The organism is Citrobacter sp. VF227 (assembly GCF_052950715.1).
In genome coordinates this window covers 173014-230303 of the sequence record NZ_JBRFVF010000004.1, presented here as the reverse complement: position 1 = coordinate 230303, position 57290 = coordinate 173014, and the positions used below count along the sequence as shown (strand labels likewise).

Here is a 57290-nt window from a genome sequence, read left to right as displayed (position 1 = left end):
CTTTTCTCGCAATTTGTGTCATTTTGTTTCAATGCCATATATAAGAAGAGCCCTGAGAATCTTTTTAAAATAATCACCATTTCAATTCATCTTCCTTCTAAACCACTCCCTCAGTCCATCTTATATTTAACCACCTTAATTACCAGTATATTTTTATGCCGATTAGGGCAACGAAAATGTTTTGTGATTTAAGTCACTTTTTTGTTAATTGGTGATTATTTTGTCATATTTGTATTATCGATCTTATCATCTGATTTCATATTGTTTCATAGATCATAGATCTGACATTCGTATCAATATTGAGAATTTATTTTATTTTCTGCTGAATATGAAAGAAATGTAGATCATAGATCTGTTTTAAATTGATTTGGCAGATCTCTATACTGGGTATTAACAACCTCAACGGAGTTTATTGCTTTTTCCGCCCCCGGCGCGGAAAGGACTTTTATTTACATAAAAAGGGGACCGACGGCCTATGGATACCTCCCGTCATCAGTACCGGCGGAGTTTCGCGCAGGACCTGCAACGACTCTTTCCGGGGCTTACGGTGAAATACACCGACTACTATTACCGACTGACAAACCGCTTTACGCACGATGACCTTATTTTCCTACATCTGCAGGAACCACTGACGGAGTTGACTTTGCACCGAATGATGGCCCTGCGTCGTCGTCAGCCGCCACCTGTATTGTTTGCCGCCCTTATGGATCCGGCTGATGAGGGACGTCGCTGGTTTGCCCGGATATTAGGCTGCGAGATTGTGAATGCTGCCAGCAGTTTCCCTCATATTGCTCTGACATTGAATGCCTATGTCACCGGAGGCGCAGAGCCAGTAGACAGTCCGTTGACCTCACTTAGCGAAGCGGAGTGGTTATCCCTGAAACAGGCGATGTGTGGAATGGGTCTGGGTGAGATTGCACGCCATTACGGTGTGACAACCTCTGCTGTACGTCAACGCGTACGCCATGCGCTGGACAAGCTGGGGATGCCTGGGCGTGTTATGCCGACAGCAATGTTGACACCCGTTACCCGTAATCCAGCCAGCCACCTGACACTGATGGAACTCAGTACTGCTGGACTGAATGATGCGGGCTTCCCGGATATGCAGGAACAGTCCGTACCGGATCATCCTCAGGGGCGGGTCTACCCCTTGAAACTGGCATCAGGTGTTTTCTGAGCCTTCGCTCGGCCAGAATATTTCCGGCTGAGTTTATGTAATTTCATTCCCTTTTTTCGCGCCGCGTCGCGAAAGGGATTTGTGCAGCCTTTTTTCAGACAGCAGGCCGTTGGCAGCGTATTTACGAGGATATTTATCGCATGAGCATAAGGGTGTTTTCCCGTTGCAGTTCACTGTCTTTACGCCCGGTTGCCTTGACCAACCGGGGGATCTTTACCGCCTATTTAGGGCTGGCCGTTATGGTCTTTTGGTCAAATCCTTTTTTCGGAGACGCTCGGGCAGCTCTGCCTATTGAGGGACAAGCTGTCAGGATAAAACCCCAAATCCGTGATTATAAGGTGACGCTGGGAGCGACACGGGTGATATACGACCCGGATAGCCGCGGGGCTGAGTTGTGGATAGAGAACAGTCAGGATTACCCGATGCTAGTCCAGTCCAGAACACTTGATGAAAACCAGAAAGAAAGTGCTCCCTTTGTGGTGACACCGCCGTTGTTCCGCCTTGACGGTAATCAGCGAGGTCGCCTGCGCATTGTACGTACGGGTGGGGAGTTTCCGTCTGACCGGGAGAGCCTGCAGTGGTTGTGTGTTAAGGCCATTCCACCGTCAGGCGGTGATGCCTGGTTGAAGGAGAATAAGAAAGCTGGCGAACCAACCATGCCCGCGGTGGGAATTCAGGTTTCGCTGAACAATTGCATTAAGTTACTAACCCGACCAGCTAGCCTGCATGCCACACCGCTAGATGTGGCCGGTGGTTTGAAATGGCAACGTGTGGGTAATCAGATCCGCGCCCGGAATGACAGTCCTTTTTATATCAACCTGATTTCACTGAAATTAAACGGCGCAGAAGTGTTACAGCCGCACTATATCTCCCCTTACGGCGCGCAAACGTTCAGCGTGCCGGCCGGAGTGGCCAGAGTGAAACGGGTGCAATGGCAGATTATCACTGACAACGGTGGTCAGGGACCAACTTATGATGCCGCCATTAACTGACAGGAGTTCCGGACATGCTGCATTTCCGTCTGTCCTGTGTGGTGGCGCTATCTCTGTCAGGTATCTGGTCCGGTCAGCTCCTTGCAGTACCGTATACCTTTGATCCGTCGATGCTGGACGGTGGTAACTCAATGGTTGACCTCTCTTTGTTTGAAGAGGGGGCACAGATGCCCGGCATCTATCCGGTCAATATCGTGCTTGGCGAAGAGACAGTAGATCGTCGGAACCTGGCCTTTCATCTTCAGCGCGAGCCTGACGGAAAGCGTTCCCTGCAACCCTGTCTGACGGTGGAACAGTTATCGCGGTATGGCATTCGCACGGAGAAATATCCAGGTCTGGCGACAGGAGGAGGAGAAGAAGGTGGCGTGCAGTGTGCACGAATAAACGCTATCCCACAGGGCAGTATGACGTTCGCTTTTTTCCGCCAGCAACTGATTATCAGCGTTCCGCAGGCAGCCCTACGACCCCGTTTTGACGGGATCGCCCCGGAGTCGATGTGGGACGACGGTATTCCTGCGCTGATGAGCGGTTACCAGGTTAGCGTCAACCGGTCACAGCAGACCACGGGCGCAGGCAGCCATATGGATTCGGCTTATTTGCGGCTGACCCCCGGAGCCAACCTGGGCCCCTGGCGGCTACGGAACATCCTCAACTGGCAGCGAAACGGGCAAAGCCCTGGACGCTGGGAGCGGCAGCAGAGCTACGTAGAGAGAGGAATAATTCGGTTGAAGAGTCGACTGACGCTGGGAGAAAGCGCTACCCCGTCGGATGTGTTTGACAGTGTGCCGTTTCGCGGCGTGATGCTCGCAACGGATGAGGCGATGATACCGAGTGCCCTGCGAGAGTTTGCGCCAGCCGTGCGCGGGATAGCCCGGAGTCCGGCGCAGTTGGAGATTCGCCAAAACGGGTATCTGTTGTACAGCCGACATGTTGCTGCTGGGCCATTTGCCGTCACAGACTTGCCCGGAATGATGGGCAGTGGTGACTTGCAGGTCACAGTGGTGGAATCCCAGGGGCCGACGCAGCGGTTCACTGTGCCCTATACCGTACCACCAGTGGCGCTGCGTGCTGGCTATATGAAATACAGCGTGATGGCGGGTCAATACCGCTCCTCAGCAGAAACGGCGGGAGGAGATAGCGGGCGTTCATCTCTGGGCCTGGCGACGCTGATGTATGGCCTGCCGTCGAACGTAACCTTGTATGGCGGGATGCTAGGCGGAGAACGGTACCAGTCCGCATCCCTTGGCGCGGGGCTGATGCTGAGTTATCTGGGCGCGGTATCTGCAGATATCACAGCCACCCGGGGACGATTCCGTGACGGACGGCGTGAAGAGGGAACTGCAATACGGGTGCGTTACAACAAATATCTGGAGGCCACAGGAACAGGTCTGTCGGCTAGCAGTGAGTGGTATCCGACCGGTCGATATCACACGCTTTCAGAAGTGATGGACGATACCCGGGGGGACCTGTCGCCGTTTGATGACGATTTTGGGTGGACGCCACAGCACTTTTCCCCGCGTGACCTTCAGGGGCGGCGTTATGCAACCACCATGCAAGTTAGCCAGACGTTGGGCGAACTAGGGACAATATATGCGTCTGGAAGTCGAACACAATGGCAGGACGGGGAACATGAGGACACGTTGAATACCGGGTATGGCTATAGCTACAGCTGGCGGTACATCAGCATGAATCTGAGCGTCAACTATGTGAGTACCCGTAACCGGAGGGAGAAGATGATGGCGCTGTCAATGAGCGTGCCGTTATCACATTGGCTGGGAGGGTCGCCTTCGGCGAATTATCAGGTCCGTTCCGGAGATGGACAAGTGATCCATTCGGTGGGTATCAGCGGGAGCGGATATGACAGTCGTCTGAACTGGGGTCTGAGCCAGCAGATGTACTCTGGTGGGGAGCGCACGCAAGATGCGGTCCGGGGCCTCAGTGCGGGTTGGACAGGTGGATACGGCAGTGTCTCGGGAAGTTACAGCTACAGTCGCAGCCAGCGTTACATGAGTGCAGAGCTAGACGGCGGAATGTTGATACACCGCCACGGTATCACGCTGGGGCAGACGCCTGGAGACACGACCGGGTTAATAGAAATCCCAGGAGTCGCCGGGGTATCGGTTGGCTATATGCCTGGCGTGCAGACAGACCTCTTCGGTTACACCACAGAGAACACCCTTGCGCCGTACCAGATAAATACAGTCAGTCTGGACGTGTCGACGTTGCCGGAAGATGCGGAGGTGGGACAGACGGATGTGAAGGTGGTGCCGACCCGTGGGGCGGTGATTCGAGCGCATTTTGATCCACGGATAGGCGCCCGCGCACTGATAACACTGACCCGAACTGACGGAATGGCGGTGCCATTTGGTGCATTGGTTTCCCTGGCGGGGACAGCGACAGTAGAGAGCGGTATCACGGGTGACGGCGGGACAGTGTACATGAGTGGATTACCGCCATCAGGGAGACTAACAGCGAGCATGGGAACACATGCCTGTGAGGCATTGTATCAGTTACCAGAAAAACCGGGTGGTGGCGGAGTGTACCGGCTAAAGGCGGTATGTCGAGAGAGTGACCAAAAGGCAATAACGGGAGGGCAGAAATGAGATTCGCGACAGGCCAACTGGTCGCCTGGGGGTTACTGACCGCGCTGCTGCTGGCGATGCTGCCAGTTCGCGCTGAAACGGTAAGAGTGGTACTGCAGATGACCCGTCATACCGTGGCTGGCCCGGTGCGGGCAGGGACAGTACTGGGGCGGGGAGAAATCCGCAGTAGTGTCACGCACAGCGGGTATGCGCTGTGGCTGGATAATGAAACGGACGGCGACCGACCGGGATGTTACCGGCTGACGGGAAAGACAAAGAGAGCTCATGTCGTGCGCGTGTGCCTGTCGGGTGACGGGTGGTACGCCGGAGATATCAGTCCGGAGCAGCGATGGGTGTACCCAGGCAGCGACAAGCAGGCCAGCTTCATACTGGTTTCGTCTGTTGATCAGACGATTCCTGCGGACACGTATGTGATCCAAGTAAAAGGCGATCTGCGCCAGGAATAAGGCACGTGACGGGCGTGCGAGGGCTGGCAATAGTCAGCGCGTTCATCCCGTCAAATAACGTAGAAAACAGTAAGCATACAACGTAAGGAAAACAGAGATGAAAATACAAAAAACAGTCATGGTCGTTGCACTTCTGTCAGCAGGTCTGATGAGCGGTATTTCGAGCGCCGCGACCTCGTCTGCAGTTACCTGGAACCAAGTCAAAGGTGGAGAACAGTCAGTATTATGGGTAGTTAATAAACCGATCGCTTTCTCCTTTACGGTAACCCCCAGCGATATTGTGAGTGTGGACATTGCTGGAGTAGTTAATCTGGGAACCGGCGGCGTTGGTAACTACACAAATGGTCCTCAGGCGGTTGTGGCTACTGCGAAAGGACAGACGTATACAACTTTCCCCGGTGGTAACGTAAACCCTTATGCAGTGGGTTATACCATGCCTGACGGGACAGGGCAGTCATCCGACGAAGCTATGATACTGATATGGGCACCGACTGGAGGCGGTAAAGCACACGAGTGGTCCAAAGCGAAAACCGGAGATGGGGTCGAGACAATTTTCAATAAAGATGAAGCAGGAAGCATATCGGGAATGCTGTATGACATGTCAGGTTCTAGTCCTAAGATGATTACGAATATCGATAAAGTCAAATCAAAGAGTTTCGTTCTGAAACTCGACGTCAGTGCAAACAAGGCCTGATCCCGAGTTAGCTGATTGTCAGTCTGTCGGGCATTTGTCCTGATGGTCCGGGATAAGCATCCTTTACCGGGCCATCAACAGGAATATACCACTGGTCGTATTTGACCAGCCTGCTTACGATGATCTTCTTTCCAAATTTACACGGTCTATTACTTTTGCAATCCCGGCTCATCCGGTAAAACGATTTTGCTGACTCCATTGATTTTTGCCATGACGGAGTAAAATAGTTTTTCCCATAAACTGTTATTTGCCTGTTACCCACAGCGACTGAACCTGAAGGACCTGGACCCATTCATTTGTTGGTAATGATTCCCCGAATTTATCTGGCTCCCGGTCAAGGAGGTGACGTATCAGGGGATGGGGGCGGCTTCCGATGAACAGAGCAATTACAACGGCACTGGTATCATCCGGCAGTACGTTAAAAAAGACATCAGCGATCGGGAATACCAGACATGTTGCCAGGATTCCCATTGCTGTTGATAGTATGAGTATTTTTCAGTTCGCAGGACCACCTTAGCCCTTCCCGTATCTGAGCATACGGGAAGGATGACGGAATCAGCGTTTTTTGAAGGCGGTTTTACCGGCAAAGATAGCGGCGTCACCTAATTCATCTTCAATACGCATCAGTTGATTGTATTTCTCAATGCGTTCCCCGCGGCTGGGGGCGCCGGTTTTCAGATGACCGGCTCGCAGGCCGACAGTCATATCCGCAATGAAGCTGTCCACAGTTTCTCCGCTCCGGTGCGAAATAAAGGTTCCCCAGTTGTTATCCTGACACAACTGGACAGCTTCAATAGTTTCACTCAGGGTGCCTATCTGGTTCAGTTTTATCAATGCGGCATTGGCCAGGTTTTCATCGATACCTCGCTGGATATATTTCACGTTGGTCACAAAGATATCATCCCCAACCAGCTCAACTTTATCGCCGAGCGCGCGGTGCAGGATCTGCCAGCCAGCCCAGTCGTCTTCCGCCAGGCCATCTTCAATCAGGACAATCGGGAAATCATTCACCAATTGCTCATAGTAGCGGGTCATTTCGTCGGCGCTGAGCCGGGCATTTTCGGTACGCAGGATATATTTTCCATCGGTGTAGAATTCACTGGAAGCCGGATCCATACAAATAACGATATCTTCGCCCGGGCGGTATCCCGCCTTGTTAATTGCTTCCACGATAAGCTCCAGCGGCTGGCGATTTGAGGAAACAGCCGGTGCAAATCCTCCTTCATCGCCCACACCGGTGGATAAACCTTTTTCCAGCAGAACCTGACGCAGGGCCTGGTAAACCTCGCTACCCCAGCGAATAGCTTCACGTATGGAAGACGCCCCCCACGGTGCAATCATAAACTCCTGAAAATCTGCACCTTGCCAGCGAGCATGAACCCCGCCGTTAATGATATTCATACAGGGAACTGGCAGCAGATTCGCGCCGACGCCACCCAGATAGCGGTAGAGCGGGGTCGAGGAGAGTTGAGCCGCCAGGCGGGATACTGCCAGCGACACGCCAAGGATCGCATTGGCGCCCAGGCGGCCTTTGTTTTCTGTGCCGTCAAGGGCGATCAGGCAGTTGTCAATTTCCTTCTGGCGGCGTACATCGTAGCCCTGCAGAGCATCGTTAATTTCGGTATTGATACAGCGGACCGCATCCTGGACGCCTTTACCGCCAAAACGGGTCTTGTCACCATCGCGATGCTCGATGGCTTCACGGGAGCCGGTGCTGGCACCGGAAGGAACGGAGGCCCGTGCCATACAGCCACCCACAGACGTCACTTCAACCTCTACGGTTGGGTTGCCACGGGAATCCAGAATCTCTCTTGCGACAATACGTTCAATTTCAAAATTCATAAGTTTGACCTTCTTTTAAGGGGTTGGAATATGTTTAATCAGAACATCAACAGAAAGGTGATTGATGAATTCAAAAGAAAAGGAGGAAAAAAAACCGAACAGGTGATTTTTATGCCCCAGCATGACCAGGTCGATATCTTCGTGCTGCACAACGGCTTCGACGTCACGGAAACGATGAATGCTGACGATGGACCTGACTTCGATATCAACACTGCTGGACTCCACCAGGCGGCTCAGCATTGCTTTTGCATCAATAACGTCTTGGGATTGACGATCTTTGATTAATGAATCACTGGTGTAATCCAGCTCTCGGTAGTCAGCGCTGAGATGGCCGACAGTAATACGGGTCCCCATCTCTTTTGCCAGACCTTCTGCCTGCTCAAGCAACAGCAGGCCGTCAGTTTCATTTTCTACAAGTAACAATGCATGCCGATAAATTTGCATAAATCACCTCTTATAAGAAGCGATGCGGTCGGTCAGCCAGGGGAGGATTTCTTTTTTCCGGCTTGTCATGCCGGGCAGTGACTCCTGGCGGGAACCTGTCAGGCTGCTGTCTGAAAAAAACAACACGGAGTTCCGGCTGGTGATGTCTGTCACCATCAGGATCACCATTTCCTGCGCACTGTTCTTGCTGGTTTTATCTATTTCCTGCAGCAGCGCAGGTAACAGGGGAGTGATATCAGCCATGTTGCGTACCTCAATTTGTGACAACAACAGCGGCACATCATGGATCCAGTAATTTTTGGCGTCACGGTTGAGTAATGCTAATGCGGATTGCCCGGCTATATCTGTTTTGGCACGCAGCAGTCCGGCCACAAACTGGCCATAATCGATGTCGGCGATTTCCCGCAAAACAGCTACGGCTTCCTGATCCTGGATGGTGGTTGTGGGGCTGGTCAGCGCAACGGTATCACTGAGGATCGCCCCCATCAGTAGCACAGCCTGAGCGGCCGTCACCGGCATCGGAATGCCATGCTGAAGGATCGAGAGAATCACGGTTGCGCAGCATCCTACCGCCCGCACCCAGACATCCGGTGGATTGTGAGTAATGAGGGTGCCAATACGATGATGGTCAATGATGCCGATGACGTTGCTGTCCATCAGCGAAGAGGGCCCTTGCTCCGCATCTGTAAAATCAACCAGCCATACGGTTTTATCAGTCAGGTCGGCGGTGAGTAAATCGGGCTGTGAAACACCTGCGACGTTTAGGATATATTGGGTCTCTGGGGTGATCTCTCCAAGACGCCATGGGGTTGCAGGACGACCTGTGTAATTAAGCCAGTCAGCCACAACCAGCGCGCTGCAGACAGCATCACTGTCAGGATTTTTATGACCGAAGACATAGATTGAATTCTCTCTTTGAGAAGAGAGAGATTTTGCGGTAAGCGGTAATATGGTTTTATTTTGCATAGCGATACCTGACATACATGCCCGTAATAGGACTAATTTAACTGTATATCAGGCGTCATCATCCGGTATTGAAAACACCGGCGGTTGGGAAAGGTGGAACACCATCACCTTGTAAAACCATCTTATATGGGGCTTTGTATTAAATCAATATTAATTGTTGCGCTCTGATTTTGTGGTCATTCTGAATCATATTGATATCGTAGGCATAACACCCAAAAGATGACTAAAGCTAAATCAATCAGAGTGAAAAATGTTCGGCTTGATATAGGGATTGTTGTTGAGAGCTGGGGGTAGAGTTAGTGCTGGTGGTTCGCGTTTGACTTCAGACCGGACAAAGACCGGATATAGCCATGCAGTAATGAATCTGTCAGCCAGGTACTCATGTGAAATATAGTGTCGATTGGGGATTTGAAGTCTGACAGACAGGGCTATAGCGACCAGAGGGGCTGGTAGCTGCTCAAGAGAAATGCTCATGCTGGATGGTAGAAGCAGGGTAGGGGCATCAGCGGGCATCTCGACCAGATATCTACCGGAACCCCAAACGCAAAAAACCAGCCCTAAGGCTGGTTTTTCTAAATAGTGGTGCCCGGACTCGGAATCGAACCAAGGACACGGGGATTTTCAATCCCCTGCTCTACCGACTGAGCTATCCGGGCAACGAGGCGCATTAAACCCGATTCGCTTCGCTTCGTCAACGAAATTTCTTCAAATCAATGCAGACTGCACAATCTATCACCACATTGCTGGTATTGCACGCATTCTCAGGCAAAAAATGCTGTCCACGCGGCGGAAAGCGGCATTGCCAGCAGCAGGGCAGGAAGCATATTCACAACCGCAAACATTTTGATGCCGCAAATCCGCAAACCGGTTGCCAGTAGCAACAGTCCGCCTACAGCGCTGAAATCAGCCATCATGGCGGGCGTCGTCAGAGGCAAAATTAGTGCAGCACAGGTGGCAAGCGTCAACTGAATTGCCAGCATCGGTATGAAAATGGCAGACACGGCGATCCCTAGCGAGCAGGCGAAGATAATAGCGGTGAAGAAATCGAGAAATGACTTGGCGATTAAAATATTAGGATCGCCAGTCATCCCTTCATGGATCGCCCCGAATATCCCGGTCCCGCTGGCGCAAAACAGCACGATGATCGCCACATAGTTTTGGATAAAGGATTCGTGTGTAACGTTGGTGTCCGAGCGGGTGAAAAGCTGTTGCGCTTTGGCTACTGCGGCATTGATTCCTTTTTCCAGATGGCAGAATTCGCCAATTAATGCGCCGACCAACGTTGCCAGAACCATCACCGGCAAGTTAACGCATTTGATAACCAACAAGATACCAATTCCCAACGAGCACAACCCGAATATTGAGGTCATTGAGATCCGAATACGTTCGGGTAAGTGCTGGCTGAGCAGCGCGCCGAGAACGCCACCAAATAAAATGGCGCTGGCATTAATAAACGGTCCGATTACCACATTAGCTCCTGCATACCCATTATCGCCTTGATGCTAAAGGCAATTAGCTGGGTGAAATTATGTTTCAGATTGAATTATTATGCCGCTATTTTAAGACGAAATGCTTGTTTATCTGTGAGGTTTAAGCACAGGATTTTATCTTGCGCCTGTAGGTGAAAGGTGCCATGATTGCGCGAATTTTATCCTGTCTGAATGGGGCTGCCTGGGATGATATTACTTCCCCTACATCGCCTTCAACATCGCCTTTTTGCGCGACGTTTGCCCCTTTCTGCGACTTATCTTCACGCTCTCACCATGCGGTGAGGGCAGCGTACGCTCACTGCAGGATAACAGTAAAATCAGAGGCTATCTGCTTTTACTGATGTCTGGCGGTCGGGGCTGGTAACCAGTTTGACCCGTCATTTCGTGGGCAAAGCAATGCGGCTTTGTCCGGGACTTTTGATTTTCCCGAAACGGGTTATTGCGCTTATGAAATCAATGAAAATTGCCGCCAGTGGTGAACTGGCTTCTCGTCTTTCCAGCCATCGCCAGGTGGTTTCACTGGACAGCACCGATTTTACTGACGTTGCGGCAGTCGTCATTACCGTTGCGGACAGCCGCAGTGGGATCCTGGCCTTGCTGAAACGTACCGGTTTTCATATACCGGTGTTTTTGTTCGCAGAGTCTGATGTCGATGTGCCTGCGGGCGTTAACGTGGTGATTCACGGTCAGCCTCAGGACTGGCTGGAGCTGGAGTCTGCTGCCTGTCAGTATGAGGAAGCATTGCTGCCGCCGTTCTATGACACGCTCACCCAGTATGTCGAGATGGGGAACAGCACGTTTGCTTGTCCGGGGCACCAGCACGGTGAGTTTTTTAAAAAGCATCCGGCGGGACGACATTTCTACGAGTTCTTTGGCGAGAACCTGTTCCGCGCGGATATGTGCAACGCTGACGTTAAACTGGGCGATCTGCTGATTCATGAGGGATCAGCGAAACATGCGCAGAAATTTGCCGCGAAAGTTTTCCATGCGGATAAAACCTACTTTGTGCTGAATGGGACTTCTGCGGCGAATAAAGTGGTGACTAATGCGCTGCTGACACGCGGCGATCTGGTGTTGTTTGACCGCAACAACCATAAGTCCAACCACCACGGCGCGCTGATCCAGGCGGGTGCGACGCCGGTTTATCTGGAAGCGGCGCGTAATCCATTTGGTTTTATTGGCGGTATTGATGAGCACTGCTTTGATGAGGCGTATCTGCGCCAGCAACTGCGCGAAGTTGCGCCGCACAAGGCTGACCAGCCGCGTCCGTTCCGTCTGGCGATCATTCAACTGGGTACCTATGATGGTACGATCTACAACGCCCGACAAGTGATCGACAAGATCGGTAGTCTGTGCGATTACATCCTGTTTGATTCTGCCTGGGTTGGCTACGAGCAATTTATCCCGATGATGGCCGATGGGTCACCGCTGCTACTGGAGCTCAATGCTGACGATCCGGGGATCTTTGTCACCCAGTCGGTACACAAACAGCAGGCCGGATTCTCGCAAACCTCGCAGATCCACAAAAAGGATAACCATATTCGTGGTCAGGCGCGATTCTGCCCGCATAAGCGTCTGAATAATGCGTTTATGCTGCATGCTTCCACCAGTCCGTTTTACCCGCTGTTTGCGGCGCTGGATGTGAACGCCAAAATCCATGAAGGCGAGAGCGGTCGTCGGCTATGGGCGGAGTGTGTGGCGCTGGGGATCGAGGCCCGTAAAGCGATTATTGCCTGCTGTAAGATGATTCAGCCGTTTATTCCTCCGGTAGTTGATGGCAAACCGTGGGAAAGCTATCCAACGCCGGTGATCGCCAGCGAGCGCCGCTTCTTTAGCTTTGAACCGGGCGCTAAATGGCATGGTTTTTCCGGCTATGCGCGCGACCAGTATTTCGTTGATCCCTGCAAGCTGTTGTTAACCACTCCAGGCATTAATGCGCAAACAGGACAATATACTGAGTTTGGTATTCCGGCGACGATTCTGGCGCATTACCTGCGTGAAAACGGTATCGTGCCGGAGAAATGCGACCTTAACTCGATTTTGTTCCTGCTGACCCCGGCAGAAAGCCCCGAGAAACTGGCGCAACTGGTGGCGATGTTGGCGCAGTTTGAGCAGCATATTGAGGACGATACGCCGCTGGCAGACGTGCTGCCCTCCATCTTCAACAAGTATCCGGTACGTTACCGGGATTACACGCTGCGTGAACTGTGTCAGGAGATGCACGATTTATACGTCAGCTTTGATGTGAAGGATCTGCAAAAAGCGATGTTCCGCCAGGAGAGTTTACCTGCCGTGGCGATGAACCCGCAGGATGCCAACAGCGCCTTTATCCGTGGTGATGTTGAACTGGTGCGTATTTGTGATGCCGCAGGTCGCGTTGCTGCAGAAGGTGCGCTGCCTTATCCTCCGGGCGTGCTGTGCGTGGTACCGGGTGAAGTCTGGGGCGGGGCAGTGCAACGTTATTTCCTGGCGCTGGAAGAGGGCATAAACCTGTTGCCGGGCTTTTCGCCGGAGCTGCAAGGCGTTTACAGTGAAACGGATGCAGACGGTATTAAGCGTCTGTATGGATATGTTGTGAAGTAAGCACAAAAAAAGCGGGTTACCTTTTGGTAACCCGCTTTTCTCTGCGTAAACGTTAGTGCGCGATAGTTTGGGTGCCAGCCGGAACGCGTACGTGTTTGTATTTAAACAGCGCCACGAAGGCAAAAGCCAGTACCAGCGAGTAGCCAGCGAAGATCAGCCATACGGTCTGCCAGTCGGTAATACCGTTCAGCGTATAGTGTTCAACCACTTTACCGCTCACCAGACCGCCAAGAATACAGCCGAAGCCGTTGGTCATCATCAGGAACATACCTTGTGCGCTGGCGCGGATTTCAGGGCGAACTTCTTTCTCTACGAACACCGAGCCAGAGATGTTGAAGAAGTCGAAGGCGCAGCCGTAAACAATCATCGACAGAACCAGCAGCACGGTACCGAACGGCGTTGGATCGCCGTAGGCAAACAGGCCGAAGCGCAACATCCACGCCACAATACTGATCAGCATTACATTCTTAATACCGTAACGGCTCAAGAAGAATGGGATGGTCAGGATAAACAGCGTCTCGGAAATCTGCGAGATCGACATCATCACCGAGGCGTGTTCAACGATGAAGCTACCGGAGAACAGCGGGTTGTTATCGAAGCTGTGCAGGAAGGTATTACCGAACATATTGGTAATTTGCAGCTCAGCGCCCAGCATCATTGAGAAGATGAAGAAAATCGCCATGCGCTTGTTTTTAAACAGCGCGAAAGCATCCAGGCCCAGCATGGACGACCAGCTCTGGTTTTTCTGCTGGTTAGCAACCGGAATATGCGGCAGCGTCAGCGTGAACAGCGCCAAAACAACGGACAGCGTGGCACCGATATACAGCTGCATATGACTCAGCTCGAAGCCGGAGAAGCTTACTCCCCACATCGCCATAATAAAGCCGATGGTGCCCCAAATACGAATTGGCGGGAAGTCTGTAACGATATCCATCCCGGCTGACTGCAGGCGATAGTAAGAAATGGTGTTGATTAACCCCAGCGTTGGCATATAGGCCAGGGAGTTAAGCAAGATCACAAAGAACATGGCACCAGGGGTGGTGACTTCGGCTGCGGCGAACAGCGTGGCTGCGCCGACCAGGTGACAAATGGCGTACACCCATTTCGCACTGATCCATTTGTCGGCCACGATCCCTAACAGGGTAGGCATAAACACGGCGGCGATCCCCAGCGAGCTATACACTGCGCCAATGGATGCACCATCGAATTTTAGGGTGACAAACATATAGGAGCCGAGGGTAGTGAGCCAACTACCCCATAAGCAGAACTGCAGAAACGAGAGCACTTTCAGCTGCAGCTTAAGATTCATGTTAATTTCCTCACACCGTAATGCGGATGAATGTTTTAAAAGGCACATTTGCCGGGGCTTGATGATGTGATTCTATCAACGAGAGACACTCTTTTTTTGTTACCTGTGACAAATATTTGCAAACAATTTCTGATTGCAAAGCAAAAGAGTGATGGAGTTAACACTTTACCCTCTTCTGGCCCCGTTTTCCGGGGCAGGAGAGGGGATATATTAGCGGCGTCGATATGATTTTTGTGCGGAATTGACCTTGTAAAGGTATCGGCGTGATTCAGCAGACGGATGTCGGGTGGTCAGCGTTTGATAAACGTCCCCCGGGGTCATGCTGTTGATAATATTTGCGGCCTGAATTTTATCGTTCGAGAAAACGCGTAGCACGCTGCCCGCACCGCCGTTATACGCGGTGATCACCGCATAGCGACGGGAGGTTGGATTATCAATGCCGCCTAAATAGACATTATTGAGCATTGCCAGATAAGCGGTACCGGTATCAATGTTGCTGGCCGGGTCAAACAGGAAGCTACGGCTCGGCGTGCCGGAGCGCCCCTGCGAACGAAATACATCTTTCCCGGCGCTGTGTTGCACCACCTGCATCAGCCCCAGCGCATCGGCATGGCTGACCGCATACGGGTTAAATGAGGATTCGGTTTGCATGATGGCCAGAATCAGTGACTCATCGACGCCATACTTACGCGAAGCCTGACGCACCATGCCGACGTATTTATGCGCGCGCTTATCAAGGTGGTTCGGTACCAGATTGATTGTCACGCTATAGATGATGCGAATACCGTTGCTGCGGCTTTTCAGGCGCGTTTTCAGCAGATAGTCAGCGAAATTGGTGGCGCGGCCCTCCCAACGAATTGGCTGGCCAGTATTATCGACCACTTGCCCGTACAGGAACGGCTCTTTGGAAATCTTAATGTCGTCGACATCGGAATAGAGGTCGATAGACCCCGGATCATCGCCCATCAGCAATGTCTTGATAATCGCCCGACGCAGGTGTCCGGCGGGATCTGTCCCGGCTATGGTTTCGACGGTTATCGTGCCGTCATCAAAGTTGATATGGCTGCGGGTTTGATACTGATCGGTATACTTTACGTAGTCCTTTGGACCCGCAATCAGCACTTCCTTAAACCCCCACAGATTCTCAATGTTATGGGCAAATTGCCCCATCAGAATATCAAAACCGTTGGTATCCTTGACCCAGGCTTCGTTATAGGAATCGCCTTTTTTGGTCGAACTGGAACAGGAGATGAGCAACGGCGCAATAACGGCAAGCGCGAGAAATTTTTTCATCATTCCGGGAGTGCGTGTTGTGTTTGTTATTTGCAAGGACCAGATTAAATCGTAGACCGGATAAGCACAGCGTCATCCGGCAACGGCTCTTATGACTCTGGTGTATAGCCTTCAATATGCACATCTTTGCCTTCAAACAGGAAATTGATCATCTCCTGCTCAAGCAGTTTACGGTGCTCAACGTTCATCATATTGAGCTTCTTCTCGTTAATCAGCATGGTTTGCTTATGCTGCCATTGCGCCCATGCTTCTTTAGAAATTTCGTTATAGATGCGTTTCCCCAGATCGCCCGGGTACAGCTGAAAATCCTGGCCTTCGGCTTCGCGTTGCAGGAAAGTGCAAAAAATTGTTCTGCTCATAAAAAATCCTCTCTATCGACCGGTACGTTAAACGTGTGTACCGGCACGTAATTGCTGTAACAAACGCTCCACGGGGGCCGCCAGTCCGACCGACGGCGGTTGCGCTAAGTTATACCAGAGCGCGTTGCCTTCATCCATGCATGAGCTGAACGAAGACACGGGAAGCCACATAGGCACAATATCTAAGTGGAAATGGCTAAAGGTATGGCGAAACGCATTAAGTTGGGTCAGATTATCTGCGTTAATTTGCCGTTGCGCCAGCCAGTTGCGCAGCCCGTTTTCATCGTCAAACTGCGGAAAACAGTATAAACCACCCCATAAGCCGCTGGGGGGGCGCTGCGCGAGCAATACTTCGTCATTATGCTGCATCAGTAAAAAATAGCCCGTCCGTTCCGGCAGCGTTTGTTTGGGCTTTTTACCCGGGTAAAGCGCCCAGCTTGCATTGGCGCTGGCCACACAGCCATTATCCAACGGACACAGAGAACATTTAGGCTTGGATCGCGTACAGACCATGGCGCCTAAATCCATCATCGCCTGATTAAATCGCTCAACGCCATGGGCGGGCGTCACCTGCTCGCTCAACTCCCACAGCTTCTTTTCGACCTCTTTTTTACCCGGCCAGCCGCTTACAGCATAACAGCGAGCCAGCACGCGTTTGACGTTACCGTCGAGAATCGGAAAATGCTGACCCAGAGAAAGAGAAAGGATCGCGCCTGCGGTTGAACGTCCGACGCCTGGCAGAGCAGCCACCTCATCAAAGGTTTGCGGGAATGTGCCGCCATGTAGCGTGACAACCTGCTGCGCGGCTTTATGCAGATTACGCGCTCGGGCGTAATAGCCCAGCCCGGTCCATAAATGCAGGACTTCATCCAGCGGCGCATGGGCTAAATCTGTTACCGTTGGGAAGCGCGCCATAAAACGCTCAAAATAGGGGATTACGGTCGCAACCTGGGTTTGTTGCAGCATCACCTCAGAGAGCCATACTTTGTAAGGCGTCTTGTCAATTTGCCAGGGTAGCGTTTTCCGCCCGTATTTGTCGTACCAGCTCAACACCTGAGCCGAGAATTGAGACGCTTGCATGATTACCGTTTCATTATTGCCGGGGGCAAGATTGCAGCACAGCGGCAACGGGGTGTAAACCGGAACTTTCCGCTGCTCACTTTCTTCCTTTACTTGCATCCGGCAACTAACTTTGGATAATGCCCGTTTTCAGTCCTCAAACACAGCAGACTAAACTTTTATGAAGAACGACGTCATTTCACCGGAATTTGATGAAAACGGCCGCCCTCTGCGCCGGATTCGTAGTTTTGTTCGTCGCCAGGGGCGACTGACCAAAGGGCAGGAACACGCGCTGGAAAACTACTGGCCGGTGATGGGCGTTGAGTTCAGCGAAGAGCCCGTGGATTTCGCTGAACTGTTTGGTCGTGATGCGCCAGTCACTCTTGAAATTGGTTTTGGTATGGGGGCTTCGCTGGTGGCGATGGCGAAAGCGCGTCCGGAGCAAAATTTCCTCGGTATTGAGGTTCACTCCCCGGGTGTTGGCGCGTGTCTGGCTTCAGCGCATGAAGAGGGCGTCGAAAACCTGCGCGTCATGTGCCATGATGCCGTTGAAGTCCTGCATAAAATGATTCCTGACAATTCTTTATCTATGGTTCAGCTGTTTTTCCCTGACCCGTGGCATAAAGCACGTCATAATAAACGCCGTATCGTTCAGGTACCGTTTGCTGAGCACATCTTAAGCAAGCTGAAGCTGGGCGGCGTATTCCACATGGCAACCGACTGGGAAGCTTATGCGGAACACATGCTGGAAGTGATGTCCTCCATTGACGGGTATAAAAACCAGTCAGAGAGTAACGATTATGTACCGCGCCCACAATCGCGCCCGGTAACCAAATTTGAACAACGTGGTCATCGTCTTGGCCACGGCGTATGGGACTTAATGTTCGAGAGGGTGAAATAATGGCAAAGAACCGTAGCCGTCGTCTGCGTAAAAAGATGCACATCGACGAATTCCAGGAAGTAGGATTTTCGGTTGCATGGCGTTTCCCGGAAGGTACATCTGGAGAGCAGGTCGATCAAATCGTTGATGACTTTATCAATGAAGTTATCGAACCGAACAAGCTGGCTTTTGATGGCAGCGGCTATCTGGCCTGGGAAGGTTTGATCTGTCTGCAGGAAATCGGCAAATGCACCGAAGAACATCAGGCAATCGTGCGTAAGTGGCTGGAAGAGCACAAACTCGAAGAAGTGCGTACCAGCGAACTTTTCGATATTTGGTGGGACTAAGTAGCACAGGGTCGGCAAATGCCGGCCCGATTTGTCTTGAGGGAAAGATATGATGCGCAAAACGCTGCTGGCGGCAGTTCTGACGTTTACGGCGATGGCCGCACATGCAGATTATAAGTGCAGCGTCACCCCGCGTGACGATGTGATTTTGAGCCCACAAACGGTTCAGGTGAAGGGAGAGAACGGCGACCTGGTGATTACTCAGGCCGGAGATATCACCTTCAATGGTAAACAGTACACCCTGAGCGCCGCACAGCGTGAGCAGGCCAAAGATTATCAGGCGGCGTTGCGTAGCAGCCTGCCGTGGATTGACGACGGTGCCAGAGAGCGTGTTGAGAAAGGTCGCGTAGCGCTGGATAAAATCATTGCCAAAGAAGTCGGTGAAAGCAGCAATATGCGCGGGCGTTTAACCAAGCTCGATGCGCAACTGAAAGAGCAGATGAACCGGATCATTGAGCATCGTACTGACGGTCTGACCTTCCATTATAAGGCGATTGACCAGGTTCGCGCGGACGGACAGCAACTGGTGAATCAGGCGATGGGCGGTATTTTGCAGGACAGTATCAACGAAATGGGCGCCAAAGCCGTGCTGAAAGGCGGCGGTAATCCGCTGCAGGGCGTACTCGGAAGCCTCGGTGGTTTGCAGACTTCAATTCAAAATGAATGGAAGAATCAGGAACAAGACTTCCAGCAATTTGGCAAAGATGTTTGTGCCCGCGTCGTGACGCTGGAAAACGATCGTAAAACGCTGGTTAGCACTCTGAAATAATCTTCACCTCTTTTTAACGGCACAGAAACATTCTGTGCCGTTTTATTTTGTATATTTCTGTTTTTTTGATATCCATCTCTAAGAATGACAATTTGATGGAGATATAAATCTGGTTAATTGGATGGCGTCACATTATTCATCTGTGAGATAGACATAATGCTGCAAATTCAAGTAACTGGAGAAATAACATGGAGTTTTTCAAGAGAACGGCACTTGCCGCACTGGTTATGGGTTTCAGCGGCGCGGCGCTTGCACTGCCAAATATCACTATTTTAGCGACCGGTGGGACGATTGCCGGCGGTGGTGATTCCGCGACAAAATCTAACTACACTGCAGGCAAGGTCGGCGTAGAAAATCTGGTTGAAGCCGTACCTCAGTTGAAAGATATCGCCGTGGTTAAAGGCGAGCAGGTGGTGAACATCGGCTCTCAGGATATGAATGACGACGTCTGGTTAACGCTGGCGAAAAAGATTAATACCGAGTGTGATAAAACAGACGGCTTCGTGGTAACACATGGTACGGATACCATGGAAGAAACCGCCTATTTCCTCGATCTGACTGTCAAATGCAACAAGCCTGTGGTGCTGGTAGGTGCTATGCGTCCGTCTACGGGTATGAGCGCTGATGGCCCGTTCAACTTATATAACGCCGTGGTAACCGCCGCAGATAAAGCCTCTGCCAACCGCGGTGTGCTCGTGGTGATGAACGACACCGTTATGGATGGTCGCGACGTGACCAAAACCAACACTACGGATGTCGCTACCTTCAAATCCGTTAACTATGGTCCTTTGGGCTATATCCATAACGGTAAAATCGACTACCAGCGTACGCCTGCGCGTAAGCACACCACATCCACGCCGTTCGATGTTTCTAAGCTGACCGAGCTGCCGAAAGTTGGGATTGTTTATAACTACGCTAACGCCTCCGACCTGCCAGCCAAAGCATTGGTGGACGCGGGGTACGCCGGGATCGTCAGTGCGGGTGTAGGTAACGGTAACCTGTATAAAACCATTTTCGATACGCTGGCAACTGCCGCTCATAAAGGTACCGTTGTGGTGCGTTCATCCCGTGTACCAACGGGCGCCACCACCCAGGATGCTGAAGTTGATGATGCGAAGTACGGCTTTGTGGCTTCAGGCTCGCTGAATCCGCAAAAAGCCCGCGTGCTGCTGCAGCTGGCGCTAACGCAGACCAAGGATCCTAAGCAGATCCAGGAAATGTTTAATCAGTACTAATTGCATAAAAAATGCCCCAACCGTCACGTTGGGGCATTCTCCAGAGATAGCTTGTCTCTGTAACTCTTCGTATTTACATCAACCCCAGCATCTGTGGAATAAACAGAGAGATCTGTGGAATGTATATGATCATCATAAGTGCGACCAGCAATGCGGCGTAAAATGGCAGCAGGGGTTTGATCAATTGCTGAATCTTCACGCCTGAGATTGAACAACCCACAAATAATGCACTTCCTACAGGTGGTGTCAGCAAACCAATGCACAGGTTGGCGACCATCATGATGCCGAAATGTACCGGATCCATACCCAGCTCTTGAGCGATTGGCAAGAAAATGGGGGTAAAGATCAGTACTGCCGGGGTCATATCCATAAAGATCCCAACAACCAGCAATACAATATTGATTAATAGTAGAATAATCAGTGGATTATCGGAAATACCCATTAATGTATCACTGATCATATAAGGAATGTCGGCATTGGTCATTGCCCAGGACATGCCGACAGAGAAGCCGATCAGTAACAGTACAATAGAGGTCATCACGACTGATTCCAGGATCAGTTTTGGTAAATCACGCCATTTAACTTCCCGATAAATCAGCACCGAGAGAATGAAGGTGTAGATGACAGCAATCGCTGAGGCTTCTGTTGCGGTAAAGATCCCACCCAAAATACCGCCCATCACAATAATGACCAGTAACAGACTCGGTAGCGCATCCAGAAGCGCTTTTACTGCCTGTGCGCAGGTTGGTCTTTCCGACAGGGGATAACCACGGCGTTTGGCGATAATCGCGCATACCACCATGATAGAAAGCCCCATCAGGATCCCAGGTAAATAACCCGCCATAAACAACGAGGCAACCGAAACACCGCCGGCAGTGAGAGAAAACACAATTAACACATTTGATGGTGGGATTAACAGCCCGGTAATACAGGAGGAAACGTTAACGGCTGTAGAGAAGGTTGGATCGTATCCTTGCTTTGTCTGAATAGGATTAAGTGTACCGCCAACGGCGGCAGCAGCGGCAACGGCAGAGCCGGAAATCGAACCAAACATCATGTTTGCCAGCACGTTGACATGACCAAGTGAACCAGGAACTCGTCCAACCATCACCTGCGCCAGGTTAATTAGCCGGATGGCGATCCCACCGCTGTTCATCAGCGTACCCGCGAAGATGAAAAATGGGATAGCCAGTAGGGCAAAATTATCTAATCCATTTGCCAGGCGCTGAGAGACGGTGATAACGGCAACATCCCAGGGAAACATCAGCAGCATGGAGGCCACGGTGGCAATGCCAATAGAGAAAGAGATAGGTACGCCAATAAATACCAGAGCAAAGAAGCAGCCGAATAGGGTAAGTGCGATATAACCGTCCATCAAATTGCTCCCAGAGAAGATTTTTTCAATTGCTGAACATTTTGGTGAATAAACCACAGGGCGTAGAACATCATGACTGCGCCGCTTAGCGGCAGGATGATATACACATAGCCCATCGGTATTTGCATGGCCGCAGAAACTTGTGCCGTTGCCAGTGTTTTATTAATCAGCTTGATACCGCCAGTGACGATGACTGAGCCAGCAAAGCCGAAAATCAGCAGATTAATGAATATGCTCAACAAAGCCTGTTTACGTTTATTGATCGACATGGCCAGTAGATCGATGGACAGGTGGCGTTGGGCACCTACGGTATAGGCTGCACCTAATAATCCGACCCAGATCATTAAGAAGCGCGCCAGTTCGTCAGTTAAGGTACTGGGCTGATTGAGTACGTAGCGGCTAAAAACCTGCCAGACTACGCAGACAACCAGCGCAATCATTACGGTGACCGAAAATGTAGCAATGACGCGGTCTACCGCAAGTTTAAGGCGGTTAAATATCATCATTAGGATCCTGGTGAAACGGGGCCAGTTACTGGCCCTTAAGGTTATTGTGCAGCGTCTTCAAACTTCGCCAGCAGGGCGGCTTGTTTTGGGTCTTTTTTGAAATCATCAAACAGTGGCTGAACGGCAGCACGGAAAGGGGCTTTTTCTACTTTCACGATTTCGCCACCCATGACTTTTGCCTGAGCACGGGTATCGGCATCGATTTTATCCCACAATTTTTGTTGATAAGCTTCGGAGTTTTTAGCAGCCTGGGCGAGTATTTGTTGTTGCTCTGGCGTCAATTTGTTCCATGTTTTGGTCGAGATAACCAGAAAATCTGGAATAGAGGCATGCTCGTCTTCGGAGAACACCTTGGCAATTTCAATATGGCGGGTTTGTACCCATGACGGGACGTTGTTCTCCGCGCCATCCACTACGCCTTGCTGCATCGCTGTATAAACTTCGCCAAAGGAAATTGGCGTAGGTGATCCCCCCATCAACTCAATCATTTTAATGGTTGTTGGGCTGGGCTGAACACGGACTTTTAGACCTTTTAGATCGTCTGGCTTGGTAATTGGCTGTTTAGCATAAAAACTACGCGTACCGGCAACATAGGCAGACAAAGCAAAGAATCCTTTCTCTTTAGTGGATTCCATAATTTCTTTACCAACCTCACCAAATACAACCTTGTTGAAATGATTTTGATCTTTAAATAAGAAAGGTAAATTATAAATAGCGTAAATATTATCAAAAGACTCTAAATCACTGGCAGAACCTTTGGTCATATCCAGCGCACCATTTTGCAATAGCTCCATTGTTTCACGAGCATTACCCATTTGGCTGCTGGGATAAATTCGCACAGTCATTTTGCCGTCGGACAGTTGTTTCACCTCTTTGGCCATCTCTTCAAAGGCCTGGTGGACAACATGGCTTCGTTCCAGGTTGTGTGCCAGTTTAAGGGTAACTTTCTCAGCAGCATTTACGCCAGCGCTAAGCAACGTCAGTAAGGACGCACAGACCAACGAGCGGGAAAAGGTTCTGATTTTCATAAGTAAGCTCCGTGCTTTAAGGTACAGTAATTGGTTGACATCTCATAATGTCCAAACTGTTTCTGTATGATAAGTCTTCATAGTTGTCAGACATCTATTCGCTATCTTAATCAGATACCTTTCACATGGCAGTAGTTTGATCTTATTTTGTGCGCTGTGTTCAATATATTTACTTTTGAGTGGGGGGGTATTTGAACAACATAAAATAATTAATGCAGGTATTGTTCAGAAATAACTTCTGATATATTCGGTTTTACCGAGTTTATGGTTTTATAGGGCGAAATAAATATGCGCCCGCAGGCGCATCGGTGATTATTCTGCGAGGAACAATTCAAGGAGGGAGTTCAAAAACAGCTTACCGTGTTGGGTAATCTGCCAGTATTCATCGCATTCACTCAGGTAGCCCAGGGCAATAGCTTCATCGATCTGTTGACGAATAACGTCTTCGGTAAGCCCGGTATATTGCGTGAACTCCGCGCGAGGCGCGGCTTCCAGTAGCCGGAAACGGTTCATAAAGAACTCGAATGGTTTATCGGCCTCGGCGACATCACGCTGACTTTCCAGATAACGCCCCTGCATGTACCCGCGCGGATGCCGCGTTTTAGTGGTGCGCAGAATGCGACCGTCAGGGAACGTGACTTTGCCATGGGCGCCACAGCCAATGCCAAGATAGTCGCCAAAACGCCAGTAATTAAGATTGTGCTGACACTGATAGCCTGGCTTCGCATAGGCTGAGGTTTCGTACTGCTGATACCCGGCGGCGGTCAGCAACTGGTGGCCTTGCTCAAAAATATCCCACAGCGCGTCGTCGTCCGGTAATACCGGCGGTCGGGACCCGAACAGCGTGTTGGGTTCGATGGTCAACTGATACCAGGAAAGATGCGGCGGATTGAGCGCGATGGCCTGCTGCAAATCACCCAGCGCCTCTTCCAGCGTCTGATCCGGTAAACCATGCATCAGGTCGAGGTTAAAGCTGCGTAGTCCCAGACCACTCGCCAGGTGCGCTGTGCGTTTGGCTTCTTCCGGCCCGTGAATACGTCCCAGACGTTCGAGCTTGGTGGAGCTAAAGCTCTGTACGCCAATCGAGATACGATTTACGCCAGCGCGTTGATAATCAAGAAAGCGAGCGGCTTCCACCGTCCCGGGATTCGCCTCCATGGTGATTTCTGCATCTGCGGCCAGATTCAGCCGTGCGCGCACGCCGTCGAGCAGCGTTTGCATTGCCGGGCCAGAAAGCAGGCTCGGCGTACCACCACCGATAAAAATCGTCTTTACTTCACGTCCCTGGGCGTGGGCCACCTCAGAATCGAGATCGCTCAGCAGGTGCTGAACATAGTCGTCATGAGGAACCTCGCCCTTGAGCGCATGCGAGTTAAAGTCGCAATACGGGCATTTCTGCACGCACCACGGGATGTGAATATAAAGACTTAGCGGCGGAAGCTTAACCATTACGCAGGGCATCCAGCAGCAGCTTCAGCGCCTGCCCGCGGTGAGAAATCGCACTTTTTTCTTCGCGGGTTAGCTCTGCAGCTGTTTTTCCTTCGGACGGCACAAAAAAGATTGGGTCGTAACCAAAACCACCGTTTCCGGCCGGTTCACGGGTAATCACGCCCGGCCAGCTTCCGTGGCACACTAAAGGCGTGGGATCGTCCGCATGGCGCATATACACTAGCACGCAGTGGAATTGCGCCTGACGCTGGTCATCCGGGACATCCCGCAGGGTGTGCAGCAGTTTTTCCAGGTTCTGTCTGTCAGTCGCATCCTCACCGGAATAGCGGGCCGAATAGATGCCAGGCGCGCCGCCAAGGGCATTAACCGCCAGGCCGGAGTCATCAGCAATGGCTGGCAAACCTGTAATTTGTGCGGCATGACGCGCCTTCAGAATGGCGTTCTCAATAAACGTCAGCCCGGTCTCTTCTGCAGAATCAACACCCAGATCCGTTTGGGCAACAACATCAAGACCGAAATCACTCAGAAGAGAGGCGAGTTCACGCACTTTACCGGCATTGCCGGTCGCAAGGACAACTTTTTGCATGGGATACCTAATCAGTTAGTGCCGCAATTTCGGGCGGGATTTGTTGCGGATGAATAATTTTAACCTGTTTATGGCGGCCAAGCTCGCCCTTCTCAATGACGACCTGGCTTTTCGCTACGCGGAACTGTTTGCCGAGAAACTTCACCAGATGACTGTTGGCTTGTCCATCAACCGGTGGGGCGGTAATGGCGACTTTTAGCTCGTCGCCATGTAAACCCACAATACTGTCACGGCTGGCTTTCGGCTGAATGTAGAGCCGTAAAACCAGACCGTCATCGCAGGGTGTTACGGCACTCATAGCGCCATCCACAGCCCCGGCAGCAGTATGTTGCCTGTCGCTTGTAATACTTCCGCGATCCCCATGTTGATGACATAGAGCAGCAGAACCAGGATCATCGGAGAGAAATCGATCCCGCCCATACCAGGAAGGATACGACGAATAGGACGCAACAGTGGATCCGCCAGTTGAATCAGCACGTACTCCACCGGGCTGCGGCCCTGGCTGACCCAGCTCATAATCGCCATCACCAGCAGCACCCAGAAAATCAGCAGCCCAATGGTCTTCAGGACAATCAGTACGGCGGCGATCCAGATGATCGGCTGGAACGTGACCACCTTAAACAGCACGATGGCTTTGATAAAGCTGAGAACGAGTGCAACCAATGCTGATGCGCTGTCAATTGGCCCCATCGGCGGAATAATACGGCGTAACGGGCCGATAATGGGCTGAGTGATTTTCACAATAAACTGCGAGAACGGGTTGTAGAAATCGCAGCGAGACCATTGCATCCACACGCGCAGCAGAAGCGCCATGGTATACAGCTCAATTACCGTTGAGAGCAGGAAGGTCAACGTATTCATGGTGTTCCTTAGTTTTCCTTATTTTTTAGTGTAATCACGAGCACCAAAAATGGCAGTGCCGATGCGCACCATTGTGCTACCCGCCGCGATAGCGGCATCCATATCATCAGACATCCCCAGTGAGAGCGTATCGATATTTGGGTAGCGTGTTTTCAACCCGGCAAATGCTACCGCCATTTGCTGTGCAACTTCAAACTGCCTTACATAATCTGACTCTGGCGCCGGAATAGCCATCAAACCTCGCAGGGTAATGCGCGGCAGCGCGGCGACTTCAGCGGCCAGGGCATCAAGCTCTGCCAACGGAATCCCCGACTTACTGTTCTCATCGCTGATATTAATCTGGATCAGCACATTCAGCGGCGGCAGGCCTTCTGGGCGCTGTTCGCTCAGGCGGGCAGCGATGCGCAGACGATCAATCGTATGGCACCAGTCAAAATGTTCAGCGACCAGACGACTTTTGTTGGACTGCAGCGGGCCGATAAAGTGCCACTGCAGATCGTTGACGCCTTTTTCCTGGAAGTAGCGGATTTTATCCACCCCTTCCTGAACATAGTTTTCACCGAAGGCACGCTGCCCCGCGGTAATGGCTTCTTCGATGGCGCTCGCAGGTTTGGTTTTGCTGACTGCAAGCAACATAACTTCTTCTGAAGACCGCCCGCAACGCGTCGCGGCGGCTGAGATTTTGTCCCGGACATGTGCCAGGTTATGCGCGATATCGTTCATTTTCCGAGGATGTTCATATGAATATGGAAGAAATAGTGGCCCTTAGTGTAAAGCATAACGTGTCGGATCTACACCTGTGCAATGCATGGCCTGCGCGTTGGCGCAGGCGTGGAAAAGTCGAAAGTGCGCCATTTACCGCGCCTGACGTAGAGAATCTGCTGATGTGCTGGCTCAGTGAGCAACAACAGGTACAGTTGCAGGAGCAGGGGCAGATTGATTTTGCCGTTACTCTGACAGACTCCCGGCGGCTGCGCGTCAGCGCATTTGCCCATCAACAGGGAACGTCGCTGGCGTTAAGACTGCTACCGCTGGATTGTCCTCATTTAGACGATCTCCAGACCCCCACGGTCATACTTGAACTGCTGCACAGTGAAAATGGATTAATTCTGGTGACGGGCGCCACCGGCAGCGGTAAATCTACGACCCTGGCGGCGATGGTGGAGTATCTTAATCAGCATAGTGAGGGACACATTCTGACGCTGGAAGATCCTATTGAATATCGCTACACCAGTCGACGTTGTCTGATTCAACAGCGGGAGGTGGGCGTACACTGCACCTCTTTTGCCGCCGGTTTGCGCGGTGCGTTACGCGAAGATCCTGACGTCATTTTGCTGGGCGAGCTGCGCGACGTGGAAACCATTCGGCTGGCATTAACGGCGGCGGAGACCGGACATCTGGTGCTGGCAACGTTACATACGCGCGGGGCGGTGCAGGCTATCGCACGGCTGGTGGATTCCTTTGCAGCAACAGAGAAAGATCCGGTGCGTAACCAGCTGGCAGACAGCCTGCGGGCGGTTCTTTCGCAAAAGCTGGAGGAGGATAAGCAGGGGGGACGCGTGGCGCTATTCGAGCTGCTCGTCAACACGCCCGCCGTGGGCAATTTGATCCGCGAAGGGAAAACACATCAGCTACCCAGCGTGATTCAAACCGGGCAGCAGACAGGTATGCAGTCGTTTGCACAAAGCAAGCAGCAGCGGCAGGCGCTGGGGCGGCTTTAGTAGCCCTGCTCGAAATAGCTTTCCAGGATAATAACGGCAGAAGCGGAGTCCACTTTGCCTTTATTCAATGCCCGATAACCGCCTTGCTCAAACAGGCCTGAGCGGGCTTCGACGGTGCTCAAACGTTCATCGTGCAGCGTTACGGTTACGCCAAAGCGACCATGAATGCGGTTAGCGAATTTACGCGCGCGCGCGGTAAGGGGCTGTTCGGTGCCATCCATGTTGAGCGGCAGGCCGACAATGATTTCATCCGGTTGCCACTCTTTCAGCAGGCGTTCAATCAAATTCCAGTCTGGCGTACCGTCCTGTGCTTTGATGGCGGGCAATGGCCTGGCCGTACCGGTAATACGCTGACCCACCGCGACGCCGATGCTTTTTGTACCAAAATCAAAAGAGAGTAATGTTCCGCTCATCATGCGTGTCCCGCCACGCCGGGCATGGTCTGAATATCTATCCCGATAAGTTTGGCTGCGTCGCGCCAGCGGTCGGCAATCGGCGTTTTAAACAGAATGTTGAGGTCGGCGGGGGCGGTGAGCCAGGCGTTATCCAGTAACTCTTGTTCCAGCTGGCCCTTTTCCCATGATGAATAGCCTAATGCCACCAGCACTTCGGACGGTTGCTCCTGCGTGCCCAGCGTTTCTAATACATCGCGGGAAGTCGTAATGATGGTGTTATCAGAGATGCGAATACTGGACGCAAAGCGCGACGGTGGGGTATGAAGAATAAATCCACGATCTTCTGCCAGCGGGCCGCCGAGCATCACGGGCTTATCCAGACGAATGGCCGGATCGCGTTCTTCTGGAGTAATCTTCAGCTTTTCCAGAATCCCTTCAATTTGTAAGTTTTCCAGAGGCTTATTGACGATAATCCCCATTGCACCGTTCTCATTGTGTTCGCAGATATACACCACGGAACGGCGGAAAATTGGATCCTGGAGAGCAGGCATGGCAATTAGAAAGTGATGCTGTAAATTCATTGTCAGAGGTTCTGTTTCCTGGTTCAAAAAAGCAACAGCGCCCAGTATGCGTACAAACAGGAGCGCTGTCACTATGAGTATTGGTAGGGTCCCTTCTACCGGCGAATTTTTTTATTTTTGCAGACGAGCTTCAATAGCGTCCATCAGCATACCGGTAATCGAAACCGGGAACTCCGCTTCAATCTCGCGAATACAAGTTGGGCTGGTGACGTTAATTTCCGTCAGACGATCGCCAATGATATCCAGACCGACAAAAATCAAACCTTTCGCTTTCAGCGTTGGCCCAATGCGACGGGCGATTTCCCAGTCACTGTCGGTTAAGGGACGCGGCTCGCCACGACCACCTGCAGCCAGGTTGCCCCGGGTTTCTCCACCCTGTGGAATACGCGCCAGGCAATATGGAACAGGTTCGCCATCGACCACCAGGACGCGTTTATCGCCATCTTTAATGGCCGGCAGATAGTTCTGCGCCATGCAGTAGCGGGTACCGTGCTCAGTCAGCGTTTCCGCAATAACGCCAAGGTTCGGATCGCCTTCCTTCACGCGGAAAATAGAGGCCCCGCCCATGCCGTCCAGCGGCTTAAGTATGATGTCGCTGTGTTTTTGCCAGAAGGCTTTCAACTGCGCTTTATTACGCGTGACCAGTGTTTCCGGCGTCAGGTCGGCAAACCATGCTGTGAACAACTTTTCGTTGCAATCGCGCAGGCTCTGCGGCTTGTTGACGATCAGTGTTCCTTTCTCTTCTGCACGTTCCAGAATATAGGTTGCGTAGATGAACTCGGTATCAAACGGCGGATCCTTACGCATCAGAATAACGTCCAGGTCTGCCAACGGGAGATCCTGCTCGCTTTTGAACTCATACCATTTGTCGTAGTTCTGCTCTACGCTCAGGGTACGCGTATGGGCGCGGGCCTCACCGTTAATCAGATAAAGATCGGCCATCTCCATATAATGAATTTCGTAACCGCGACGTTGTGCTTCCAGCAGCATAGCGAAGCTGGAATCTTTCTTGATGTTGATGCTTGCGATGGGATCCATCACGATGCCGAGCTTGATCATTGTTTTTCTCCGTTAGCCCAGATCGCCAAAACGCACCTGTAGCGCGGTAATGGCGGTGAGCGCAGTTGTCTCAGTACGCAGAACGCGAGGTCCTAACAGAATATCAGTAAACTGATACCGTGCGGTCATGGCAATTTCATCTGCCGACAACCCACCTTCCGGGCCAATCAGCAAGCGGATGCGCTCTACCGGGAGCGGCAGCGTGTTGATGCTGGCGCTGGCGCGAGGATGTAGATTGAGTTTCAGTCCTGCGTCCTGTTCTGCGCACCATGCTTCCAGATCCATTGCCGGGCGAATTTCAGGCACCCGATTACGACCGCACTGTTCGCAGGCGGCAATGGCGATTTTTTGCCACTGCTGGAGCTTCTTGTTCAGGCGTTCACTGTCCAGTTTAACGCCGCAACGCTCAGAAAAAAGTGGCGTAATGAGGCTTACACCCAGTTCGATCGATTTCTGGATAGTAAATTCCATTTTTTCACCGCGCGACATCACCTGACCCAGGTGGATATGCAACGGTGATTCCCGATCGTCGAGTTCTGCGTTAAGCACCTTCACCTCCACGCTTTTTTTACTGGCGTGGGTAATTTCGGCGTCGAATACCTGATTGCTGCCATCAAACAGCTGTAGCGGCTGGCCTGGCCCCATACGTAGTACGCGGCCGATATGGTTGGCAGCATCTTCACACAGTGAAATTTGGCTACCGGAAGTGAGTGGCTCTGGGTGATAAATGCGAGGAATGCGCATAGTTAAACATCCGCGTCATGGCCCTGGGCTGCAACAAGCCAGGGCATGGTTAAAAATATTGCCGCTAGTGTAGGTTAGCTCTTTTGCGCCTGGCAAGCGCGTTGCACATAGGGGTTATGATTCCCCTGTACCTTCGCGATGCGTTCGTCGCGCTCACACTCCCAGTCGGTGACCGGATACTGCTTATTCCAGGCGTTAAAAAGCTGGGTTTGCTGGCGGGAGAGCGTCAGGTTGTATTGGTCGCGCATATAAAAATAGGTACGCGCGATGGCGCCACGGGCGCGGGCAGGCGGTTCGGCAACTTTCTCTTTGAAATCAACCTTCATCTCGCACTGCCCATACTGGCCTTCGCCACCGTTCCACTGGCTGTACATAAAGTTTGCGCGATCGCCATTCACTTCACCTACCGCAGGCTGCAGGTTATGCATATCGCTTTCCATTTTGCGATAGACCGGATCTTTAGCGCAGTTTTTACGTCCTCCGTCCTGCCAGCACTGACGCTGATGACCAAACTGCCAGGCGGGGACAACGTGTTCCCATTCAATTCGACTGGCGCGGTTTTCGTTTTTTCGCACTTTATAGCCGCAGGATTCGAGGTCAACGACCCCTTTTTTGCCTTGCCAGTTAATTTTACAGCCACAATAGAAATCGCCAGGCGCATCGGCGTTAACTTTGACGCCCGCCGCTTTTGCCTGAGAAAAGCTGTTGATACCTTCGGCTAAAACCGGGCCTGAAAACGCAGCGGCTAACAGGGCGGCTGCAAAAGAAAGATTACGGTACATCACGAACTCCGTGTCAAAACGAGCCCGCAACGTAGCGAAAGTCATTCCTGTATGCAATCAGTTAGATCAGAAAAGTTCCTGATAATTCTGAAGATTATTCTGCAACCAGCGGTTCGCCGCAGTGAACGCAGCGGTAGGTGGCTTCACCGCGTACCACGCGGTTGTGGCGGCGGATGGTCAGTTGGTGTTCCTGACACTTACAGCGGTAAGTATAGGTCTTACGCTGCACGGATTGCAGTTCGAACTGATGCGTACGCCGGGCAGGTACGCCCAGTACGCTCTCCATCATCCATTTCCACTCTTTCCCGTGCGGCGGCACGCGGCCAAAATACTTCCACACCAGTAAATGCGCCAGTTCATGGGGCACCACTTCGTTAACGAACGCATCAACGTTCTCCATCAGCAGGACGGGATTCAGACGAATTTCGTAGGTTTGTAGCCACGCGGTGCCCGCAGCGGTTCCGCGCTGTTGGTAAACCAGCTTTGGCTCCGGGTAATTGCGTTCGAGCTTGAGATTGGCCTGAGCGAGTTTTTCCCGCAGGCTGCGCATAACGGCTTGCTGGATGGCGATAGGGAGACGGGAGGTTTTCATAACGCCAGAGGATAGTGCGACAGGGAAGGGACTGCAAGAGGAAGGCTTCCCCCCGTGGGGAGGAAGCCTTAGTGATTAGTCGTGTGCGCCAATTTCGCGCAGTTTACGGCCTTTCATCAGGTTACGTTCAATGTGTTCCAGAGAGACATTTTTCGTTTCAGGGATCAGCCACAGAGTCAGGAAGATGAACAGGACGTTCAGACCACCGTAGACCCAGAAAGTGTTGGCACTGCCCAGCGAGTTCAGCATCGTCAGGAAGGTTGCACCGACGATCATATTGGCAATCCAGTTGGTTGCAGTAGAGCAGGTGATACCGAAATCGCGGCCTTTCAGCGGTTGGATTTCAGAGCACAGCACCCAAATCAGCGGACCGGCGCTCATGGCAAAGCCAACGATAAACATCAGCAGCATCAGTACAGCGAAGTATTGCGCGGCCGCCGAGTGAATGCCCACGTGCATCATTGTACCCAGCACGCCCATACCGACGGCCATGACGATAAAGCCGAGGATCAGTGTTGGTTTACGGCCCCAGCGGTCAACCAGGCCAATGGCGATAAAGGTGGCCAGCACGTTGGTCAGACCGACAATAACCGTCCCCCACATCTGCTCGGTGGTGTTGGTGTAACCCGCCAGTTCAAAGATTTTTGGCGCGTAATACATAATGACGTTCATCCCGGTGAACTGCTGCATCACCTGCAACAGAACGCCAAGGAATACCGCGCGGCGGAAGTTGCTGTTTTCTTTAAACAGCGCCCAGCCGCTCTGCTTCACCTGCAGGCTTTCACGAATTTCATCCAGCTCGCGTTTGGCTTCTGCGCTGGTATCACGCAGACGCAATAGAACACGTTCAGCATCAACAAAACGACGTTTAGCCGCAAACCAGCGTGGACTGTCTGGCAGGAAGATGACGCCAATTAGCAGCAGCAGGGCAGGGATGATGATTACGCCCAGCATCCAGCGCCATGCGCCGCTGTAGCTAAACGCCGTATCGGAAAGATACGCACCTAAAATACCGATGGTGATCATCAACTGATACATAGAGATCATGCTGCCGCGAATTTTTTCCGGGGCGATTTCAGACAGGTACAACGGCGCGGTATAAGACGCAACGCCTACCGCAAGGCCGAGCAGCACGCGGGAAACCAGCAGTACTTCAACGTTTGGCGCTGCGGCGGAGAACAGTGAACCGGCAACAAACAGAATTGCGCCGATCATCAGGCTCTTTTTGCGCCCCAGTTTGAAGGAGAGCCAACCGCTGCCGACGGCACCCACAGCAGCACCGAACATCATAGAACTCACCACCCATTCCTGAGTGTGTGGGGTAATTTGGAACTCGTCGGTGATGAATGGCAAAGCTCCAGCAATAACACCGATATCCAGGCCAAAAAGTAATCCAGCCAGGGCTGCAAGAAAGCAGACAAAAAATGTCATGGCTTTGTTGGAACGCCCCGTTTTTTTATTGTCAGGCATGATGCCCTCCGGTTGGGTAGCTAGTTTTGTTGATGTTAAGGGTAGGTGAGTACGGAGTAAAAAAATGCGAATCACATCACATTAGTGTAATCGGTTACACTAATATTTATATGGGTTATTGTTTATATATATGAAAAATAAAGCTATTTATTTTGCCGAAATAAAGTTAATTGCCTGAATTTAAGACAATGCTGAATTGTAATGTAACGACGATGCAATCATAGTCACAAGGAGATGTTTATTCAGTTTGGATTGAAATTCTGCGGTATGTAATCGCTTTCATTTGTTGTTTAAAACAAGGGAACTTAGCATTGTTCTGGCGATGGGGTATGGAAAAGAAAAGGACATAAAAAAGACCAGCGCGAGGCTGGTCTTCATAAGCGTTGAACTGTGGGGAAATTACTTCAGACCAGCAGCTTCACGCAGCAACTGCGCCTTGTCGGTTTTTTCCCATGGGAAATGCTCGCGACCAAAGTGGCCGTAAGCGGCAGTTTCTTTGTAAATCGGGTGCAGCAGATCCAGCATCTGAATCAGGCCATACGGACGCAGGTCGAAGAACTCGCGAACCAGCAGGGTCAGTTGCTCAGAAGGCACTTTTTCAGTACCGAACGTTTCTACCATGATCGAAGTCGGTTCAGCCACGCCGATTGCGTAAGAAACTTGAATCTCGCAGCGGTCAGCCAGACCTGCGGCGACAATGTTTTTCGCGACGTAACGGGCTGCATAGGCTGCGGAACGGTCAACTTTAGACGGATCCTTACCAGAGAATGCGCCGCCGCCATGGCGCGCCATGCCGCCGTAGGTATCAACGATGATTTTACGACCTGTCAGGCCACAGTCGCCCATTGGACCGCCGATAACGAAACGACCAGTTGGGTTGATGAAGAACTTGGTCGATGCGGTCAGCCATTCAGTCGGCAGTACCGGCTTGATGATCTCTTCCATAACGGCTTCTTGCAGCGATTTCTGATCGATGTCTTCAGAGTGCTGAGTCGACAGAACAACCGCATCAATACCGACGATTTTGCCATCGTCATACTGGAAGGTAACCTGACTTTTTGCATCCGGACGCAGCCAGGATAAGGTGCCGTTTTTACGCACTTCAGCCTGACGCTGCACCAGACGGTGAGCATAGGTAATCGGGGCTGGCATCAGTACATCGGTTTCATTGGTTGCATAACCAAACATCAGACCCTGGTCGCCTGCACCCTGCTCCAGCGGATCGGCACGGTCAACACCCTGGTTGATGTCCGGAGACTGTTTACCAATCGCGCTCAGTACCGCACAAGAGTTGGCGTCAAAGCCCATGTCGGAATGCACATAGCCAATTTCGCGAACCGTGTTACGGGTGATCTCTTCGATATCAACCCATGCGCTGGTGGTGATCTCACCGCCAACTAAAACCATACCGGTTTTGACGTAGGTTTCGCAGGCAACGCGTGCTTTCGGATCCTGCTCAAGGATTGCGTCCAGCACGGCATCAGAGATTTGGTCAGCGATTTTGTCAGGATGCCCTTCTGATACGGACTCGGACGTAAAAAGGTGTTTTGCCATATTTAATTTCACCTAAGGAGAATTTGGTTAGCTCAAACTGTCGAGTGGAATAGCCATGTGTAGAAGATTCTACCATGAGTCTGCAGATGACGGACACTGGCAGTCTGAGTGTTAATCGGTATAGATGGATTAACATCTGGACGGCTATTTTAGGACAGTTCTTCGTCTGATTTCCAGCTTTTTTTGATTGAGGTCGCATTGTACTGAAAATGTAACTGGAAATTTTTCCTGACGGTGCTGGCAATGTGCGTATTTATCTTTTGCTTTTTATGTTCCATATCGGTATAAAACGCGGCGCGCGGCTCATACAAAAAGCACACGACGTTTTCATCGTGTTGCCACTTCCAGCCGGGTTAAGACGTTAGCTTTGGCTTGTGGGTTCGTTCCGTCAGGAGCAACCGTGGAGGTGATACGAGATAATGAACCGTTGTATTCTGCTGAATCTGTCGCACCGTTCTGGTGTACATATGTTCCCCGCAATCTGCATCTCTGCTTTGCATACCTGTCGATGTTATATACACAAAATCATTCATGTTGCGTCGAGGCGGCAAGTGAATGAGTCCCCTGAACGTACGAGTAGTACGTGACTGGGGCGAATGAGCGTAGCCAACAAAGAGGCTGCATGAAGGATGAAGTGTATACCCATCTCGGCGTATCTCAGGACTCAAGAGCCGGCTACGGTCACTAAGAACTGAACAAGGGCGCTCTTGGTAAACAAGAGTTTTCTCGTGGTTTCGCCGAACCGTCAGCATTAAGTTCGGTTACGTGTTTACATTGATATGAAAAAGAAACCGGTCGCACAGTCGGAGCGTCAGCACTATCTGCTGCAAATTCTGCCTGTATTTGGGTTGTTATCGCGTCTATGGATTGCGATAGTAGTCAACTGTTTTACACTTGTTAATAAAATTTGAGGTTCGCTATGTCTGACGACATTTCTTTGGGTTCGCCTTCGTCAGCAGGCGAACACGGTGTACTACGCTCCATGCAGGAGGTTGCAATGAGTTCCGAGGAAGCCAGCAAGATGCTGCGTACTTACAATATTGCTTGGTGGGGTAATAACTACTATGACGTCAATGAGCTGGGCCACATCAGCGTGTGCCCGGATCCGGACGTACCAGAAGCGCGCGTTGACCTTGCTGAGTTGGTGAAAGCCCGTGAAGCGCAGGGGCAGCGTCTGCCTGCATTATTCTGCTTCCCGCAGATCCTGCAACACCGTCTGCGTTCGATTAACGCGGCGTTTAAACGCGCCCGTGAATCTTATGGCTACAACGGCGACTATTTTCTCGTTTACCCGATCAAGGTCAACCAGCACCGTCGCGTGATTGAATCGCTGATCCACTCCGGCGAACCGCTGGGGCTGGAAGCTGGTTCCAAAGCTGAATTGATGGCCGTTCTGGCCCATGCCGGAATGACCCGTAGCGTGATCGTGTGTAACGGTTATAAAGACCGCGAATATATCCGTCTGGCGCTGATTGGCGAGAAGATGGGCCATAAGGTCTATCTGGTCATCGAGAAAATGTCTGAAATCGCTATCGTGCTGGATGAAGCTGAACGCCTGAATGTCGTTCCGCGTCTGGGCGTGCGTGCGCGTCTGGCGTCGCAGGGCTCTGGCAAGTGGCAGTCCTCCGGCGGTGAAAAATCAAAATTCGGCCTGGCGGCAAACCAGGTGCTGCAACTGGTAGAAATTCTGCGCGAGCGTGGTCGTCTGGACAGCATCCAGTTGCTGCACTTCCATCTCGGCTCCCAAATGGCGAACATTCGTGATATCGCCACCGGCGTACGTGAATCGGCGCGTTTCTACGTTGAGCTGCACAAGCTGGGCGTCAATATCCAGTGCTTCGACGTGGGCGGTGGTCTGGGCGTGGATTACGAAGGTACCCGTTCGCAGTCTGACTGTTCCGTAAACTACGGTTTGAACGAATACGCCAACAACATCATCTGGGCTATTGGCGACGCCTGTGAAGAACACGGTCTGCCGCATCCGACGGTAATCACCGAGTCTGGCCGCGCGGTAACCGCGCACCATACCGTGCTGGTATCTAACATCATTGGCGTTGAGCGTAGCGAAATCACCGAAGCGACGCCTCCGGCAGACAACGCGCCACGTTCCCTGCAAAGCATGTGGGAAACCTGGCAAGAGATGCATGAACCGGGAACCCGTCGTTCGCTGCGTGAATGGCTGCACGACAGCCAGATGGATCTGCACGATATTCACGTTGGGTACTCTTCAGGCACCTTTAGCCTGCAGGAGCGTGCGTGGGCAGAGCAGCTGTATCTGAACATGTGCCATGAAGTGCAGAAACAACTCGACCCGAGCAACCGTGCGCACCGTCCGATTATCGACGAGCTGCAGGAGCGTATGGCGGATAAGATTTACGTCAACTTCTCGCTGTTCCAGTCGATGCCGGATGCGTGGGGGATCGATCAGCTGTTCCCGGTCATGCCGCTGGAGGGCTTAAACCAGGTGCCTGAACGCCGCGCGGTGCTGTTGGATATCACCTGTGACTCTGATGGCGCTATCGACCACTACGTTGACGGTGATGGCATTGCGACCACCATGCCGATGCCGGAATACGACCCTGAGAACCCACCGATGCTGGGCTTCTTTATGGTGGGTGCGTACCAGGAGATCCTCGGCAACATGCACAACTTGTTTGGTGATACCGAAGCGGTTGACGTGTTCGTCTTCCCTGACGGCAGCGTAGAAGTTGAGCTGTCCGACGAAGGGGATACCGTGGCGGATATGCTGCAATACGTGCAGCTGGATCCGAACACCCTGCTGACGCAGTTCCGTGACCAGGTGAAAAACACCGATCTGGACGCTGAGCTGCAACAGCAGTTCCTCGAAGAGTTTGAAGCCGGTCTGTACGGTTATACTTATCTGGAAGATGAGTAACGATAAATGTCAGGTGGCGCTGCGCTTACCGTTCCTACGAAAGTAGGCCGGATAAGGCGAAGCCGCCATCCGGCAGTCGGAATCCGCGGGGGCAGCATTTGTGGCACTCACTTGAATCCGTACAAAATAACGGCGATAATTTGCCGTAAATATGCAGTTACCAAATCAATCCCTTCCTCGTCGGGCTTAACGACGCGGAGGGGATTTTTTTTCACCGATTTTAAAAGAGGTCAGTACATGAGCACCTTAGGTCATCAATACGACAACTCCCTGGTTTCTAACGCCTTTGGTTTTTTGCGTCTGCCGATGAACTTCATGCCTTACGACAGCGACGCCGATTGGGTGATCACCGGCGTACCGTTTGATATGGCAACGTCAGGTCGCGCGGGTGGCCGCCATGGTCCGGCGGCGATCCGTCAGGTTTCCACCAACCTGGCCTGGGAACACAACCGCTTCCCGTGGGACTTCGATATGCGCGAGCGTCTGAACGTGGTGGACTGCGGCGATCTGGTTTATGCGTTCGGGGATGCGCGTGAAATGAGTGAAAAATTGCAGGCGCATGCTGAGAAGCTGCTGTCTGCCGGTAAGCGTATGCTCTCCTTTGGCGGCGACCACTTTGTCACGCTGCCGCTGCTGCGCGCGCACGCCAAGCACTTTGGTAAAATGGCGCTGGTACACTTTGATGCCCACACCGACACCTACGCGAACGGCTGCGAATTCGACCACGGCACGATGTTCTACACTGCGCCTAACGAAGGTCTGATCGATCCGAATCACTCTGTGCAGATCGGTATTCGTACCGAGTTCGACAAAGATAATGGTTTTACCGTGCTGGATGCGTGCCAGGTTAACGACCGCAGCGTTGATGACATTATTGCCCAGGTTAAGCAGATTGTCGGTGATATGCCAGTGTATCTGACTTTTGATATCGACTGCCTGGATCCGGCGTTTGCACCCGGAACCGGTACGCCAGTGATCGGTGGTCTGACTTCCGATCGTGCAATTAAACTGGTACGTGGTCTGAAAGATCTGAACATCGTCGGGATGGATGTTGTTGAAGTGGCTCCGGCCTACGATCAGTCAGAGATCACCGCACTGGCGGCGGCAACGTTAGCGTTGGAGATGCTGTATATCCAGGCGGCGAAAAAAGGCGAGTAAGCTGTTTTTTGCCGGATGGCGCTGCGCTTATCCGGCCTACATTGTTGCTGAATTTGTAGGCCGGATAAGGCGTTCACGCCGCCATCCGGCACTGTTCGAAGATTATTTGATCCCGTCTGCGCTCATGCGATCGCGAATATGTTGCGCACGTTCTGCGGATGCCGGGTGATCGTCAAACATTGAGCTTTGGCGTCCTGCTTCCAGTTTTGCCAGTTTCTCAAAGCTGGTGGCTAAGCCGGCTGGATTGATCCCACGTTTGCGCAACAAATCATACGAGTAATCATCCGCTTCGGACTCCTGGCGCTGGGAGAACTGTGAGTTCACCAGCTTTTCGCCGATATCGCCCAATTGCGACTGCGACAGGCTGCCGACAATACCGCCAGCGGAAGCCGCTGCTGCCCGCACGGCGTTCGTACCCAGCGCAACCTGCATCCCTTTTTTCACGTGACCCAGCGCAACGTGGCCCATTTCGTGGCCGATCACCGCTTCGACTTCGTTGTCGGTCATCATATCCATCAGGCCGCTGTATACGCGGATACAGCCGTTCGCCATGGCAAAGGCATTCACATCTTTCGCCATATACACTTTGTAGTTCACCGGCTGACCGTTAATGTTATCGCCAAGCGCGGCGGCTATTTTGCCAAGACGCGTAGCGTACTCGCTGCCGCTCGGAGCGATAGTAGCCTTGCTGTCCATATCTTTACAGGCCTGATCGCTCAGCGCTTTTACCTGAGCATCGCTCAGACTGTAGGCCTGAAAAGCCTCCGCGCCCGAAGAAAGCAGCCCGTTTGAGTCCATGTTCTGGCAGCCGGTCAAAGCCGCTGCCATGCTCGTAGCAAGCAGTAAAGCGCGAATTTTCATTTTTTCTCTTCCGCACAAGGTCAGGATTATTCTAAAAAATGCGTCGTTTACAGGTGAACCGACGCTCGGCCTAAGTATAAAGAAAAGAACAATAAGCGGGCGAGAAGATTGCGCAACTTTCACGCATGATCCAGAGATTTCTGAAGCGGTAAAAGGATGCTCCATGTACATGACACGCGGCTTGGGTTACATTGTTGGCACTTTTTTCCGGCGTAGCCCAAAACGCGCTGTCGTCAAGTCGTTTAGGGCGTGGCCTTCATTATCCGATCTGGAGTCAAAATGTCCTCACGTAAAGAGCTTGCCAATGCTATTCGTGCGCTGAGCATGGACGCAGTACAGAAAGCCAAATCCGGTCACCCGGGTGCCCCGATGGGTATGGCTGACATTGCCGAAGTCCTGTGGCGTGATTTCCTGAACCACAACCCGACTAACCCGTCCTGGGCTGACCGTGACCGCTTCGTGCTGTCTAACGGCCACGGTTCAATGCTGATTTACAGCCTGCTGCACCTCACCGGCTATGATCTGCCGATGTCCGAGCTGCAGAACTTCCGTCAGCTGCACTCCAAAACGCCGGGCCACCCGGAAGTGGGCTACACCGCGGGTGTTGAAACCACGACCGGTCCTCTGGGTCAGGGCATTGCGAATGCAGTGGGTATGGCTATCGCTGAAAAAACGCTGGCGGCGCAGTTTAACCGTCCTGGTCACGACATCGTTGATCACTTCACTTATGCTTTCATGGGCGACGGCTGCATGATGGAAGGTATCTCTCACGAGGTATGTTCCCTGGCCGGTACGCTGAAGCTGGGTAAACTGGTTGCGTTCTATGATGACAACGGCATCTCTATCGATGGTCACGTTGAAGGCTGGTTCACCGATGACACCGCGAAGCGTTTCGAAGCTTACGGCTGGCACGTGGTTCGTGGCGTAGATGGTCACGATGCTGACGCGATTAAACGCGCAGTTGAAGAAGCTCGCGCAGTAACCGACAAACCATCCCTGCTGATGTGCAAAACCATCATCGGTTTCGGTTCCCCGAACAAAGCCGGTACTCACGACTCTCACGGTGCGCCGCTGGGTGATGCAGAAATCGCGCTGACCCGCGAACAGCTGGGCTGGAAATACGCGCCGTTCGAAATCCCGTCTGAAATCTACGCGCAGTGGGATGCGAAAGAAGCCGGCCAGGCAAAAGAAGCCGCATGGAACGAGAAGTTCGCTGCTTATGCCAAAGCTTTCCCGCAGGAAGCTGCTGAATTCACCCGTCGTATGAAAGGTGAAATGCCGTCTGATTTCGACGCGAAAGCCAACGAGTTCATTGCTAAGCTGCAGGCTAACCCGGCGAAAATCGCCAGCCGTAAAGCGTCTCAGAACGCGATTGAAGCCTTCGGTCCATGGCTTCCTGAATTCCTCGGCGGCTCCGCTGACCTCGCGCCATCTAACCTGACTCTGTGGTCTGGTTCTAAGGCCATCAACGAAGATACCGCCGGTAACTACATCCATTACGGTGTACGTGAATTCGGTATGACCGCTATCGCAAACGGCATTTCCCTGCACGGTGGTTTCCTACCGTACACCTCCACCTTCCTGATGTTCGTGGAATATGCTCGTAACGCGGTGCGTATGGCTGCGCTGATGAAACAGCGTCAGGTGATGGTCTACACCCACGACTCCATCGGTCTGGGTGAAGATGGCCCGACTCACCAGCCGGTAGAGCAGGTTGCTTCTCTGCGTGTGACTCCGAACATGAGCACATGGCGTCCGTGTGATCAGGTTGAATCCGCAGTGGCGTGGAAATACGGCGTTGAGCGTCAGGACGGCCCGACCGCGCTGATCCTCTCCCGCCAGAACCTGGCACAGCAGGAACGTACCGCAGAGCAACTGGCGAATATCGCTCGCGGTGGCTACGTGCTGAAAGATTGCGCGGGCCAGCCGGAGCTGATCTTCATCGCCACCGGTTCTGAAGTTGAACTGGCTGTTGCGGCATGGGAGAAACTGACTGCCGAAGGTGTGAAGGCGCGTGTGGTCTCCATGCCGTCTACCGATGCGTTCGACAAACAGGATGCCGCCTACCGCGAATCCGTACTGCCGAAAGCCGTTTCTGCTCGCGTCGCTATCGAGGCTGGCATTGCGGACTACTGGTTCAAATACGTGGGTCTGAACGGTGCCATCGTCGGGATGACTACTTTTGGTGAGTCTGCACCGGCAGAACTGCTGTTTGAAGAATTCGGCTTCACCGTAGACAACGTGGTCGCGAAAGCAAAAGAACTGCTGTAACTTCGATTACAGGTGAAAACGGGTCGCTCAGGCGGCCCGTTTTTTAATCGGATTAAATTTAATTTCCTCTGTGCAACTCCCTGTTGTGGATCTGAGTCACAAATATGATATTTAGTGTTATTTGGAATTTGTAATGCATATCACATAATTAATGTTGCATTTTGTTTTTCTATTCTCAACCAACTGTTTTTAAAGGCTTCACAAAAAGACATTCCGCGCTGCACGTATTTTCCCCCTCGATTGATTTCATTTTGCCGTACGCGTATTTTATTTTTAACGTTAACTCGTACCCTAAAAATAAAATAAGGAAAATGTATGCGGCTGATTGATTACTTTCCCGAATCATCTATTTCATTAAAAGATTCAGCAAAGAACTGGCAGGAGGCAATTGACTTTTCTATGTCGTCCTTGCTCGCCAATCATTATGTCAATTCAAATTATATTCAGGCGATCAAAGACTCAACGATTAACAATGGTCCTTATTATATTTTAGCGCCTGGTGTCGCTATGCCACACGCTCGTCCGGAATGTGGTGCGTTAAAAACCGGAATGTCATTAACGCTTCTCAAACAGGAAGTGAAATTTTCCGAAGAAGATGAAGGCATCAGATTATTAATCGGATTGTCGGCGGCAAATGCTGACTCTCACATTGGCGCTATTCAGGCTTTAAGTGAATTATTATGTGAAGAGGAAGCGCTAACCGCTTTGTTAGCGGCTAAATCAGAAAAACAACTGGCGGATATTATCGCCTTCGCATAATTCATCGTTTCCTTTCAGGATATTATTATGGAAAACAAGTCTGCTCGTGCCAAAGTCCAGGCTTTTGGTGGGTTTTTGACTGCAATGGTCATTCCCAACATCGGCGCATTTATTGCCTGGGGTTTTATAACCGCATTGTTTATTCCTACTGGTTGGATGCCGAATGAGCATTTCGCCAAAATTGTCGGCCCGATGATTACTTATTTACTGCCCGTCATGATTGGCTCCACCGGTGGGCATCTGGTTGGCGGGAAACGTGGCGCGGTAATGGGAGGCATTGGTTCTATTGGCGTTATTGTTGGCGCGGATATCCCGATGTTCCTTGGCGCGATGGTGATGGGGCCGCTTGGCGGTTGGGTGATTAAGCATATCGACCGCCTGCTGGAAAAACGCATCCCCGCTGGTTTCGAGATGGTTATCAATAACTTCTCTCTGGGTATTGCGGGAATGCTCTTATGTTTGCTGGGATTCGAAGTTATTGGCCCGGCGGTTCTCATTGCCAACAATTTTGTGAAGGAGTGTATTGAAGCGTTGGTTCATGCGGGTTACCTGCCGTTGCTATCTGTAATCAATGAGCCCGCGAAAATCCTCTTTTTGAATAATGCTATCGATCAGGGTGTCTATTATCCGTTGGGAATGCAGCAAGCTTCTGAAACGGGAAAATCGATTTTCTTTATGGTGGCATCCAACCCTGGGCCGGGGTTAGGCCTGTTACTCAGCTTTGCCATTTTTGGTAAAGGGATGAGTAAAAAATCCGCGCCAGGCGCCATGATTATCCACTTCCTTGGTGGTATTCATGAACTGTATTTCCCGTATGTGCTGATGAAGCCTTTAACCCTGATTGCGATGATTGCCGGGGGAATGAGCGGGACGTGGGTATTCCACCTGTTGGACGGTGGGTTGGTTGCAGGGCCGAGCCCAGGATCAATATTTGCCTATCTGGCATTAACGCCAAAAGGTTCTTTTCTCGCGACCATTGCAGGCGTTACAGCGGGAACCATTGTTACTTTTGTGATTACCTCTGTAATCCTGAAAATGGAAAAGAGTGTAGAAACAGAAACTGAAGATGACTTCGCTGAATCAGCCAGAACCGTCAAGGCGATGAAACAGGAAGGTAAGTTCTCTTATAAAAATATTAAACGCGTTGCTTTCGTCTGTGATGCGGGAATGGGTTCCAGCGCGATGGGGGCTACAACGTTTCGTAAGCGTCTGGAGAAAGCGGGATTGAATATTAATGTAACGCACTATGCTATCGAAAACGTTCCGCAAGATGCAGATGTTATTGTAACCCATGCCAGTCTTGAAGGTCGTGTTAAACGTGTGAGTGAAAAGCCATTAGTGCTGATTAAAAACTATATTGGTGATCCTCTGTTGGACGATTTATTTAAACGCATTACTGCGAACTAGCCTTCTTCTATTTTTGGAGTAAGTATGAAAACGAAAGTGGCTGCCATATATGGTAAGCAGGATATTCGGATCCGCGAATTTGAGTTGCCTGCAATTACAGATAACGAATTGTTAGTAAACGTAATATCCGATAGCGTTTGTTTATCCACCTGGAAAGCGGCGGCTTTGGGGAGCGAGCATAAACGCGTGCCGGACGATCTGGAAAATCATCCGGTTATTACCGGACATGAATGTGCAGGTATCATTGTTGAGGTAGGAAAAAACCTGACGGATAAATATAAGAAAGGTCAGCGTTTTGTGTTGCAACCCGCGATGGGATTGCCAAGTGGATATTCCGCGGGATACAGCTACGAATATTTTGGCGGTAATGCGACATATATGATTATCCCGGAAGTGGCGATTAATCTGGGATGCGTTTTACCTTACCACGGCTCTTATTTTGCCGCCGCCTCATTGGCAGAACCAATGTGCTGCATTATTGGCGCGTATAACGCGAATTTTCACACCACACCTTACGTTTATGAGCATCGCATGGGGATTAAGCCAGGCGGAAGCATTGCGCTTCTGGCCTGCGCCGGGCCGATGGGTATAGGCGCAATTGATTATGCCATTAACGGCAGTATTCAGCCGTCACGTGTGGTGGTGGTCGATATTGATGAAGCACGACTGGCGCAGGCTAAAAAACTGTTGCCGGTTGAGCTGGCGGCAGAAAAAGGGATTGAACTTATCTATGTGAACACGACCGGCATGGATTCTCCGACCACGATGCTGCGTGCGTTAACTCATGACGCAGGTTTTGATGATGTCTTTGTGTATGCGGCAGTACCTGCAGTCATTGAAATGGCCGATGATTTACTCGCGGAAGATGGCTGCCTGAATTTCTTTGCTGGTCCGACGGACAGCAACTTTAAAGTGCCGTTTAATTTTTACAACGTGCACTACAACAGCACTCACGTTGTCGGAACCTCTGGTGGTTCAACGGATGATATGAAGGAGGCTATTGCGCTCAGTGCAACCGGCCAGCTACAACCCTCGTTTATGGTGACGCACATTGGCGGCCTTGATGCGGTTCCGGAAACCGTATTGAATTTACCGGCAATTCCTGGCGGTAAAAAGCTGATATATAACGGCGTAACCATGCCGCTAACCGCCATTGCTGATTTTGCCGAGAAAGGGAAAACTGACCCATTATTCAAAGAGCTGGCGCTGCTGGTGGAGGAAACGCGCGGCATCTGGAACGAAAAGGCAGAAAAATACTTGTTGGCACACTTCGGCGTTGATATCGGGGAGGCGGCGATATGATGTCGCTGGCATGGCCGCTATTTCGTATCACGGAGCAGGCTGCGCTGGCAGCCTGGCCGCAAACCGGGTGCGGCGATAAAAACAAGATTGATGGTCTGGCCGTGACGGCAATGCGCGAAGCATTGAACAGTGTAGCCATCCGCGGACGAATCGTCATTGGCGAAGGGGAGATTGATCGCGCCCCGATGCTGTGGATTGGTGAGGAAGTGGGAACTGGCGCTGGACCTGAGGTCGATATTGCCGTCGATCCTATTGAAGGCACGCGAATGGTGGCGATGGGGCAATGCAATGCGCTGGCTGTCATGGCGTTTGCCCCTCGCGGGAGTTTGTTACACGCCCCTGATATGTACATGAAAAAACTGGTTGTAAATCGGTATGCAAAAGGGGCGATTAATCTGGCGCTGCCGTTGGCAGACAATCTGCGCAATGTGGCTGAGGTGTTGGACAAACCGCTGGAGCGACTGCGGATGGTGACGCTGGATAAACCGCGTCTTCAACCGGCGATTGCCGAAGCGACAAGACTTGGCGTCAAAGTCTTTGCGCTGCCCGACGGCGATGTAGCCGCAAGCGTGTTGGCCTGTATGCAGGAAAATCCCTATGACCTGATGTATACCATTGGGGGGGCACCTGAAGGGGTTATTTCAGCTTGTGCAGTTAAAGCGCTGGGGGGCGACATGCAGGCTGAACTGATTGATTTTTGCGCGGCGAAAGGAGATAGCGCAGATAATCGTCTGATTGCGGCACAGGAACGTCAGCGCTGCATGGAAATGGGCGTCGAGATTAACCGTATCTATGCGCTCGACGAACTGGTAGGGGGAAATAAGATCCTCTTCAGCGCGACGGGGGTCACGGGCGGCGATCTTGTGAAAGGGATCCAACAGGTTGCGAATGGTGTGCGCACGCAAACTTTACTGATCGGCGGCGCGGATCGAACGTGTAATATAATAGACTCTCTGCATTCATGGTGATTTATCGGATAACTAATGACGACGCTGACAGAAGACGATGTGCTTGAGCAACTGGATGCTCAAAATAATTTACTTTCGTTTATGACGACGGCACATAACATTTTGCTCCAGGGCATTAAGCGCTTTCTGCCGTCGCTGTTCGTTAATAACGATGAAGAGATCGTGGAATATGCAGTGAAGCCGTTGCTCGCTCAGAGTGGACCGCTTGACGATATCGACGTTGCGTTACGTCTGATTTATGCGCTGGGAAAAATGGATAAATGGCTTTATGCCGACATCACCCATTTTTCCCAGTTTTATCAGTACCTGAACGAGCAGGATAATATTCCCGGTTTTGCCGATGACATCACCTGGGATTTTGTCAGCAACGTGAACAGTATTACCCGCAACGCAACGCTGTACGGCGCGCTGGAGTCAATGAAATTTGCCGACTTTGCTGCGTGGTCCGAGGTGCGCTTTAGCGCAATGGTCAAGACGGCAATGACGCTGGCGGTGACGGCGATTTTAAAGGAATTAACGCCGTGAAAATCGAACTAACGGTGAATGGGCTCCAGGTTGAAGCACATTACCATGATGATGAGATAGAGAACGTCCACAAACCGTTATTACAGCAACTGGCAAAAATACAGGCCGCTAATCCGCAGCGACGTACGATAGTTTTTCTCTGCGCGCCACCGGGTACGGGTAAATCGACGCTGACCACCTTCTGGGAATATCTCTGCGCTCAGGATCCTTGTCTGCCGGAGATCCAGACGCTGCCGATGGATGGCTTCCATCACTACAACAGCTGGCTGGATGCCCATAACCTGCGGGCATACAAAGGTGCGCCGGAAACCTTTGATGTGGATAAGCTTGCGCAGAATCTACGCCAGATAAGGGAAGGGGAAGGCTTCTGGCCGCAATACGATAGGCAAAAGCACGATCCGGTCGAAGAGGCCATACGGGTGACTGCGCCGATGGTGATTGTGGAGGGAAACTGGTTATTGCGCAATGATGACAGATGGCGAGCGTTAGCCGAGTTTTGTGATTACTCGTTGTTTATTCGCGCTCCAGCCAATGCGCTGCGTACGAGACTGGTAGGCCGTAAACTGGCTGGCGGACTCTCACAAGCTGACGCTGAGGCATTTTATGAGCGTACCGACGGACCGAATGTTCGTCGGGTGCTGGAAGATAGCCTGCCAGCAGATCTTATGCTGGAGATGTCGCTTGAGGGCGCATATCGGACGGCGTGAGATTTTTGTTGTGTAGCCGTACTACGCGCGAAAAATGGCGCTGCGTAAATGCAGCGTCATGACTGATCGCTACAACGCTGGCACCACGCGCACGACACACTGCCAGCCAGTTTTCGAAGACGCCAAGCCAGTGCGCATCAAAGTCCCGGCTGGGCTCATCCAGCAGTAGAATAGTGGGGGCGAGGGCTTCCAGGCTGGCGACGGCAACCATGCGTCGTTGTGCAGTATGCAGATCGAGCGGGTGCACGCCGGCGACATCCTCTAACTGACATAATTGCAGCGCCGCCATTGTGCGTTGCGCAATTTCAGTCGCCGGAAGCTTCTGTAGCCGTAATCCGAATGCGACTTCCTCTGCAACCTTGCTGTGAAAAATTTGATTCTCCGCCTCCTGAAACAATACGCCGAGCACCCTGGCACGCTCCCGATTTTTCAGTTGCGCAATCGCGCGATTCTGCACGGTTATTGTGCCGGATGAAGGCGTCAGTAGCCCGGCCATGATGCGCAGAAGCGTGGATTTTCCTGCCCCATTATCGCCCGTTAGCGCCAGCCATTCACCCTCCTGGAGTTCCAGCGAAATATTGTGTAAGCAGTCATCGGCGGCGTTCGGCCAGCGAAAACTGACCTGGTCTAGCGTTAGCATAGTGGTGACAATGCTCCGTCGCGCAGCTGCCATGCCTGCTGGCAGTAGCTGAGAAAAGGTGAAGGGTTGCGTTCGAAAAGTATTACCAAAGCATGTCGTTCCTGTGCCCATTGTTGCAGTCGCGCCAGCAGCATTGCCGTGGCTTGCGCCGTCAGGCGGCTGAACGCTTCATCCAGAATCAATATTTTCGGCTGCATGGCGAGTGCGCTGGCAATGACTACCCGTTGGGTTTCCCCGCCGGAAAGGGTACCGGGATGACGATGGCGCAGGGGCTGACATTCTGTCAGCGTCAGGGCGGCATCTATGCGCTGCATAATTTCAACCTCAGTAAGGCAGAGATTTTCCGGGCCAAATGCCACTTCTTCCTCCACGCTGAAAGTACAACCTGAAAGCTGCAGGTAAGGTGACTGCTGCACAAGCTGGATGGTACTCGACTGCTCGACCAGCGACAGTTGCCCGATGGGATTACCCAGGAGCGTGCCTGTGCCTTCAATATCTCCCGGAAGGAAATCGGGGTACCAGCCAGCCATCAGCTGCGCCAGTGTGCTTTTCCCGCTGCCGTTCTCGCCAAAAACAGCCACCATACCCGGTCTGGCGTAATGGAAGTCGTAACAGACGGATGGCCGCATAGCGTGCGTTGGAATATAGCGAAACTGCTCTAACGTAACCATATCCAGACTCCGGTCTCAACCGCCATCAGAACTGCCATGCCGTAGCGGGCCAGACGTTGTAAGGTGCTGTCTGGCGGCGCCCAAAGCGTGGTGCGAGTGAGATGCAGGCGAAATCCCCGCATATCGAGCGCTGCACCGCGAACGGCCAGGTCATTGAGCGCGTTATGGGTAAGCGGCACAATCAATGCCGGCATGGCGCGTAAACGCTGGTACCAGGACTCATCCAGCGGTACGCCGCGTGCGCGCTGAGCCTCATGAATTATTGCCAGCTGTCGTTTGAGTTGTTCAACCACCAGCAGCGGGCCAGCAAACAGGTAGGCAACGCCTGGTGGCAGACGGGAAGCGAACAGGGCACGCATAAAGCGCGAAACCGGTACGTACTGCATCCATATCTGCGATGTCGACACAATGGCCAGGATCCTCAGCCAGAGCGTAACGGCATTGGCCCAGCGCTCTGGCGTGCGTGGCTGTCCGCTAATCCACTCGGTAAGCCATCCGCCGTGTACCAGCCATAACCCCAGCCCTAAGGGGATCATCAGCCAAAGTACGTATTTCGCTCGCGACCGCGTAGCCTTCATACATAACAAACTGACGAACGTCGCGGCGCCGTACAAGCTGAGCGGCACTCCGGCTGGCAGCAGGAGCGTGGAGCAGGCGGCAAGCGCCCACAGAGTTAACGACGTAAACGGATGCATTTAGCGCACGGCAGACATCGTAGGGAAATGACGCGTGGTGCGCAGCGGAAGTTGTCGCAGCAGCACCCAGACGATGATTGCCGTGAGGATTTTATCGACCAGATTCGCTCCGATGACGGTGATGGCGACGGACTCCACCAGGTTCTGACCGACCGAGTGCATCCAGGCAACAAAAAGATCGGCACCGCTGCCAGTGACGCCGCCAAACAGGGTCGTGCGAATCGGCACGGCAACGAGGGTCACGGCAAGTGTGATGATCACGCCGCTGACCACGACTTTGGGTAAGGTGCGAAACCATCCAGCCCGTGCCAGCCAACCGGCAACCAGTCCAATAACCATCGCCACAGGCGCGAAGGCGGCGGCAATAGGATCGGTCAAAAGCCCCCACAACAGGTTAGTGAGTAATCCGGTTAGCATCCCCACGACCGGGCCTAACAGCACCGCGCTGATCAACGTGCCAATCGAGTCGAGAAAAATAGGCAATTTCAACATGCTGATGAGTTGCCCGCCGACCATGTTGATGGCGATAGCAATGACAATAAGTACCAGAGACTGGCTGGAAAATTGGCGACGCGCCATAGAAGACCTCGAATAAGTGAAGCGTTAGCGGGATGAAATAACCAGTTCGTCATAACCGGAGACGGCGCAGGGCTGTCGGCTGAATGCCAGAGACGCCAACTCGCCAATCACCAGTTCCAGCGTGGTTCGCACGGTACAACCCGGCATCATGTGTCCGCCCAGCATTGCGCCGTGCTGGTCGGCAATCGCCAGATGGAGATGCTCGCCGGTAAGTTCCAGCGTGCCGTTCAGAGAGATAATTTCCCACGTCCCCGTGTGTAATGTGGTTTCTTCACATCCGGCGAAGCGCAGAGCAACGTTGGTCAAACTGCCGGTGCAACCCGCTATCCAGGCTGCCTGTAGTTGATGTTGCTGGATAAACGCATGTAGCGCTGAAAAGACTTCCTCGCCGGGTAGTAAACGCAGCGCATGAAAGCGAGCTTCAGATGGTTGGGAATAGAATGTTGTCATAGTTGAGGAACTCCGAGACTCGGACGTAGCGCTGATAATATAGACGCGGGTTAAGGCGCTTTCTGATATAAATCAGGATTTGTGACATGGCAATGAAATAATCTTGCTACGGTTATTCGTAATTCTGGAATATGGAATAAAAGTCGCGTTGAAGGACGTTAAAATGTGACGTAAGTCAGATAACTGTGTTCTGTTGCTGGACAATCATTCCTTTTATTCCTCGTTTCGCTTATTCTAGCTGAAGCGTTTCAGTCGATTAAATGTTCGACAATTAACCAATTAGTCGCAGTTTGCGACAGGTAAGGTTTCCCTGAGCGATTTGCTGCATTACTCTGTCTGCCACATCGTTTCTGAGAAATCCTTGCAGGAGACCTATGACCGTACGCGTAGCGATTAATGGTTTCGGTCGCATCGGACGCAACGTGGTTCGTGCTTTGTATGAATCCGGGCGTCGGGCGGAAATCACCGTGGTGGCAATCAACGAACTGGCGGATGCTGCAGGCATGGCGCATTTGTTGAAATATGACACCAGCCATGGGCGTTTTGCCTGGGATGTTCGTCAGGAACGAGACCAGCTCATCGTTGGCGATGACGCGATCCGCATTCTGCATGAGCGAACGCTCGATGCGCTTCCATGGCGCGAACTGGGTGTCGACGTTGTGCTGGATTGTACGGGGGTCTTCGGCAGTCGCGAACACGGAGAGGCGCATATTGCCGCCGGCGCAAAGAAAGTGCTCTTTTCACATCCTGGTAGTCACGACATCGACGCAACCGTTGTGTTTGGCGTTAATCAGGATCAGCTGCGCGCTGAGCACCGGATCGTTTCCAATGCCTCCTGCACCACGAATTGTATAATACCCGTCATTAAATTGCTGGATGATGCTTACGGCATTGAGTCTGGTACCGTCACCACGATCCACTCCGCGATGCACGATCAGCAGGTTATTGATGCTTATCATCCTGACTTGCGTCGCACACGAGCGGCCAGTCAGTCGATCATTCCGGTTGATACTAAACTGGCGGCGGGCATCACGAGAATTTTCCCGCAGTTTAACGATCGTTTTGAAGCGATTGCGGTGCGTGTACCAACCATAAATGTGACGGCGATCGACTTAAGCGTGACGGTGAAAAAACCAGTAAAAGCCAGTGAAGTCAACCAGTTGCTGCAAAAAGCAGCACAGGGTGCATTTCATGGTATAGTTGACTATACGGAATTACCGTTGGTCTCTGTAGATTTTAACCACGACCCGCACAGCGCCATCGTTGATGGTACGCAAACGCGCGTGAGTGGCGCTCACCTGATCAAAACGCTGGTCTGGTGTGATAATGAATGGGGCTTTGCTAACCGTATGCTCGACACGACGTTAGCGATGGCTGCTATTGGTTTCAGGCTCGACGCTTGAGCGTCGACAAAACTTTATGAATCAACGAGAGGATTCACCATGTCTGTAATTAAGATGACCGATCTGGATCTGGCTGGTAAACGCGTTTTTATCCGTGCGGACCTGAACGTACCAGTTAAAGAAGGGAAAGTAACCAGCGATGCACGTATTCGTGCTTCCCTGCCGACCATCGAACTGGCCCTGAAACAGGGTGCTAAAGTGATGGTAACTTCCCACCTGGGTCGTCCTACCGAAGGCGAGTACAACGAAGAATTCTCTCTGCTGCCGGTTGTTAACTACCTGAAAGACAAACTGTCTGCTCCGGTTCGCCTGGTAAAAGATTACCTGGACGGCGTTGAAGTCGCTGCCGGTGAACTGGTTGTTCTGGAAAACGTTCGCTTTAACAAAGGCGAGAAGAAAGACGACGAAGCACTGTCCAAAAAATATGCTGCTCTGTGCGACGTATTCGTTATGGATGCTTTCGGTACCGCTCACCGTGCGCAGGCGTCTACTCACGGTATCGGTAAATTCGCCGATGTAGCTTGTGCAGGTCCGCTGTTGGCTGCCGAGCTGGATGCACTGGGTAAAGCGCTGAAAGAACCTGCTCGTCCGATGGTTGCTATCGTTGGTGGTTCTAAAGTTTCTACCAAACTGACCGTTCTGGACTCCCTGTCAAAAATCGCTGACCAGCTGATTGTTGGCGGTGGTATCGCGAACACCTTCGTTGCTGCTCAAGGCCACAACGTGGGCAAATCTCTGTACGAAGCAGATCTCGTTGACGAAGCTAAGCGTCTGCTGACCACTTGCGACATTCCGGTTCCGACCGACGTTCGCGTAGCGACTGAATTCTCTGAAACCGCACCGGCTACTCTGAAATCCGTTAGCGACGTTAAAGAAGACGAACAGATCCTGGACATCGGCGACGCTTCTGCACAGCAGTTGGCTGACATCCTGAAGAATGCGAAAACCATTCTGTGGAACGGCCCGGTTGGCGTGTTCGAATTCCCGAACTTCCGCAAAGGTACTGAAATCGTTGCTAATGCCATCGCAGACAGCGAAGCGTTCTCTATCGCAGGCGGCGGTGACACCCTGGCAGCAATCGACCTGTTCGGCATTGCTGACAAAATCTCCTACATCTCTACTGGCGGCGGCGCATTCCTCGAATTCGTCGAAGGTAAAGTACTGCCAGCAGTAGCCATGCTCGAAGAGCGTGCTAAAAAGTAAGAATTTAATGGGCAGGGAAACCTGCCCTTATTTTAGCGCGCTTTAGGGCGCGCGCCCTTTCCAAGGCCGAAGATACAGGACTCGTAAAATGTCTAAAATTTTTGATTTCGTAAAACCAGGCGTAATCACTGGTGATGACGTACAGAAAGTTTTCCAGGTAGCTAAAGAAAACAACTTTGCTCTGCCAGCTGTTAACTGCGTGGGTACCGACTCCATCAACGCCGTTTTGGAAACTGCTGCAAAAGTTAAAGCGCCGGTAATCGTACAATTCTCCAACGGTGGTGCTTCTTTCATCGCGGGTAAAGGCGTGAAGTCCGACATTCCTCAGGGTGCTGCAATCCTGGGTGCTATCTCTGGCGCGCATCACGTTCACCAGATGGCTGAGCACTACGGTGTTCCGGTTATCCTGCACACTGACCACTGCGCGAAGAAACTGCTGCCGTGGATCGACGGTCTGCTGGACGCGGGTGAAAAACACTTCGCAGCAACCGGCAAACCGCTGTTCTCTTCTCATATGATCGACCTGTCTGAAGAGTCTCTGGAAGAGAACATCGAAATCTGCTCCAAATATCTGGCACGCATGTCCAAAATGGGCATGACTCTGGAAATCGAACTGGGTTGCACCGGTGGTGAAGAAGACGGTGTGGATAACAGCCACATGGACGCTTCTGCACTGTACACCCAGCCGGAAGACGTTGATTACGCGTACACTGAGCTGAGCAAAATCAGCCCGCGTTTCACCATCGCTGCGTCCTTCGGTAACGTACACGGCGTTTACAAGCCAGGTAACGTCGTTCTGACCCCGACCATCCTGCGCGATTCTCAGGACTATGTTTCTAAGAAACATAACCTGCCGCACAACAGCCTGAACTTCGTCTTCCACGGCGGTTCCGGTTCTACTGCTCAGGAAATTAAAGACTCCGTAAGCTACGGCGTAGTGAAAATGAACATCGACACCGATACCCAATGGGCTACCTGGGAAGGCGTTCTGAACTACTACAAAGCAAACGAAGCTTACCTGCAGGGCCAGTTGGGCAACCCGAAAGGCGAAGATCAGCCGAACAAGAAATACTACGATCCGCGCGTATGGCTGCGTGCTGGTCAGGCAACCATGATCACCCGTCTGGAACAGGCTTTCAAAGAACTGAACGCGGTTGACGTTCTGTAATTTACGCCGTTCCACGTGACATGAGGCCCGCAAATGCGGGCCTTTTTTATTTCAATGTGCTGCTGGCAGAGGATTCTGTGATCTGTTTGGCAAAATCCGAGTTTATTGTTTACCCTTGTCAGGTTGCCAGTCCCGTCAGGGCGGCTTTATTTCTCCCGTTTGGGTAAGCAAAAAAGGAATAGTAAATGGAAGATTTGAATGTTGTCGACAGCATAAACGGTGCGGGCACCTGGCTGGTGCGGAACCAGGAACTGCTGTTGAGCTATGCCGTCAACATCGTTGCGGCTATCGCGATTGTCATTATCGGTATGATCGTGGCACGCATTGTATCAAATACCGTTAACCGCCTGATGCTGGCGCGTAAAATTGATGCCACCGTTGCCGACTTCCTTTCTGCACTGGTGCGTTACGGTATTATCGCTTTCACGCTGATTGCCGCTTTGGGCCGTGTTGGGGTGCAAACTGCCTCGGTGATAGCCGTTCTCGGTGCCGCAGGTTTAGCCGTCGGTCTGGCGTTGCAAGGTTCGCTGTCCAACCTCGCTGCAGGCGTGCTGCTGGTGATGTTCCGTCCGTTCCGTGCGGGTGAGTATGTCGATCTCGGCGGCGTAGCGGGAACCGTGCTCAACGTGCAGATTTTCTCCACCACCATGCGTACTGTTGACGGTAAGATTGTAGTGATCCCGAATGGTAAAATTATTGCCGGGAACATCATTAACTTCTCTCGCGAGCCGGTTCGTCGTAACGAATTTATTATCGGCGTGGCTTACGACTCCGATATCGATCAGGTGAAAAAAATTCTCACCGATATCATCCAGTCGGAAGATCGCATTCTTAAAGATCGTGAAATGACGGTTCGCCTGAATGAGCTGGGGGCTTCCTCAATTAACTTTGTCGTACGCGTCTGGAGCAACAGCAGCGATCTGCAAAGCGTCTACTGGGACGTGCTGGAACGCATTAAGCGCGAGTTCGATGCCAATGGTATCAGCTTCCCGTATCCGCAGATGGATGTGAATTTCAAACGCGTGAAAGAGAGCGCTGTAGAGTAATTACGCGCCCGGAGGCGCTTTCGCTTTCCGGGCCGACAAAACTTCCTTTCCATTAATTTCCCTAATCTCCGATTAAAATTATCAATTTCCGCTAATGATTTTCTCGCGCTATAGTCTGCTCCTAAGAGAAATAGTTCGGGATAATTAACGTGTTATCGTATTACTTTCAAGGGCTTGCGCTTGGTGCGGCCATGATACTTCCGCTTGGTCCGCAAAATGCTTTCGTGATGAACCAAGGGATTCGTCGCCAGTATCACATCATGATTGCTTTACTCTGCGCTATAAGCGATTTAGTGCTGATTTGTGCGGGGATCTTTGGCGGTAGCGCCTTGCTGATGCAGTCGCCGTGGCTGATGGCGCTGGTCACTTGGGGCGGTGTGGCGTTTCTGCTCTGGTATGGTTTTGGTGCGCTAAAAACGGCGATGAGCAGTAATCTGGAACTGGCCAGCGCCGAAGTAATGAAGCAGGGGCGTTGGAAAATCATCGCCACCATGCTGGCGGTGACCTGGCTCAACCCACACGTTTATCTGGATACTTTTGTGGTGCTGGGGAGTCTGGGGGGGCAACTGGACGTGGAGCCAAAGCGCTGGTTTGCGCTGGGTACCGTTAGCGCATCTTTCCTGTGGTTCTTCGGTCTGGCATTGCTGGCGGCCTGGCTGGCTCCGCGTCTGCGTACTGCTAAAGCGCAGCGCATCATCAATACGCTGGTAGGATTAGTGATGTGGTTTATCGCTTTTCAACTGGCAAAAGAAGGTGTTGCGCACGTTCATGCGTTGTTCAACTAAGTGTTGTCTGATGGACAACGCGGCGAGATCGGCTAAGCTTGCCTGCATGTGCCCTGAGTTTCGGGGTAATTAATGAAACATGGAGGAACGACCGTGAAGTTCAAAATAATGGCCCTGGCGGCATTAGTCGGATTCAGCGCACTATCGGTACAGGCAAATGAGTTGCCAAATGGACCGCACATCGTGACTTCCGGAACGGCAAGCGTGGATGCGACCCCAGACATCGCCACGCTGGCAATTGAAGTGAACGTTGCTGCCAAGGATGCGGCTTCAGCGAAGAAGCAGGCCGATGAGCGCGTGGCGCAATATCTGTCCTTCCTTGAACAGAACCAGATAGCGAAGAAAGATATTAGCGCGGCCAACCTGCGTACCCAGCCGGACTACGACTACCAGAATGGTAAAAGTATTCTCAAAGGGTATCGTGCGGTGCGTACCGTTGAAGTCACACTGCGCCAACTGGACAAGCTCAACGCTCTGCTCGATGGCGCGCTGAAAGCAGGTCTGAATGAGATCCGTTCGGTATCGCTGGGCGTTGCCCAACCGGATGCTTACAAAGATAAAGCGCGTAAAGCGGCAATTGATGATGCAATTCACCAGGCTGAACA

At 51.9% G+C, this 57290-nt stretch carries 58 protein-coding genes, 1 tRNA gene, 1 pseudogene and 1 riboswitch (1 of these 61 running past the window's edge); of the genes and pseudogenes, 29 read left to right on the top strand and 31 right to left on the bottom strand.

Annotation, left to right across the window (positions count from 1 at the left end; genetic code table 11):
- The first annotated feature begins 475 nt into the window (after window positions 1-475).
- From ACU8YC_RS15655 to ACU8YC_RS15635, 5 genes are all read left to right on the top strand, one after another.
- A complete protein-coding gene (locus ACU8YC_RS15655; protein ID WP_151218370.1) occupies window positions 476-1177 on the top strand; it encodes a helix-turn-helix transcriptional regulator in 702 nt (233 codons plus the stop codon).
- 140 nt (window positions 1178-1317) lie between these two features.
- Window positions 1318-2169: a fimbria/pilus periplasmic chaperone gene (locus ACU8YC_RS15650; RefSeq protein ID WP_446895520.1), complete on the top strand. Its 852-nt coding sequence runs from the start codon at window positions 1318-1320 to the stop codon at window positions 2167-2169.
- Window positions 2170-2183: 14 nt separating this feature from the next.
- Complete coding sequence (locus tag ACU8YC_RS15645) at window positions 2184-4772, top strand: fimbria/pilus outer membrane usher protein (RefSeq protein WP_210905355.1); 2589 nt, start codon at window positions 2184-2186, stop codon at window positions 4770-4772.
- On the top strand, window positions 4769-5218 hold the full coding sequence (gene afaD / locus ACU8YC_RS15640; RefSeq protein WP_151218367.1) for an AfaD family invasin: 450 nt from the start codon (window positions 4769-4771) through the stop codon (window positions 5216-5218). Before ACU8YC_RS15645 ends, afaD begins: the two co-directional genes overlap by 4 nt.
- A 97-nt stretch (window positions 5219-5315) precedes the next feature.
- A complete protein-coding gene (locus ACU8YC_RS15635; protein WP_286543948.1) occupies window positions 5316-5912 on the top strand; it encodes a hypothetical protein in 597 nt (198 codons plus the stop codon).
- Window positions 5913-6467: 555 nt separating this feature from the next.
- On the opposite strand, the gene eno is transcribed toward ACU8YC_RS15635, so the two are convergent.
- From eno to ACU8YC_RS15610, 5 genes are all read right to left on the bottom strand, one after another.
- The gene (eno, locus tag ACU8YC_RS15630; RefSeq protein ID WP_151218365.1) at window positions 6468-7754 is read right to left on the bottom strand and encodes a phosphopyruvate hydratase; all 1287 of its coding nucleotides are present in this window, start codon (window positions 7752-7754) and stop codon (window positions 6468-6470) included.
- A 15-nt stretch (window positions 7755-7769) separates the two neighbouring features.
- Entirely contained in the window at window positions 7770-8198 is a 429-nt protein-coding gene (locus ACU8YC_RS15625) for a universal stress protein (RefSeq protein ID WP_151218364.1), read from the bottom strand.
- Between the two features lie 3 nt (window positions 8199-8201).
- Window positions 8202-9164, bottom strand: a complete 963-nt coding sequence (locus tag ACU8YC_RS15620; protein WP_446895519.1) for a DHHA2 domain-containing protein — start codon at window positions 9162-9164, stop codon at window positions 8202-8204.
- A 42-nt stretch (window positions 9165-9206) separates the two neighbouring features.
- A riboswitch (Fluoride riboswitch) is annotated at window positions 9207-9282 on the bottom strand.
- Window positions 9283-9744: 462 nt separating this feature from the next.
- A tRNA-Phe gene (locus tag ACU8YC_RS15615) sits at window positions 9745-9820 on the bottom strand.
- Between the two features lie 105 nt (window positions 9821-9925).
- Window positions 9926-10633 carry a DUF554 domain-containing protein gene (locus ACU8YC_RS15610; protein ID WP_151218362.1) on the bottom strand — a complete coding sequence of 236 codons (708 nt, stop codon included), beginning with the start codon at window positions 10631-10633 and terminating at the stop codon, window positions 9926-9928.
- A gap of 468 nt (window positions 10634-11101) precedes the next feature.
- Here ACU8YC_RS15610 and ACU8YC_RS15605 point away from each other — a divergent pair, with 468 nt between their 5' ends.
- Entirely contained in the window at window positions 11102-13237 is a 2136-nt protein-coding gene (locus ACU8YC_RS15605; protein ID WP_151224323.1) for an ornithine decarboxylase, read from the top strand.
- A gap of 52 nt (window positions 13238-13289) precedes the next feature.
- Here the strand turns inward: ACU8YC_RS15605 and ACU8YC_RS15600 are convergent, their stop codons facing one another.
- From ACU8YC_RS15600 to mutY, 4 genes are all read right to left on the bottom strand, one after another.
- The gene (locus tag ACU8YC_RS15600) at window positions 13290-14546 is read right to left on the bottom strand and encodes a nucleoside permease (RefSeq protein ID WP_003027130.1); all 1257 of its coding nucleotides are present in this window, start codon (window positions 14544-14546) and stop codon (window positions 13290-13292) included.
- A 210-nt stretch (window positions 14547-14756) separates the two neighbouring features.
- A complete protein-coding gene (gene mltC / locus ACU8YC_RS15595) occupies window positions 14757-15842 on the bottom strand; it encodes a membrane-bound lytic murein transglycosylase MltC (RefSeq protein ID WP_049001609.1) in 1086 nt (361 codons plus the stop codon).
- 86 nt (window positions 15843-15928) lie between these two features.
- Window positions 15929-16198 carry an oxidative damage protection protein gene (locus ACU8YC_RS15590; RefSeq protein WP_003027126.1) on the bottom strand — a complete coding sequence of 90 codons (270 nt, stop codon included), beginning with the start codon at window positions 16196-16198 and terminating at the stop codon, window positions 15929-15931.
- A 27-nt stretch (window positions 16199-16225) separates the two neighbouring features.
- Window positions 16226-17278, bottom strand: a complete 1053-nt coding sequence (mutY, locus tag ACU8YC_RS15585; RefSeq protein ID WP_187253190.1) for an A/G-specific adenine glycosylase — start codon at window positions 17276-17278, stop codon at window positions 16226-16228.
- A 160-nt stretch (window positions 17279-17438) separates the two neighbouring features.
- On the opposite strand from mutY, the gene trmB reads away from it, so the two are divergent.
- The 4 genes from trmB to ansB all read left to right on the top strand — a co-directional run bounded on the left by trmB (window position 17439) and on the right by ansB (window position 20488).
- A complete protein-coding gene (gene trmB / locus ACU8YC_RS15580) occupies window positions 17439-18158 on the top strand; it encodes a tRNA (guanosine(46)-N7)-methyltransferase TrmB (protein WP_151218360.1) in 720 nt (239 codons plus the stop codon).
- The gene (locus ACU8YC_RS15575; protein ID WP_016154406.1) at window positions 18158-18484 is read left to right on the top strand and encodes a YggL family protein; all 327 of its coding nucleotides are present in this window, start codon (window positions 18158-18160) and stop codon (window positions 18482-18484) included. The genes trmB and ACU8YC_RS15575 overlap by 1 nt, the downstream gene beginning before the upstream one ends.
- Before the next feature lie 49 nt (window positions 18485-18533).
- Window positions 18534-19253, top strand: a complete 720-nt coding sequence (locus ACU8YC_RS15570; RefSeq protein WP_187253189.1) for a YggN family protein — start codon at window positions 18534-18536, stop codon at window positions 19251-19253.
- Window positions 19254-19441: 188 nt separating this feature from the next.
- On the top strand, window positions 19442-20488 hold the full coding sequence (gene ansB, locus ACU8YC_RS15565) for an L-asparaginase 2 (protein WP_101742768.1): 1047 nt from the start codon (window positions 19442-19444) through the stop codon (window positions 20486-20488).
- Window positions 20489-20561: 73 nt separating this feature from the next.
- Here the strand turns inward: ansB and ACU8YC_RS15560 are convergent, their stop codons facing one another.
- From ACU8YC_RS15560 to ACU8YC_RS15525, 8 genes are all read right to left on the bottom strand, one after another.
- Window positions 20562-21863, bottom strand: a complete 1302-nt coding sequence (locus ACU8YC_RS15560; protein ID WP_151218359.1) for a TRAP transporter large permease — start codon at window positions 21861-21863, stop codon at window positions 20562-20564.
- Complete coding sequence (locus tag ACU8YC_RS15555; protein WP_151218399.1) at window positions 21863-22366, bottom strand: TRAP transporter small permease; 504 nt, start codon at window positions 22364-22366, stop codon at window positions 21863-21865. The genes ACU8YC_RS15560 and ACU8YC_RS15555 overlap by 1 nt, the downstream gene beginning before the upstream one ends.
- Window positions 22367-22410: 44 nt before the next feature.
- Entirely contained in the window at window positions 22411-23397 is a 987-nt protein-coding gene (locus ACU8YC_RS15550; RefSeq protein WP_446895518.1) for a TRAP transporter substrate-binding protein, read from the bottom strand.
- Between the two features lie 312 nt (window positions 23398-23709).
- The gene (hemW, locus tag ACU8YC_RS15545; RefSeq protein ID WP_446895517.1) at window positions 23710-24846 is read right to left on the bottom strand and encodes a radical SAM family heme chaperone HemW; all 1137 of its coding nucleotides are present in this window, start codon (window positions 24844-24846) and stop codon (window positions 23710-23712) included.
- Complete coding sequence (locus tag ACU8YC_RS15540) at window positions 24839-25432, bottom strand: XTP/dITP diphosphatase (RefSeq protein WP_151218356.1); 594 nt, start codon at window positions 25430-25432, stop codon at window positions 24839-24841. The genes hemW and ACU8YC_RS15540 overlap by 8 nt, the downstream gene beginning before the upstream one ends.
- Window positions 25433-25439: 7 nt before the next feature.
- Window positions 25440-25730: a DUF167 family protein YggU gene (gene yggU / locus ACU8YC_RS15535; protein ID WP_005123286.1), complete on the bottom strand. Its 291-nt coding sequence runs from the start codon at window positions 25728-25730 to the stop codon at window positions 25440-25442.
- Window positions 25727-26293: a YggT family protein gene (locus ACU8YC_RS15530; protein ID WP_003027097.1), complete on the bottom strand. Its 567-nt coding sequence runs from the start codon at window positions 26291-26293 to the stop codon at window positions 25727-25729. Before ACU8YC_RS15530 ends, yggU begins: the two co-directional genes overlap by 4 nt.
- An 18-nt stretch (window positions 26294-26311) precedes the next feature.
- Complete coding sequence (locus ACU8YC_RS15525; protein ID WP_151218355.1) at window positions 26312-27016, bottom strand: YggS family pyridoxal phosphate-dependent enzyme; 705 nt, start codon at window positions 27014-27016, stop codon at window positions 26312-26314.
- Window positions 27017-27033: 17 nt separating this feature from the next.
- On the opposite strand from ACU8YC_RS15525, the gene ACU8YC_RS15520 reads away from it, so the two are divergent.
- A complete protein-coding gene (locus ACU8YC_RS15520; protein ID WP_446895516.1) occupies window positions 27034-28014 on the top strand; it encodes a type IV pilus twitching motility protein PilT in 981 nt (326 codons plus the stop codon).
- Here ACU8YC_RS15520 and ruvX read toward each other — a convergent pair.
- From ruvX to metK, 8 genes are all read right to left on the bottom strand, one after another.
- Entirely contained in the window at window positions 28011-28427 is a 417-nt protein-coding gene (ruvX, locus tag ACU8YC_RS15515) for a Holliday junction resolvase RuvX (protein WP_006686843.1), read from the bottom strand. The two genes, ACU8YC_RS15520 and ruvX, sit on opposite strands and share 4 nt — an antisense overlap.
- Window positions 28427-28990 (bottom strand): YqgE/AlgH family protein, encoded by a 564-nt coding sequence (locus ACU8YC_RS15510; RefSeq protein ID WP_003027086.1) that lies wholly within the window; start codon window positions 28988-28990, stop codon window positions 28427-28429. The genes ruvX and ACU8YC_RS15510 overlap by 1 nt, the downstream gene beginning before the upstream one ends.
- Window positions 28991-29101: 111 nt before the next feature.
- On the bottom strand, window positions 29102-30049 hold the full coding sequence (gshB, locus tag ACU8YC_RS15505) for a glutathione synthase (protein WP_003027083.1): 948 nt from the start codon (window positions 30047-30049) through the stop codon (window positions 29102-29104).
- A 12-nt stretch (window positions 30050-30061) separates the two neighbouring features.
- Window positions 30062-30793 carry a 16S rRNA (uracil(1498)-N(3))-methyltransferase gene (gene rsmE / locus ACU8YC_RS15500; protein WP_187253186.1) on the bottom strand — a complete coding sequence of 244 codons (732 nt, stop codon included), beginning with the start codon at window positions 30791-30793 and terminating at the stop codon, window positions 30062-30064.
- A 74-nt stretch (window positions 30794-30867) separates the two neighbouring features.
- Window positions 30868-31575, bottom strand: a complete 708-nt coding sequence (gene endA, locus ACU8YC_RS15495; protein WP_187258986.1) for a deoxyribonuclease I — start codon at window positions 31573-31575, stop codon at window positions 30868-30870.
- Between the two features lie 94 nt (window positions 31576-31669).
- Window positions 31670-32167, bottom strand: coding sequence for a SprT family zinc-dependent metalloprotease (locus ACU8YC_RS15490; protein WP_151218352.1), 498 nt, complete (start codon window positions 32165-32167; stop codon window positions 31670-31672).
- A gap of 75 nt (window positions 32168-32242) precedes the next feature.
- Window positions 32243-33637 (bottom strand): galactose/proton symporter, encoded by a 1395-nt coding sequence (gene galP / locus ACU8YC_RS15485; RefSeq protein WP_069324803.1) that lies wholly within the window; start codon window positions 33635-33637, stop codon window positions 32243-32245.
- 399 nt (window positions 33638-34036) lie between these two features.
- Window positions 34037-35191: a methionine adenosyltransferase gene (metK, locus tag ACU8YC_RS15480; RefSeq protein ID WP_151218350.1), complete on the bottom strand. Its 1155-nt coding sequence runs from the start codon at window positions 35189-35191 to the stop codon at window positions 34037-34039.
- Between the two features lie 419 nt (window positions 35192-35610).
- On the opposite strand from metK, the pseudogene ACU8YC_RS15475 reads away from it, so the two are divergent.
- The 5 genes and pseudogenes from ACU8YC_RS15475 to speB form a co-directional block, all read left to right on the top strand.
- Window positions 35611-35712: pseudogene (locus ACU8YC_RS15475) on the top strand (hypothetical protein); the annotation flags it as partial.
- A gap of 101 nt (window positions 35713-35813) precedes the next feature.
- Complete coding sequence (locus ACU8YC_RS15470; RefSeq protein WP_420869114.1) at window positions 35814-35879, top strand: hypothetical protein; 66 nt, start codon at window positions 35814-35816, stop codon at window positions 35877-35879.
- Between the two features lie 91 nt (window positions 35880-35970).
- Window positions 35971-36102 (top strand): acid stress response protein YqgB, encoded by a 132-nt coding sequence (yqgB, locus tag ACU8YC_RS15465; RefSeq protein WP_151218349.1) that lies wholly within the window; start codon window positions 35971-35973, stop codon window positions 36100-36102.
- An 8-nt stretch (window positions 36103-36110) separates the two neighbouring features.
- Window positions 36111-38087, top strand: a complete 1977-nt coding sequence (gene speA, locus ACU8YC_RS15460; protein WP_414078053.1) for a biosynthetic arginine decarboxylase — start codon at window positions 36111-36113, stop codon at window positions 38085-38087.
- 237 nt (window positions 38088-38324) lie between these two features.
- Entirely contained in the window at window positions 38325-39245 is a 921-nt protein-coding gene (gene speB / locus ACU8YC_RS15455; protein ID WP_278238378.1) for an agmatinase, read from the top strand.
- 102 nt (window positions 39246-39347) lie between these two features.
- Here the strand turns inward: speB and loiP are convergent, their stop codons facing one another.
- A complete protein-coding gene (gene loiP / locus ACU8YC_RS15450; RefSeq protein WP_151218347.1) occupies window positions 39348-40106 on the bottom strand; it encodes a metalloprotease LoiP in 759 nt (252 codons plus the stop codon).
- Window positions 40107-40385: 279 nt separating this feature from the next.
- Here loiP and tkt point away from each other — a divergent pair, with 279 nt between their 5' ends.
- From tkt to ACU8YC_RS15415, 7 genes are all read left to right on the top strand, one after another.
- The gene (tkt, locus tag ACU8YC_RS15445; protein ID WP_187253181.1) at window positions 40386-42377 is read left to right on the top strand and encodes a transketolase; all 1992 of its coding nucleotides are present in this window, start codon (window positions 40386-40388) and stop codon (window positions 42375-42377) included.
- Window positions 42378-42692: 315 nt separating this feature from the next.
- Window positions 42693-43136 carry a PTS mannitol transporter subunit IIA gene (gene cmtB, locus ACU8YC_RS15440; RefSeq protein ID WP_446895515.1) on the top strand — a complete coding sequence of 148 codons (444 nt, stop codon included), beginning with the start codon at window positions 42693-42695 and terminating at the stop codon, window positions 43134-43136.
- 27 nt (window positions 43137-43163) lie between these two features.
- On the top strand, window positions 43164-44543 hold the full coding sequence (locus tag ACU8YC_RS15435) for a PTS mannitol transporter subunit IICB (protein WP_446895514.1): 1380 nt from the start codon (window positions 43164-43166) through the stop codon (window positions 44541-44543).
- A 24-nt stretch (window positions 44544-44567) separates the two neighbouring features.
- Window positions 44568-45845: a zinc-binding dehydrogenase gene (locus ACU8YC_RS15430; RefSeq protein WP_446895513.1), complete on the top strand. Its 1278-nt coding sequence runs from the start codon at window positions 44568-44570 to the stop codon at window positions 45843-45845.
- A complete protein-coding gene (gene glpX / locus ACU8YC_RS15425; protein ID WP_151218343.1) occupies window positions 45842-46813 on the top strand; it encodes a class II fructose-bisphosphatase in 972 nt (323 codons plus the stop codon). The genes ACU8YC_RS15430 and glpX overlap by 4 nt, the downstream gene beginning before the upstream one ends.
- Window positions 46814-46828: 15 nt before the next feature.
- Window positions 46829-47338: an MltR family transcriptional regulator gene (locus ACU8YC_RS15420; protein WP_016154381.1), complete on the top strand. Its 510-nt coding sequence runs from the start codon at window positions 46829-46831 to the stop codon at window positions 47336-47338.
- Window positions 47335-48045 (top strand): nucleoside/nucleotide kinase family protein, encoded by a 711-nt coding sequence (locus ACU8YC_RS15415; protein WP_151218342.1) that lies wholly within the window; start codon window positions 47335-47337, stop codon window positions 48043-48045. The genes ACU8YC_RS15420 and ACU8YC_RS15415 overlap by 4 nt, the downstream gene beginning before the upstream one ends.
- Here the strand turns inward: ACU8YC_RS15415 and ACU8YC_RS15410 are convergent.
- The 5 genes from ACU8YC_RS15410 to ACU8YC_RS15390 are packed head-to-tail and all read right to left on the bottom strand — an operon-like array spanning window position 48002 to window position 51080.
- Window positions 48002-48685 (bottom strand): ABC transporter ATP-binding protein, encoded by a 684-nt coding sequence (locus tag ACU8YC_RS15410; RefSeq protein ID WP_446895512.1) that lies wholly within the window; start codon window positions 48683-48685, stop codon window positions 48002-48004. The genes ACU8YC_RS15415 and ACU8YC_RS15410 overlap by 44 nt on opposite strands.
- On the bottom strand, window positions 48679-49356 hold the full coding sequence (locus tag ACU8YC_RS15405; RefSeq protein WP_286543918.1) for an ABC transporter ATP-binding protein: 678 nt from the start codon (window positions 49354-49356) through the stop codon (window positions 48679-48681). The genes ACU8YC_RS15410 and ACU8YC_RS15405 overlap by 7 nt, the downstream gene beginning before the upstream one ends.
- Entirely contained in the window at window positions 49344-50051 is a 708-nt protein-coding gene (locus ACU8YC_RS15400) for an energy-coupling factor transporter transmembrane component T (protein ID WP_446895511.1), read from the bottom strand. Before ACU8YC_RS15400 ends, ACU8YC_RS15405 begins: the two co-directional genes overlap by 13 nt.
- Window positions 50052-50630: an ECF transporter S component gene (locus ACU8YC_RS15395; RefSeq protein ID WP_003027040.1), complete on the bottom strand. Its 579-nt coding sequence runs from the start codon at window positions 50628-50630 to the stop codon at window positions 50052-50054.
- Window positions 50631-50654: 24 nt separating this feature from the next.
- On the bottom strand, window positions 50655-51080 hold the full coding sequence (locus ACU8YC_RS15390; RefSeq protein WP_187253178.1) for a PPC domain-containing DNA-binding protein: 426 nt from the start codon (window positions 51078-51080) through the stop codon (window positions 50655-50657).
- Between the two features lie 374 nt (window positions 51081-51454).
- Between ACU8YC_RS15390 and epd the strand changes: the two genes are divergently transcribed.
- The 6 genes from epd to ACU8YC_RS15360 all read left to right on the top strand — a co-directional run.
- The gene (gene epd, locus ACU8YC_RS15385) at window positions 51455-52483 is read left to right on the top strand and encodes an erythrose-4-phosphate dehydrogenase (protein ID WP_003027035.1); all 1029 of its coding nucleotides are present in this window, start codon (window positions 51455-51457) and stop codon (window positions 52481-52483) included.
- 39 nt (window positions 52484-52522) lie between these two features.
- A complete protein-coding gene (pgk, locus tag ACU8YC_RS15380; RefSeq protein WP_003027032.1) occupies window positions 52523-53686 on the top strand; it encodes a phosphoglycerate kinase in 1164 nt (387 codons plus the stop codon).
- 88 nt (window positions 53687-53774) lie between these two features.
- Window positions 53775-54854: a class II fructose-bisphosphate aldolase gene (fbaA, locus tag ACU8YC_RS15375; protein ID WP_151218337.1), complete on the top strand. Its 1080-nt coding sequence runs from the start codon at window positions 53775-53777 to the stop codon at window positions 54852-54854.
- A gap of 185 nt (window positions 54855-55039) precedes the next feature.
- Window positions 55040-55900: a small-conductance mechanosensitive channel MscS gene (locus tag ACU8YC_RS15370; RefSeq protein ID WP_151218331.1), complete on the top strand. Its 861-nt coding sequence runs from the start codon at window positions 55040-55042 to the stop codon at window positions 55898-55900.
- A gap of 149 nt (window positions 55901-56049) precedes the next feature.
- Window positions 56050-56685 (top strand): arginine exporter ArgO, encoded by a 636-nt coding sequence (gene argO / locus ACU8YC_RS15365; RefSeq protein ID WP_003027005.1) that lies wholly within the window; start codon window positions 56050-56052, stop codon window positions 56683-56685.
- A 93-nt stretch (window positions 56686-56778) separates the two neighbouring features.
- Window positions 56779-57290 carry the 5' portion of an oxidative stress defense protein gene (locus ACU8YC_RS15360; protein ID WP_151218330.1) on the top strand. 235 nt of this gene lie beyond the right edge of the window, so only the first 512 of its 747 coding nucleotides appear in the window; the start codon lies at window positions 56779-56781; its stop codon lies beyond the right edge, outside the window.

Coding starts and splice junctions, on each gene's coding strand:
- ACU8YC_RS15655 (WP_151218370.1), top strand. CDS start 476: ATGGATACCTCCCGTCATCAGTACCGGCGGAGTTTCGCGCAGGACCTG.
- ACU8YC_RS15650 (WP_446895520.1), top strand. CDS start 1,318: ATGAGCATAAGGGTGTTTTCCCGTTGCAGTTCACTGTCTTTACGCCCG.
- ACU8YC_RS15645 (WP_210905355.1), top strand. CDS start 2,184: ATGCTGCATTTCCGTCTGTCCTGTGTGGTGGCGCTATCTCTGTCAGGT.
- afaD (WP_151218367.1), top strand. CDS start 4,769: ATGAGATTCGCGACAGGCCAACTGGTCGCCTGGGGGTTACTGACCGCG.
- ACU8YC_RS15635 (WP_286543948.1), top strand. CDS start 5,316: ATGAAAATACAAAAAACAGTCATGGTCGTTGCACTTCTGTCAGCAGGT.
- eno (WP_151218365.1), bottom strand. CDS start 7,754: ATGAATTTTGAAATTGAACGTATTGTCGCAAGAGAGATTCTGGATTCC.
- ACU8YC_RS15625 (WP_151218364.1), bottom strand. CDS start 8,198: ATGCAAATTTATCGGCATGCATTGTTACTTGTAGAAAATGAAACTGAC.
- ACU8YC_RS15620 (WP_446895519.1), bottom strand. CDS start 9,164: ATGCAAAATAAAACCATATTACCGCTTACCGCAAAATCTCTCTCTTCT.
- ACU8YC_RS15605 (WP_151224323.1), top strand. CDS start 11,102: ATGAAATCAATGAAAATTGCCGCCAGTGGTGAACTGGCTTCTCGTCTT.
- ACU8YC_RS15600 (WP_003027130.1), bottom strand. CDS start 14,546: ATGAATCTTAAGCTGCAGCTGAAAGTGCTCTCGTTTCTGCAGTTCTGC.
- mltC (WP_049001609.1), bottom strand. CDS start 15,842: ATGATGAAAAAATTTCTCGCGCTTGCCGTTATTGCGCCGTTGCTCATC.
- ACU8YC_RS15590 (WP_003027126.1), bottom strand. CDS start 16,198: ATGAGCAGAACAATTTTTTGCACTTTCCTGCAACGCGAAGCCGAAGGC.
- mutY (WP_187253190.1), bottom strand. CDS start 17,278: ATGCAAGCGTCTCAATTCTCGGCTCAGGTGTTGAGCTGGTACGACAAA.
- trmB (WP_151218360.1), top strand. CDS start 17,439: ATGAAGAACGACGTCATTTCACCGGAATTTGATGAAAACGGCCGCCCT.
- ACU8YC_RS15575 (WP_016154406.1), top strand. CDS start 18,158: ATGGCAAAGAACCGTAGCCGTCGTCTGCGTAAAAAGATGCACATCGAC.
- ACU8YC_RS15570 (WP_187253189.1), top strand. CDS start 18,534: ATGATGCGCAAAACGCTGCTGGCGGCAGTTCTGACGTTTACGGCGATG.
- ansB (WP_101742768.1), top strand. CDS start 19,442: ATGGAGTTTTTCAAGAGAACGGCACTTGCCGCACTGGTTATGGGTTTC.
- ACU8YC_RS15560 (WP_151218359.1), bottom strand. CDS start 21,863: ATGGACGGTTATATCGCACTTACCCTATTCGGCTGCTTCTTTGCTCTG.
- ACU8YC_RS15555 (WP_151218399.1), bottom strand. CDS start 22,366: ATGATATTTAACCGCCTTAAACTTGCGGTAGACCGCGTCATTGCTACA.
- ACU8YC_RS15550 (WP_446895518.1), bottom strand. CDS start 23,397: ATGAAAATCAGAACCTTTTCCCGCTCGTTGGTCTGTGCGTCCTTACTG.
- hemW (WP_446895517.1), bottom strand. CDS start 24,846: ATGGTTAAGCTTCCGCCGCTAAGTCTTTATATTCACATCCCGTGGTGC.
- ACU8YC_RS15540 (WP_151218356.1), bottom strand. CDS start 25,432: ATGCAAAAAGTTGTCCTTGCGACCGGCAATGCCGGTAAAGTGCGTGAA.
- yggU (WP_005123286.1), bottom strand. CDS start 25,730: ATGAGTGCCGTAACACCCTGCGATGACGGTCTGGTTTTACGGCTCTAC.
- ACU8YC_RS15530 (WP_003027097.1), bottom strand. CDS start 26,293: ATGAATACGTTGACCTTCCTGCTCTCAACGGTAATTGAGCTGTATACC.
- ACU8YC_RS15525 (WP_151218355.1), bottom strand. CDS start 27,016: ATGAACGATATCGCGCATAACCTGGCACATGTCCGGGACAAAATCTCA.
- ACU8YC_RS15520 (WP_446895516.1), top strand. CDS start 27,034: ATGAATATGGAAGAAATAGTGGCCCTTAGTGTAAAGCATAACGTGTCG.
- ruvX (WP_006686843.1), bottom strand. CDS start 28,427: ATGAGCGGAACATTACTCTCTTTTGATTTTGGTACAAAAAGCATCGGC.
- ACU8YC_RS15510 (WP_003027086.1), bottom strand. CDS start 28,990: ATGAATTTACAGCATCACTTTCTAATTGCCATGCCTGCTCTCCAGGAT.
- gshB (WP_003027083.1), bottom strand. CDS start 30,049: ATGATCAAGCTCGGCATCGTGATGGATCCCATCGCAAGCATCAACATC.
- rsmE (WP_187253186.1), bottom strand. CDS start 30,793: ATGCGCATTCCTCGCATTTATCACCCAGAGCCACTCACTTCCGGTAGC.
- endA (WP_187258986.1), bottom strand. CDS start 31,575: ATGTACCGTAATCTTTCTTTTGCAGCCGCCCTGTTAGCCGCTGCGTTT.
- ACU8YC_RS15490 (WP_151218352.1), bottom strand. CDS start 32,167: ATGAAAACCTCCCGTCTCCCTATCGCCATCCAGCAAGCCGTTATGCGC.
- galP (WP_069324803.1), bottom strand. CDS start 33,637: ATGCCTGACAATAAAAAAACGGGGCGTTCCAACAAAGCCATGACATTT.
- metK (WP_151218350.1), bottom strand. CDS start 35,191: ATGGCAAAACACCTTTTTACGTCCGAGTCCGTATCAGAAGGGCATCCT.
- yqgB (WP_151218349.1), top strand. CDS start 35,971: ATGAAAAAGAAACCGGTCGCACAGTCGGAGCGTCAGCACTATCTGCTG.
- speA (WP_414078053.1), top strand. CDS start 36,111: ATGTCTGACGACATTTCTTTGGGTTCGCCTTCGTCAGCAGGCGAACAC.
- speB (WP_278238378.1), top strand. CDS start 38,325: ATGAGCACCTTAGGTCATCAATACGACAACTCCCTGGTTTCTAACGCC.
- loiP (WP_151218347.1), bottom strand. CDS start 40,106: ATGAAAATTCGCGCTTTACTGCTTGCTACGAGCATGGCAGCGGCTTTG.
- tkt (WP_187253181.1), top strand. CDS start 40,386: ATGTCCTCACGTAAAGAGCTTGCCAATGCTATTCGTGCGCTGAGCATG.
- cmtB (WP_446895515.1), top strand. CDS start 42,693: ATGCGGCTGATTGATTACTTTCCCGAATCATCTATTTCATTAAAAGAT.
- ACU8YC_RS15435 (WP_446895514.1), top strand. CDS start 43,164: ATGGAAAACAAGTCTGCTCGTGCCAAAGTCCAGGCTTTTGGTGGGTTT.
- ACU8YC_RS15430 (WP_446895513.1), top strand. CDS start 44,568: ATGAAAACGAAAGTGGCTGCCATATATGGTAAGCAGGATATTCGGATC.
- glpX (WP_151218343.1), top strand. CDS start 45,842: ATGATGTCGCTGGCATGGCCGCTATTTCGTATCACGGAGCAGGCTGCG.
- ACU8YC_RS15420 (WP_016154381.1), top strand. CDS start 46,829: ATGACGACGCTGACAGAAGACGATGTGCTTGAGCAACTGGATGCTCAA.
- ACU8YC_RS15410 (WP_446895512.1), bottom strand. CDS start 48,685: ATGCTAACGCTAGACCAGGTCAGTTTTCGCTGGCCGAACGCCGCCGAT.
- ACU8YC_RS15405 (WP_286543918.1), bottom strand. CDS start 49,356: ATGGTTACGTTAGAGCAGTTTCGCTATATTCCAACGCACGCTATGCGG.
- ACU8YC_RS15400 (WP_446895511.1), bottom strand. CDS start 50,051: ATGCATCCGTTTACGTCGTTAACTCTGTGGGCGCTTGCCGCCTGCTCC.
- ACU8YC_RS15395 (WP_003027040.1), bottom strand. CDS start 50,630: ATGGCGCGTCGCCAATTTTCCAGCCAGTCTCTGGTACTTATTGTCATT.
- ACU8YC_RS15390 (WP_187253178.1), bottom strand. CDS start 51,080: ATGACAACATTCTATTCCCAACCATCTGAAGCTCGCTTTCATGCGCTG.
- epd (WP_003027035.1), top strand. CDS start 51,455: ATGACCGTACGCGTAGCGATTAATGGTTTCGGTCGCATCGGACGCAAC.
- pgk (WP_003027032.1), top strand. CDS start 52,523: ATGTCTGTAATTAAGATGACCGATCTGGATCTGGCTGGTAAACGCGTT.
- fbaA (WP_151218337.1), top strand. CDS start 53,775: ATGTCTAAAATTTTTGATTTCGTAAAACCAGGCGTAATCACTGGTGAT.
- ACU8YC_RS15370 (WP_151218331.1), top strand. CDS start 55,040: ATGGAAGATTTGAATGTTGTCGACAGCATAAACGGTGCGGGCACCTGG.